This window comes from Streptomyces sp. NPDC050806, assembly GCF_055586425.1.
In genome coordinates this window covers 109,926-167,596 of record NZ_JBVJIF010000003.1, presented here as the reverse complement: position 1 = coordinate 167,596, position 57,671 = coordinate 109,926, and the positions used below count along the sequence as shown (strand labels likewise).

Below are 57,671 nucleotides of genomic sequence, written 5' to 3'. Positions count from 1 at the left end.
GGGGGCAGCAGCTCGGCTCACGGGTTCAGCGGGGGGGGGGGGGCTCAGCAGCTCAGCTCACGGACTCAGCGGTGGGGGCCCAGCTCACGGGTACGCCCGGGTTGGCGATGCCGCGGCCGCCTGTCACCGTGTTGTCGCCGGTGATCGTGACCGGGCAGTCCGCCGCGTCGTAGTTGGTGATGTTGAACCCGTAGCGGCCGGAGCCCGAGGCATCGCTGAGGTCGGATTTGTTGCCGCGGAAGACCGTTCCGCAGCCCCAGCCCGACTGCTGCGTGTGTGTTTCGTAGCCGTTGTTGGTCGTGTGCGTACCGGTGTTGTTCTCGACCAGGACGTCGTTGCCCTTCACGTCGACCCAGGAGTCGTCGTAGTGGGTTCCGGTGAGCCCGCTCCCGTCGAACGTGTTGCCGATGATCTTCGCGCCCGTGGTCCCTTCCTTGATGTCGATGTTCTCGCCGCCGACATCCGGGCCGATGGTGTTACCGCGTATCTCGACGTTGTCGCTGTTGTCTCCGAGATCCCCCGCGCCGCCCACGTAGACGCCCTCGCCCATGCCGCGGCCGTCTCTGCCGGTGTCGTAGATCCGGGAATCCTTGATCACGCCGTCCTTGCTGGAGTGGCGGAAGTGGACGCCCTCCATGTCGAGCCCGTGCACGGTGACGGAGTCGATGACGACGCCCCGGGCGGCGTCCGCCATGATCCCCTTCTGCCCGCCGGTGATCGTGAGGCCCTTCACCGTCCAGTACGAGGCGCCGTTCAGGTGCAGCCCGTAGCCGCCGCTCGCGGTCAGTACGGCCTTGGAAGAGCCGGTCAGGGTGATGCGGGAAGAGGCGCTGCCGGCGACGGAGGTCTTGAAGTTGCCGCGGTACGTACCGTCCGCGAGCTGAATCATGTCGCCGGGGCGCGCCGCGCTCATCGCGTCCTTGAGCTGGGCGGCCGTGGAGACGTCGATGACGCCGCGGGTGCCCGCGGGGGGCTGCGCGGCGTCTGTGGCGTTGGAGGCGTTGGTGTTCGTGGCACTGGTGTTTGTGGCGCTGATCTTCGTGGCGTTGGTGTTCGTGGCATCCGCCGTGGCGGAGACGGCGAAGAGGGTGCCTGCCGCTACCAGGGCGGCGACCGGCACGAGCAGCAGCGGCCGGGCGTGGAGTGCCAGGAGAGGTCGGGGGGTGCGCATCCTGGGGCCTTCCTTTGCGTGGGGGAGGGAAGACGGGGAGACGGGGTGGTGCGTGTGTGCGTGCGGGGCGTGAGGGTGCGGTAGGTGGGTGGTGCGTGCGTGAGGTGTCGGCGAGTGCGTCCCGTCACGTCCTCATATGTGAACTGTGAGTTGTTACGTGAACACTCTGGGCTTCCGTGAAAGTAGAGGTGGATGGGGCGGTCGTCAATCCCTTGGGCGGGGCGGCTTTCGCGCCCACGGGCTGAGTGGTTGCTGGGTCCGCTCGCGGGGCGAGTGCTTGCTTGAATCGCTCGCGGGGGCGGTGGACCGGCTCGCCGAGCAGGCGGATCGGTTCGCCAGGCCGGAGGAACGCTTCGCCAGGCCGGCGGACCGCTTCGCTGCGCCGGTAAGGCGGGTTCCGTAAGCGCCGGACGGGGCAGGGGCGTTCGCGGGAGCGGTTCCAAACAGCGGGCGGTCCGCAGGGCCTTTGACGTCATTGACGTCCGCACGCGTGGGTGACAGCCCGCGGAGCGGGAATGCATGTGCCCCGCACCGCGTTGTTCCGGGCGGACATCGAGGAGGAGCGGTCACTGTGTTGGATCCCCAGGGTTTGTACGAATGGGAGCCGAGCGGGCTCGCGGCGGTCGACGCGATCGCCTCCCGCGACTCCGCCGGGCTGGTGCTGCTGTACCACCTGGACGGCTACATCGACGCCGGCGAGACCGGCGACCAGATCGTCGAGTCCCTCCTGGAGGGGCTGCCGAACGAGGTCGTCGCCCGCTTCGACCACGACCGTCTCGTGGACTACCGAGCCCGTCGCCCGATGCTCACCTTCGACCACGGCCGCTGGAGCTCGTACGAGACGCCCAGCATCGAACTGCGCCTGGTCCACGACGCCACCGGCGCCCCCTTCCTGCTGCTCTCCGGGCCCGAGCCGGACGTGGAGTGGGAACGCTTCACGGCCGCGGTACGCGAGATGGTCGAGCGGCTGAACGTACGCCTCTCGGTCAGCTTCCACGGCATCCCGATGGGCGTCCCGCACACCCGCCCCGTCGGCATCACCCCGCACGGCAACCGCACCGACCTGACCCCGGGCCACCGCGATCTCTTCGAGCAGGCTCAGGTCCCCGGCAGCGTCGAGGCGCTGATCGAGTACCGGCTCGCGGAAGCCGGCCACGACGTACTGGGCGTCGCCGCCCACGTACCGCACTACGTCGCGCGCTCCGCCTACCCGGACGCCGCGCTGACCGCACTGGAAGCAGTCACCGCCGCGACCGGCCTGGTCCTGCCCAGTGCCGCGCACGCGCTGCGCACCGAAGCGCTGCGCACGCAGGAAGAGATCGAACGGCAGATCTCGGAGGGCGATGAGGAACTGGTTGCGCTGGTCAGCGGCCTTGAGCACCAGTACGACGCGGTGGCCGGAGCCGAGAGCCGCGGCAACCTCGTGGCCGAGCCTGCCGAACTGCCCTCGGCCGAGGAGATCGGCCGCGAGCTGGAACGCTTCCTGGCCGACCGCGAGCGCGACCTGGGGGAGGGAAGCGCCTGAGCCGGTGCTGCGCGGGGGAGCGGGGGATGGGAGCGGGGGATGGCCTTGGGCGGGAGACCGGCCGGGAGTCTCGTCTGACCCTGCCTTGAGGGCATTGGCCCGGCGCTGCGCTGGAGCCGGACCTCCGTATAGCGTGGGGCGCATGGTCAAGGTGGGGCTCACAGGCGGCATCGGCGCGGGCAAGAGCGAGGTGTCGCGGCTGCTCGCGTCGTACGGCGCGGTGATCGTGGACGCGGACAAGATCGCACGAGAGGTCGTCGAGCCGGGTACGCCCGGCCTCGCCGCCGTCGTCGAAGCATTCGGTACGGACGTACTGACCCCGGACGGCACCCTGGACCGGCCCAAACTGGGTGCCCTCGTCTTCGCCGACCCCGACAGGCTCAAGGCGCTCAACGCCATCGTGCACCCCCTCGTCGGCGCCCGATCCGCCGAACTGGAGGCCGCGGCCGGTGCGGACGCGGTGGTCGTCCATGACGTGCCCCTGCTGACCGAGAACGGCCTCGCCCCCCTCTACGACGTGATCGTCGTGGTCGACGCCGCCCCCGGGACGCAACTGCGGCGCCTGGTGGAGCTGCGCGGCATGACCGAGGACGAGGCAAAGGCGCGCATGAACGCGCAGGCCGACCGGAAGCAGCGCCTCGCGATCGCGGACCACGTCATCGACAACGACGGCCCGCTGGAAGCCCTCGAACCGCAGGTGCGCGAGGTCTGGGAGCGGCTGCGGTCCCGCTGAGGCCGGGCGGTAGCCTCGCGCCATGACAGCTACCGATCTTGGCCCCGCGTCGTTCGTCGTCAACATACCCGGCGTCCCGGACGCCGAACTGGAACCCGAGCCGCTGGACCCGGAACAGATCGTCTCCGGCGATCCCGTCGTCACCGGCAAGGTGTACTGGGAGTCCCCGGACGGCAAGCAGCTCCGCGGCATCTGGCAGATCACGCCGGGCGTCGTGACGGACGTGGAGGCCAACGAACTGTTCGTCGTCGTGTCCGGCCGCGCCACCATCGAGGTCGAGGGCGGCTCGACCCTTGAGGTCGGTCCCGGCGACGCGTGCTTCCTGCGCGAGGGCGACCGGACGCGGTGGACGGTCCACGAGACGCTTCGGAAGGCTTACCACATCAGTTTGTAGGGGCGGGGAGTTGTGGGTCTGTGGGTCCTCGGGTGGCCCCGTGGGCCCCTGTGATCCTGGGGCCCGGGCTGGGGGCTGGGGTTGGGGTTGGGGCGGCTGAGGCCGGGCCTGTGGGTGCGAGTGGGCTTGCGAGGGTGGGCGGGGTCGGGGCGGGGAATGTGGTGGCGGGCGGCTTTGTTGGGGCTTACGTAACGACCGGGCGGTCGGCGTTCCGGGCTGCGCGCGGTCGGCGAGTCGCTGAACGTGGCGGCCACCGGTACGGCGCGGGTGCCCATGTCCGTATGTGTGACAAGCGAGTGCCCGTATCCGGGACAAGGCGAGTGCCCGTACGTACGAGGTGAATTGCCTGTACGTGTCGGAGAGGAGACGGCCGTGACCGAGCGCACCCCCGAGACGCATGTCATCGACTTCCGCGCGGCTGAACAACTGCTGGCCGCGCGCGACCCGCGGGGTGCCGTTCAGCTTCTGGACCCGGTCATCGCCGCCCACCCGGAGAACACCGCCGCCCGGCTGCTGCGCGCCCGGGCCTTCTTCCTGGCGGCGCAACTGCGCCCTGCCGAGCTGGAGTTTCAGGTCGTCCTCGAACGCGAGCCGGACAACGCCTTCGCGCACTTCGCCCTCGGCCGCACCCTCCAGCGCGCCAACCGCCCGGACGAGGCGCTGCGCCACTTCCGCCTGGCCGCCGCGCTGGACCCCCGCCCGGACTTCATCGAAGCAGCACGATTCCCGCTACCGCCGGATGACTTGGGGGAGTGAGCGGGGGACTGGAACTGGGGCTGGGGCTGGGGGGGGCGAGGGATTGGGGGAGCGAGCGGGGGACTGGGGGTGTGAAGGCGGGGTGGGGGTGGGGTGAGGTCGGGGGCGGGGGCCTCTGGCCTCCTTTTGCTCCGCTGCTCCGAGGGGGCCCCGCCCCCCCGCCCCCACCCCGCCTCCCCCTCCGCCCCTATATGTCATCTGCTCAGCGGCCACCAGCATCGCTGTTGTGGTTGCCGTCGCCGTTGCTGCTGCCACCGCCGTCGTCCCGGCCTCCGGCAACCCCACGGGCATGGTCGCCGCCACCAGGGCCGTACCCGGTGTTGCGGCCCCTGTCCGGTTCGTACGGAGGGATGTTCTTGCCGGGCTGGTAGTGCGGCCCTTGGCGTATGTGCCGGCACACGATCACAAGGTCCGTAGCGGCCAGCGCCGCCAGCACCGCACAGGCCGCGGCCCACCCGGAGCGCCCGGCGATCAGGAAGACGGCCACTCCGGCGGCCGCCCAGACCAGCCCCCACAGCGCGAGCGTCCGACGCGTCTTCAGCACGCTCCGCGCTTCGACAGGCTCACTCCCCGTGCGCATCTCTCCTCACCACTCACCCCGCCTCGTCGCCGTTCACCCATCTCGGCTCACCGCAGCTTCCGGTCGGCCGGCTCTCTCCCTTCTTGGCGTGCTCCAGCCCGCTGAACTAGGGATTTACCAAGTCCTGGCGGTTCCGCTCTCCTCAACCTTCTTGTCAAGGATCCTCCGGTTGGGGCCATCCGTCACGTCTCTGGTTCGGCCTGTGGATAACTCGTGAGAGGGCCCGGAATGGAGGGGATAGCTACTGTCCGTGCTCGCGCCTTCGAGCCTTCGAGCACCCGAGCGTCCGGGCGCCCGAGACACGTTCAGACGTCATGATCCCGACGCCAGCGCCCCGACGTCACCCGTTCCGATGTCTCCCGCCGGGTGGCTGTTGATCCAGGACAGTCCGCCGAGGTCGAGGCGTTCCCGGGCCCGGGTGACCGCCACGTACGCCAACCGCGCCTCAGCGAGATCGACCGGGCCGGGCAAAGGCTCGCCGTTCTCGTCGGTGTCTTCCAGCTCTTCCGGCTCTGTGAAGTCGGCGGCGATGCGCACGCTCGGCCACTCCCGCCCCTTCGCGCGGTGGGCAGTCGACACCGTGGTTTCGGCCGTCTCCTCGCTCGACAGGCAGCGCAGGGCTCGGAGGACGCTGTCGGCGCTGTGCTCATCGAGGAGTTCGACCAGTGGCAGCAGGTCTCGGCCGGTCGGGTCGGAGGTGGCATACTCCCGCAGCTCCTCCCAGGACGGGAACAACATCAGTTCCGGGTGGGCTGTCCGTCTGCCGAGCTGGAGATCATGTGCGGCTCGGGCCAGTGCTGTCAGTGCTTCGCCACCGCCTGTCAGTGCGACTCTGCGTCCATCCGACAGCAGCTTCATGACCTCTGCCATCGCGCCGGCGTTGGACCGGCAGAGCACCGCATCAGGGCGGGGCGCGGGGGCCAGCTCGGTGTCGAGCAGTCGTGATCCGATGAGCCGGACGGGGGCGTCGACGACGGCCAGCCAGCGGTTCGCTTCCGCTGCCAGCGCGGGCCCGAACCGGAAGGATCGGGAGAGCGTGAGCTGTCTGCCGCGGAACCCGGTCATCACATCACGTGCGCCTCGCCAGCCGTAGATGGCCTGGGCGGAGTCGCCGACGAGGACGAGCTGAGCGTGCGAGCGCTGGGCGTTGAAGACCTGCTCGACCACGGGGTTGGTGTCCTGGGCTTCGTCCAGGAGTAAGAAATCCGTCTCGATGACCGGTGCGCTCAGCGCCCACATCTTGAGGTAGTGATCGTGCTCGAAGCGGACGGCCCCTCGGTCGGGATCTTGCAGATCGGCCCATGCCTTGCGGGCGTACGGGAGGACGATCTGCGCCAACTGGTCGTGCAGTGCGTCCGACTCGGCACCACGGAGTTGTGGCACGTGAGCGGCGGTGAGTGCCGGGGCGGCAGAGCGGCAGTAGCCGGCGACGGTGCCCAGGACCGTGTACGAGAGGGCCTTGCTGGTCAGTGTTCGTGTGCCGAGGCGGAGCCGGAAGCCTGGTTCGATGCCCAGAGCGGCGCCGGTCCGCCAGCCTGCCTGGCGTGGTGCGCTCATCCGCCGCTGGAACCGATGGCCGACGGCGGCGTACGCCAAGGAATGCGCCGTACTGCACGTGACGTGAGCGGGGAAGCGCCGGGCCGCGTCCTGCGCGATGGCTTTGTTGAAGGCCAGGTATCGGCCGGGGCGGCGAGTGCTGCGGGCGAGCATGGCCAGCGTGGTCGTCTTGCCCGTGCCCGCTCCGGCCTGGATCGCAAGATGGTCGCCCGCGTGGAAGGCGTCGGCGGCGGCCAGCTGCTCGCCGGTGGGGGAGTGGGGAGTGGCTTCTCCCGGGCGGTGGCCGGGCTGTGCGTCGGGCGGCCGGCTCCGATTGCGTGGGGTGCGGGTCGGGGGTGAGGTTCCGGGCACAGGGGAGGGGGTCAGGGTGCGGGGCGCGGTGGTGAGTGCGCGGGGCCGGTCGGACATGTGTCTGCTCCCGGGTGATCGGTTGGGACGGTCATCGGCGGCGAGCAGGCTTCGGCCGGGGCGCTGAAGGCTGCTCGCCGCACTCCGAAAACTACGGAGAGTTATCGACGGGGGAACGTTAGCGGATCGCGGTGGGCTGTGGGAGAAAATTTCTTGACCAGCTCTTATGCCTGTGGATAACCCGTCGGCGGGGAGATTGTCGGGCATTGTCAGTGCTATCTGCTTCCATGAATTTCACGCTGGGTCGCGGCATCGCCGCCGCGGTCGCCCGGCGGAGGCAAGGGGGGATCAAATGGAGGCGACCGTAGACTCACGAGTCGGAGCACGACACGAACGGAACGGCATGGCAAGACGGTGGGAGACGAGCGCGCGGGACGGGGCCGGGGAGCCCCGGTCGACCAACGCCGCGTCGTCCGCGTCGGCCGTGGCGTCGCCGGGCGCGGTTCGGTACGCCGCTGTGTTCCTGCCCGACGAGCCGCCGCGGGCCGGGAAGATCGCTTTCTGGAGTCCGGACGGTCTGCCGCTGCCCGAGTCCGTCGAAGCGGCGGAAGTGACGGAGCTGAAGGCCGTGCGGCGGCACGGCAACTCCGTCCGTAGCCGTACGGTCCCCGCGCTGCGGCTGACCGTCGCCGACGCCCTGCCGCTGCTCGTCCGGGCACGTCACGACCCGGCCGCGCATCCCGCTTCCGCCTGCTGGGGCGCTGCGGCCCTGCAGGCGCTGCATCTCGCGGCGCGCGGTCGGATGCTCCCGGGGCTCACCTCCGGTGATGTGGACGCCTGGCGAGCCGGCCCGCTGGACGCCGAGGACGCCGCGCAGGTGCGGGCGATCGCCGCAGCCATGCCTGTGGAGGCGTACGCCGTCCCCGTGCCGGACAGCAGGCCCCTCCAACTGCATGCACCGAACGCACTGGTCCGTGCCTTCATCGATGCCGTCGTCGACGCCCTGCCGCGCACGCCGGCAGCGGCGGACGTGGCAGGTGCCCCGTTCGCCGCCTCGGAGCCGCAGCGGCTGCCCGGAGCGCGGGACTGGGCCGCGGAGGTCGCGGCGGGTGTGGACAGCGGGGTACGGATCTCCCTGCGCCTGGATCTGGCAGCGCACGAACTGTTCGACATGTCGGCGGAGGCAGAAACACCGGAGATGCCGCCGACGCCGTCAACGTCGCAGGCACCACCGACGCCGTCAACGACGCAGGCACCACCGACGTCGCAGACGCGGCAGGCGCAGGAGACATCGGAAGCGGAGACAGCGGCGCGGGAAACGGCGGAGACAAGTGGCAGGGCCGGGGCCGCCGCTGCTGTGCTGCAGGTCAGCCACCTCACTGATCCGACGCTGGTTGCCGACGCCCGGCAGCTGTGGAAAGGGGAGGCGCCCGACGGATTCGGGCCGCGCGCGCAGGTGGACACGCTGCTCGCCCTGCGCAGGGCGGCTCGCGTCTGGCCCCCGCTCGGCCGGCTGCTCGACCGTGACGTGCCCGATGTGCTGTCGCTCGACGAAGAAGAGCTGTACGAACTGCTGGGGGACGCCGCGCCGCGCCTGAAGGCCGCGGGGGTCGCCGTCCACTGGCCGAAGGAGCTGGCCCGGGGGCTGACCGCGAACGCTGTTCTCCGGCCGGCGCCGGGGTCGGCGGCCGACGGGTTCGGATTCTTCGACGCCGAGCGCCTGCTGAGCTTCGAATGGCAGCTGGCCCTCGGCGGAGTCCCCTTGAGCGACGCGGAGATGAACGTGCTCGCCGAGGCGCACCGCCCCCTCGTACGGCTGCGCGACCAGTGGGTGCTGGTGGATCCCGCACTCGTACGCAAGGCGCGTAAGCGCGAGCTGGGGTACCTCGATCCGACCGAAGCGCTCGCCGTGACGCTCGCCGGCGAGACCGACGTCGACGGGGAACGCGTCGAGGTCGTACCGCTCGGAGCTCTCGCCGGCCTGCGCACGCGCCTCACCACCGACGTCGCGCCCCTGGAGAAGCCCGCCGGGCTCCAGGCCACCCTCCGGGACTACCAGCTCCGCGGCCTGGCGTGGCTGGACCGCATGACCGCCCTCGGGCTCGGCGGCTGTCTCGCCGACGACATGGGGCTGGGCAAGACCGTCACCACCATCGCCCTGCACCTTCACCGCGACCACCCCGACCCGACCCTCGTGGTCTGCCCGGCCTCGCTGCTCGGGAACTGGCAGCGGGAGATCGAACGGTTCGCGCCCGGCGTGCCCGTACGGCGTTTCCACGGCACGGGCCGCAGCCTGGCAGACCTCCAGAAGGGCGGCTTCGTCCTCACCACGTACGGCACGATGCGCAGCAGCGCGAAGAGGCTGGCCGAGTGTTCCTGGGGGCTGGTCGTCGCCGACGAGGCGCAGCACGTGAAGAACCCGCAGTCGTCCACGGCCAAGGCACTGCGCACGATCAAGGCGCCCGCACGAGTGGCCCTCACGGGCACCCCCGTGGAGAACAACCTCTCCGAGCTGTGGGCGCTGCTCGACTGGACCACCCCGGGACTGCTCGGGCCGCTCAAGTCCTTCCGGGCGCTGCATGCCCGCGACATCGAAGGCGGTGAGGTGCCGGGTGCCGCGGAACGCCTCGCCCGGCTCGTCCGGCCCTTCATCCTCCGGCGGAAGAAATCCGACCCGGGCATCGCACCCGAACTGCCGCCGAAGACGGAGACCGACCACCCGGTGCCACTCGGCCGCGAGCAGGTGGCGCTGTACGAAGCGGCGGTCCGCGAGACGCTCGCGCGCATCGAGGCGGCCGACGGCATGGCGCGGCGCGGGCTGGTGATGAGGCTGCTCACCGTGCTCAAGCAGATCTGCAACCATCCTGCGCAGTACCTGAAGGAGACGGCGCCGGGTCTCACCACGCGCTCCGGAAAGCTCGAACTGCTCGACGAACTGCTGGACACCATCCTCGCGGAGGACGGTTCGGTGCTGATCTTCACGCAGTACGTGGAGATGGCGCGCCTCCTCGAAGAGCACCTCGGTGCCCGTGGCGTCCCCACGCAGCTGCTGCACGGCGGAACGCCGGTCGTCCAGCGGGAGGTGATGGTCGACCGCTTCCAGGCCGGGGAGGTGCCGGTCTTCCTGCTGTCGTTGAAGGCGGCGGGTACGGGCCTGAACCTCACCCGGGCCGGCCATGTGATCCATTACGACCGCTGGTGGAACCCGGCCGTGGAGGAGCAGGCGACGGACCGCGCCTACCGGATCGGGCAGACGCAGCCCGTCCAGGTACACCGGCTGGTCACGGAGGGCACGGTGGAGGACCGGATCGCCGAACTGCTCACCGCGAAGCGTTCCTTGGCCGAGGCCGTGCTCACCGGAGGCGAGGCGGCACTGACCGAACTCACCGACGCGGAGCTCGCCGACCTCGTCACGCTGAGGAGGACGGCATGAGCGGTCACGACCACGACGAGCACGGACAGGGCGACGTGCACGGACAGGGTGACGCGCAGGGGCAGTACGACGCGCACGAGGAGGAGCCTGCGTCGGCGGCCATGGGCGAGGGACTGGAGAAGGTCCGACGGGAACTGGAGCGCGGACGGGCCATGGCGCGGGCCCGTGAGGCCGCGGCGGAGGCTGTCCGTGCCCGGGAGGCCGAGGGGCGGCCGGGGCCGGACGAAGACCCTGCCCCCGAACCGGACGGCGCCGCGCGCGAAGAGGACGGCACCGGCCGTGGTGCGGGCGAGCCGCCCGCGGGGGACGACCGTACGCAGCAGACCGATGCGGCCGGTGCGGCGAAGGTGGCTGACGCGGCCGGGGGGAGCGGCAGTGGGCGGGCGTCCGGAGCCGGGCGGCGGAGCGAGGCTGCCGAGCGCGCGCGACGGGCGGTGCGGCGTACGGGGGAGGGGCCGCGGAGCGCCGCCCGCGAGGCAGCGGAAGCGGTTCCGAAGGCTGAGGGCGAAACGGGCGCCGGGCTGTTGTCGGCTGGAACCAGCGGCGAAGCGGGCACGGGCCGGAGCCGCGCAGCGGAGGAAGCCCGGCAAGCGTTGAAGCGGGCAGCCCCCGAAGCGAGGTGCGCCCGGGAAGAAGCCTCCCGGCCGCCGGCCCGGGAGCCGCAGCAGGACGCGGAGGCCGCCGAGAACGGCGCGGAGCAGACGGCCGTGCGCCGGAGCGCAGCCGCGGAACGAGCCCGCCAAGCGGTGACCCGCCCTGGGCGGACCAGGAAACGTACCGATGAGGGCCGCGGCCGTGAGGCTCGTGACGACGAGGGCCGAGGCCATGAGGGCTGGGGGCGCGAGACGAGCTCCGGAGCGGATCCCGCCGGTGAGGGGTCTCCCGGGGACAGGCACCCCGGCACCGAAGAGCAGGAACGGCAGTCCTTCGGTACGGGGGTCACCCGCAGTACGAAGGGAAGCCACCCCGCCGCGGCGAACGCGAAAGAGCACCCCTCCGAGTCGCATGCCGAGGAGAGCCGTTCCGAGGAAGTCGAGGAAGTCGAGGAAGTCCGCCACCACCGTCCGGCCGCCCATTGGCCAGCTTCTGGACCGGCACCTGCCGACGCGGCCGACGAGCGGCGACAGGCACGACGACAGCAGGCCCAGGCCCAGGCCCAGACCCAGGCCCAGGCACTGGCCTCGAAGTCCACGCGGCGGGCGTCACAACCGGCTCCGAGGCCCGCGCAACAGGGCCTCGGGCACGTAGGGGACGCCCTGGGAGGCGCAGGCGCAGGCGAAGGCGAACGAGGCGCTGCGCGCGCCGCGGAGGAGGAAGCCGCGGCGGCGGGTCGGGTTGCCGGGCGGGCCCGGGTGTTTCCCGCGGTGGCGGTCGGCGGTGCGGACGGGGAGGAGTTCGCCGAGACCTGGTGGGGCCGGGCGTGGCTCGACGCGCTGGAGAGCACGGCGCTCGACACGGCGCGGCTCGGAAGGGGACGGGACTACGCGAGCGGCGGGCACGTGGGCCGGATCACCGTGGCCCCCGGGCGCATCTCCGCGCCCGTGACGGGCAGCCGGCCCTACCCCTACCGGGCCGAACTCCGCTTGCGGCCCTTCCCGGACGCCGCGTGGGAAGCCTTCCTCGACGGCGTTGCCGCCCGGCCCGCTCACCTCGCGGCGCTGCTGGGCAGAACACTGCCGCGCGCGCTGGCCGAGCGCGGGGACGAGGCGGGCGTACGGTTGCTGCCGGGCCCGGGAGACCTCGTACCCCGCTGTTCGTGCCCCGACCGCGGGCATCCCTGCAAGCACGCCGCGGCGCTGTGCTTCCAGGCCGCGCGCTTGCTGGACGCCGACCCGTTCGTGCTGCTCCTCATGCGCGGACGCGGCGAGCGTGAGCTGCTCGACGAGTTGTCGCGACGCAACGCCACGCACAGCGCCGACACCGAACGAGCGGCCCGCGCGACGCTTCCCGCGGTCCCGGCTCGCGCCGCGCTGCACGCACGGGAACTTCCGCCGCTGCCGCCCCCGTTGTCCGTACCGGAGCACACCGGCCGGCCTCCGGTGCTGCCGACGGCTGACGACCCCGCCATCGATCCGGCCGCCGTCGAACTGCTGGCCGCCGACGCCGCCGCCCGGGCCCGCGCCTGCCTTGCCGCCGCGCAGGCTGCCGTCGCCACCTCGAGGCAGACCGGTTCCACCTCGCGGGAGGACGGACCCACGCCGTTCCCCGCCCGTACGCTGTGGGAGGACGCGATCCGGCTGGTCGCCGGGGCGCATCCCACTTCCGGGCTGACCGCCAGCACCCGGGAGATCTACCGCGGTGTAGCCGAGGCCACCGGACGGCCGGTGAACGATGTCGCGCGGGCCGTGGCCGCCTGGCGGCAGGGCGGCCCCGAAGGCCTCGACCTCCTGGAGTCGACATGGGAACCGCCGGCCGGTGACTTCGACCGCGCCCGCAGCGCCCTGACGGCAGCGGACCTCCCCACGCTGCGGCCCCGGCACAACCACCTCACGGACGCCGACCGCGGCATACAGCTCCGCTTCGGCCGCGACGGCCGCTGGTACCCGTACGAATCCGACCCCGGGACGGAGGACTGGTGGCCCACCGGGCGCGCAGACGCCGACCCCGTGGGCGCCCTCACCCCGCTGCTCGCGACGGAATAGGGTTTTTCGGGTCACCGTTCACCGCCCATTAGAGTCACCCCGTGGAAGGCCTAGACACACTCACCAGTGCCCTGGCGCGGCGGACGCCCGAGGGGCTTGCTGTGCTTCTTGCCCGGCATGCCGAGCCGTTGTCGCGTCGGCCGGCTCCGGGGCGGCTCCGGGAGCTGGCTGCCGCTCTGTGGTCGTACGAGACGCTCCACCAAGTGGTGCTCGGGCTCGACAAGCCGGGGCTGCACGTGCTGGCCGTGACCGCGCGGCTCAGTCAGGAGCGGGCCCGGGAGGACGCGCACGGGCCGGCCGCGCCCGAGCCGGGGGCCGGTTACCAGTCCCTCATGGCGCACCGCCTGGCCTTCCCTGACCTCGCGGCGGAGCCGGTGCCGGTGGCGGACGTGTACGCGGCGTTGGCGGCGGCCGGGCACGGGGGCGACGCGGACCGGGAGGCCATCGGGGCGGCGCTGGAGGGGCTGTACGAGGTGGCGCTCGCCGCGCCGACGGAGGACGGCCGGGTCGTGGTGCCGCCACGTACGGCGCAGTTGATCGGCGGGCATGAGCTGGGTGCCTTCGAGGCTGCGCCCCACTACGAGGCGAACGCTTGCACGGGTGGTGACGGGGCAGCGGAGGCGGCCGCAGGCTCGGGTGCGGGTGCGGGTGCGGGAGCGCGTCCTGCGCCGGTGGAGGAGCGCGTGCTGGCCGGGGAGTCGCAGGCCGCGGCTGCCGGGCTCGCCGCGGCGTCGGAGCGGCTGCTCGCGGCGCTGGCTGTGCAGCCGGCGGCGCTGCGCAAGTCGGGCGGGCCCGCCGTACGGGAGATCAAGCGGCTGGCGAAGGCGGCCGGCACCTCCGAGCCGCGCACCCGGCTCCTCCTCGACCTGCTGCTCGCGGCCGATCTGCTCGCGCTGACCCGCACGCCCACCGGGACCGTGGCGCTGCCCACCGCCGGTTACGACGACTGGCTCGCGCTGCCGCCCGGCGAGCGGTTGCTGCCCGTCCTCACCGCGTGGACCGGGCACTGGGCGATCGCGACGTGGACGCCGTTCGGGGAGACCCCGACGGCTCTGGAACGTGGCGACGACCGCCGGGCACCCGCCCTGCGCCACGGACTGCTCGCCGCGCTCGTCACCTGCGCCACCGAGGGCGGGCCCGGCGTGCCGATTCCGGTGCCGGACGCCCCGTCGCTGGAGGCGCTGAGGCCACTGGTCGCGGTCACGGCCTGGCACCGCCCGCTGGCCGTCGCCGACGAGCCGCTGATCCTGGAACGCGCCGCCCACACCCTCGACGAGGCCGCCTTCCTCGGGCTCGTCGCTTACGGGACGCTCACCCCGCTCGGCCGGGCCCTGCTGCGTACGGAGACGGACGTCGACCCGGGCCCGTTGCGCGCGGCCCTGCGGTCGCTGCTCCCGCCCCCGCTCGAACAGGCCCTCTTCCAGGGGGACCTGACGGCCGTCGTGCCCGGCCCGCCCTCCACCGCGCTGTCCGGGCTGCTCGCGCTCGCCGCCGACCGCGAGTCCGAGGACAGCGCCACCGCGTGGCGCTTCAGCGGCGCTTCCGTCCGGCGGGCACTGGACGCGGGCAGCACGGCGGACGCGCTGATCGAGGAGCTCACCGCGGTGTCCGCCACGGGGCCCCTGCCGCATCCGCTCACGTACCTGATCAAGGACACGGCGCGCACGCACGGGCGCGTACGGGTCGTACGCGCCGGCTGCTGCATCCGTTCCGACGACACCGCCCTCGTGGCCGAACTGACCGCCCACCGGGCGCTGCGTGACCTGGGACTGCGGGCCATCGCGCCGACCGTGCTGGTCAGTGCTCGGGAGCCCGGCCCCACTCTGGAGGCGCTGCGGGCGGCCGGTTACGCCCCGGCCCTCGAAGCCGAGACCGGCACGACCGTCGTCGAACGCGCGCCGACCCATCGCAGCCGGGCGCCGCTCCGGAAGCCCGCCGATCCGCTCGCCGTGGCCCGGCGGCTGCTGGAGAACGCGCCGGAGTGAAGGTGTGGAGGGTGCGGAGGCGTGGACGGGTGAGTGCAGGGAGGGTGGGAGCCCTCCGGCCGGCTGTCCGTGCGGCCGGAGAGACCCCCACGTCATGATCAACTAAGCGGGCCGGGAGGTCAACGACGTGCCCTCCCGGCCGGCCGCTCCTGCAGAATGGCGGGGTGCGGCTGGAAGCGATCACATGGGAACGGCTGACCGAAGCGCTCGCGGAAGAGGTGGCGGGCAGGACGGCGCACGACGGCAGCCCGTGGCTGCGCGTGGGCATCGACGCGGCCCCGGCGGCGCGCCCCGGTGAGCTGGCCGGGCGGCTCACCGACGCGCTGCGGCTGCGCGGCCGGTCCGTGCAGACGAACAGCGCCCATGGATTCCTGCGGCCGGCGTCGCTGCGGCTGGAGTACGGGCGGCACGACCCGGACGCGTACTACGACGAGTGGTTCGACCGGCAGGCGTTGTGGCGGGAGGTGTTCAACCCGCTGGAGCCCGGGGGCAGCGGCCGCGTCCTCCCGGACCTGTGGGACCCCGAGCGCGACCGGGCGACGCGCAGCCCGTACGTCCGGCTGCCGCCCGGCGGCGTCCTGCTGCTGCACGGCCCGCTGCTGCTCGGACAGTGGTTCCCGTTCGACCTGACCGTGCATCTGGGGCTGTCCGAGGGCGCGCTGAAGCGGCGTACGGAGGAGAGCGAGCGGTGGACGCTGCCCGCCTTCGAACGGTACGAGGCGGAGGTCGCGCCCCGGGAAGCGGCCGACGTGGTCGTACGGGCCGACGACCCGCGGCGCCCCGCGTGGGGCGGCATCGGCGGGCACGGCGGAGCGTGAGCCCGCACGGGCCCCGGCGTACGAGCCCGCGCCTTCCCGTAACCGCCGCCCGAGCCCGTGCCTCCCCGCGGCCGGTGCCCGAGCCCGCGCCTCCTGGTGACCGCCGCCCGAGCCCGAGGGCCCCCTCAGCCCTCACTCTTCCTTGATCCACTGGCCGATACCGTGAAGCCCATGGCAATGGATGAACTGGGCGAACAGGCGGTGCTGCCGGGCAGTGCCGGGCGGACGGCGACCGCGGAGGCGCACCCGCGGACGGTCGGCGCGGTCAGGACGGTGTACGCGCCGGACCACGACGGCGATCCGGACCCCGGCGAGATCGTGTGGACCTGGGTGCCGTACGAGGAGAACGACGGGCGCGGCAAGGACCGGCCCGTGCTGGTCGTCGCCCGGGAGCCGGCGGGCACGCTGCTCGCCGTGCAGCTGTCCAGCAAGCGGCACGACGACCACGAGTGGGTGGCGATCGGCGCCGGGCCCTGGGACCGCGCCGGACGGCCCTCGTGGGTCGACCTGGACAGGGTGCTGCGGGTGCATCCGGAGGGGATGCGGCGCGAGGCCTGCGCGCTGGACCGCGGCCGCTTCAACCTGGTCGTGAACCGGCTGCGGGAGCGGTACGGCTGGCGCTGAGCGCATACGGCTGGGCGGGCGCAGCAGCCGGTGCTGTCGAGGTCCCCGGCGGTCGGCGGCGGAGGGCCGTGGGGCTCAGCCGCCGTCGGTCTCAGCCGCCGACCGCCTCACCCGCCGTGAGTCTCACCCGCCGTCGGCCGCCGCCAGGATCTTGAGGACGGTGTTCCAGTTGCGGGCGGTGGCCGTGACGCCCAGCTTGACGCTCTCCGCGGTGACGGCCGCGGCCAGCTGGGAACGGCCGATGCCGCCCGGGCACCAGAGGTACAGGTCGCGGCCGACCAGCCGGAACGTGTCGGGCGCGTATCCGGCCGCGTCCAGGGCGTCCAGCGGAGCCGTGTCGGAGGGCGGCTCCGACAGGAACGTGAGGTGCAGCGTCTTTGGCTCCGCCGCGGCCTCCGGGAACGGGTTGGCCGCCACGGCTGCGGCGATGTCGTCGTGGGTGCGGACCATGACCGGTACGGCGAAGCCCAGGGCGGCCGCGAACCCGGCCTCCAGGGTGCGGGCCGTCTCCTCCGGCGGGGTGCCGGGGTCGGCGAAGACGATGTTGCCGGTCTGGAGGAGGACGGTGACGTCCCGGAAGCCCAGCTCCGCCATGAGCGTGCGCTGCTGCGCCATGGGGAACTTCTTGTGCCCTCCGACATTGATGCCGCGGAGGAGGGCGACCTGGCGGGGCATGAGCGGGACCTTTCGTGAAAGGGGCGGGGCCGGGCGGGACGCACGCGGCGGGCGGCTCAGAACAGCGGCTGCGGGAGCACCCCCTCCAGCGCCAGGAGCTGCCGCTTCGTCTCCAGGCCACCGCCGAAGCCGCCCAGTCCGCCGCCGCTCTCGACGACGCGGTGGCACGGCACGACGACCGGCAGCGGATTGGAACCCATCGCGACACCGACCGCACGCGCGGCACCGCGCTCCCCGACCCGGTCCGCCAGGTCCTGATAGCCGACGACCGTGCCGTACGGGACGTGGGCGGCCAGCTCGCGGAGCACCCGTTCGTTGAACCCCGAGGACAGCGACCAGTCCAGCGGGACCGTGAAGTCCCGCAGCTCACCGGCGAAGTACGCGACGAGCTCCGCTGCGGCCGTGTCCACCGCCGGTATCGCGGCGACCGGCTCGGGACCGAACGCGCCGCGCAGCCGGGCGAGCGACCTGGCCCGGGCCCGTTCGTCGGCGTGGAAGACGACCATGGCCAGGCCCGTGTCGGTCCCGGCGAGCAGGAGCGGTCCGATGGGGGTGTCCAGCATGCGCCAGGCCCATGCGCGGGGAGGCCGGGCCGGTGTCCGCGCGCCGTCGGGCGCGGGTGTCGTGGCCGTGCCGGTGGGCTCGGCGGCGGTCGCTCCGGCAGCCGCCGTTGCGGGGATTTCGCGTTCCTCGGAAATCGTCACGGCTTCAGCCTAGGGCCGCCCACCGACAAGTGCCGTGGGGAGCGGAGATGCGGCCACCGCTCCCGACGGCAGGGGCCTGCGGCCCCGATGCGATGTACGGGCCTTATGCGGCCGGGATCATGAATCCGGCGCTCTTCACGGCGTCCCGGACGACGTCCGGCTTGTTGGTGATGATGCCGTCCACGCCCCAGCCCGCGACCTTCTTCGCCGTGGCCGCGTCGTCGACGGTCCAGGTGTAGACCTCCAGCGGACGCCCGTGCGCTCCCTCGAAGGCGTGCACCGCCGAGACGTACGCCATGCTCAGGGTCTTGTGGCTGGGGTTGATCTGGTCGGTGAACTGCGCGTACTTGGGCAGGTCGGCGACGGCCGGGGTGCCGAGGAAGCCCGTCTTGATGTCCGGCCGCAGCTCGTGCACCTTCTTGACCGAGTCACCGTTGAAGCTCTGGATGATCAGCCGGCGCTTCACGTGCTGCCGGTCGGTCCAGCCCTCGCGCCGCAGCTCCTCGATGGTCTGCGCTTCGATGCCCGGGTAGCTCTCCGGGGACTTCAGCTCCAGGAGCAGCTTCTGGTGGTTGCGGGTGACCGCGTCCATGTAGCGCTCCAGCGTGGGGACCCGCTGGCCCTTGAACTTCGCGTCGAACCAGCTTCCGGCGTCCAGCTTCCGGATCTCCCCGAGGGTGAAGTCGGCGACCTTCCACGGGGAGCGGTTCGGGTACAGCTCCTCGACGTTCGTGGTGCGGTTGAGCGTCGTGTCGTGCATGACGACCAACTTGCCGTCCTTGGTGCGCTGGACGTCGTTCTCCACCCAGTCGATGCCCATGCGGCGCGCCGCGTCGACTGCGGCGATGGTGTTCTCGGGGGCGTACGCCGAAGCCCCTCGGTGTGCGACGGTGACCGGTCTGTGCGGGTGGTCCGCGGCCTGGGCGGCGGCAGCGGGGAGGCTGAACGCCGTCAGCCCCACGAGCGCGCCGGTAACGGCGGCAACAGGCCGAATGTGCATACGGACTCCTCGGAATCGTCGTCGGCGGGGGTGGTCGGCGGCAGGTTCCCAGCGGGGGTGTACTGGAAGATAGGTCAGGGATGGACATAAATTGAACGAGAAGTGTCGTGTGTCCTGGGTTTGGGACCGTCCGGGGTGGATTCGTGTGGCGTGACCGCGCAACGGGAGTCCTGGCCGGAGCCGGGAAACCGCCGGTTGACCTGCGTTCGACGGCGCCTGGTGGCAGATCGTCGCCTTTTCATCGATCGGCGGGTTTGGCTGGTTCGTTCCTTACGTGCCGCCGTTGTCTCGAATAGGGGCCGGAGGTGGTGGCCGGTCCGTGGAGGCGGGAGCAAGCGCCGTGACGCGGGGTGTCCGGGGGCTTCCGGTCCGTCGTCACCGGCGTCACGGCCCCCGGTTGTCAGTGGCGGGCCGTACGGTGGGTGACATGCGGCCCGTTTCCCACATCGAACGCACGGTGGCGCCTTTCGAGGTCGTCAGCCCGTATCAGCCCAGCGGCGACCAGCCCACGGCCATCGCCGAGCTGGAGCAGCGCATCCGCGGCGGTGAGAAGGACGTCGTCCTGCTGGGCGCGACCGGCACCGGCAAGTCGGCGACGACCGCGTGGATGATCGAGAAGCTGCAGCGCCCGACCCTCGTCATGGCGCCCAACAAGACCCTCGCGGCCCAGCTCGCCAACGAATTCCGCGAGCTGCTGCCGAACAACGCCGTCGAGTACTTCGTCTCGTACTACGACTACTACCAGCCCGAGGCGTACGTCCCGCAGTCCGACACGTACATCGAGAAGGACTCCTCGATCAACGAAGAGGTCGAGCGGCTGCGCCACTCCGCGACCAATTCGCTGCTCACCCGGCGGGACGTGATCGTGGTCTCGTCCGTGTCCTGCATCTACGGCCTGGGCACGCCCCAGGAGTACGTCGACCGGATGGTCCCCCTGAAGGTCGGCGAGGAGATCGACCGCGACCAGCTGCTGCGCCGCTTCGTCGACATCCAGTACACGCGCAACGACGTGTCCTTCACGCGCGGCACCTTCCGGGTGCGCGGCGACACCATCGAGATCTTCCCGGTCTACGAGGAGCTCGCCGTCCGCATCGAGATGTTCGGCGACGAGATCGAGGCGCTGTCGACGCTCCATCCGCTCACCGGCGAGGTCATCAGCGACGACCAGCAGCTGTACGTCTTCCCCGCGAGCCACTACGTGGCGGGCCCCGAGCGCATGGAGAAGGCCATCGCCGGCATCGAGGCCGAGCTCGCCGACCAGCTCGCCAAGATGGAGAAGCAGGGCAAGCTGCTGGAGGCCCAGCGGCTCCGGATGCGTACGACGTACGACATCGAGATGATGCGCCAGATCGGCACCTGCTCCGGCATCGAGAACTACTCGCTGCACATCGACGGCCGTGAGCCGGGCACCGCGCCGAACACCCTCCTCGACTACTTCCCCGAGGACTTCCTGCTGGTCATCGACGAGTCGCACGTCACCGTGCCGCAGATCGGTGCCATGTACGAGGGCGACGCCTCCCGTAAGCGGACCCTGGTCGACCACGGTTTCCGGCTGCCCTCGGCGCTGGACAACCGCCCGCTGAAGTGGGAGGAGTTCCAGGAGCGGATCGGGCAGGCCGTCTACCTCTCCGCGACGCCGGGCCAGTACGAGCTCTCGCGGGGCGACGGCCATGTGGAGCAGATCATCCGCCCGACCGGGCTGGTCGACCCCGAGGTCGTGGTCAAGCCCACCGAAGGGCAGATCGACGACCTGGTCCACGAGATCCGTACGCGCACCGAGAAGGACGAGCGCGTCCTGGTCACCACGCTCACCAAGAAGATGGCCGAGGACCTCACGGACTACTTCCTGGAGCTCGGCATCCAGGTGCGCTACCTCCACAGCGACGTGGACACCCTGCGCCGCGTGGAGCTGCTGCGCGAGCTGCGGGCCGGCGAGTACGACGTCCTGGTCGGCATCAACCTCCTCCGGGAGGGCCTGGACCTGCCCGAGGTCTCCCTGGTGGCGATCCTCGACGCCGACAAGGAAGGCTTCCTGCGGTCGGGCACGTCCCTGATCCAGACGATCGGCCGTGCGGCGCGCAACGTCTCCGGCCAGGTGCACATGTACGCCGACAAGGTCACCCCGGCGATGGCCAAGGCCATTGACGAGACCAACCGGCGCCGCGAGAAGCAGCTCGCGTACAACAAGGAGCACGGCATCGACCCGCAGCCGCTCCGTAAGAAGATCAACGACATCGTCGCGACGATCGCGCGCGAGGAGGTCGACACCCAGGAGCTGCTCGGTACGGGCTATCGCAAGGGCGCCGACGGCAAGGGCAAGGCGCCGGTGCCCGACCTGGGCGGCGCGGCGGAGAAGGGCGGCAAGAGCGGCAAGAAGAAGGCCGCCGTCACGCCGACCGACCGGCCCGCCGCCGAGCTCGCCGAGATGATCGAGGAAATGACGGAGCGGATGCGGGCCGCAGCGGCGGAGCTGCAGTTCGAGGTCGCCGCCCGGCTGCGCGACGAGGTGGGGGAGCTCAAGAAGGAGCTGCGCCAGATGAGGGAGGCAGGGCTGAAGTAGGCGGGGAAACGGGCAGAACGGTAGGCGTACGGGCGTGGCCCGTGCGCCTACCGGCATGTCGAGAGGAAGGCGGGACGTTCCCCATGGACCCGCTACGACCTGCAGTTTTGCATATCTCTTTACTTATCCATGGGGTTCCTTTACTCTCGATGGTGCGGAGGGGAGTATTCCCTGCTGCGGCGTACCCGTCATCACGGATCGAATGGAGATCCCGGGGCGTCGGCCCATTCGGTGTCGCGGAGCACAGCGCGCGATCTCGGGGCGGAAGAGACCTCCGGCAGCGACGACGCTGTGGTGTTGTTACGAACCTGCCGGAGGAGTGCAGTGGACGTTTCCCTGACCATGTGGCTGCTGACCATTCTCGGTCTGTGTGCCCTCATCGCCGCCGACTTCTTCATCGGCGGCCGCAAACCGCACGACGTATCGATCAAGGAAGCCGGTATCTGGACCGGCGTGTGGATCGCGCTCGCCGCCCTCTTCGGGCTCGGGCTTCTCCTGTTCTCCGGCGGACAGCCGGCCGGTGAGTTCTTCGCCGGCTTCATCACCGAGAAGTCGCTGAGCGTCGACAACCTCTTCGTCTTCGTCCTGATCATGGCGAAGTTCGCGGTGCCGTCGATATACCAGCAACGGGTGCTGATGATCGGCGTGCTGATCGCGCTCGTACTGCGCGCCGTCTTCATCGGCGCCGGCGCGGCGATCATCGCCAACTTCTCCTGGGTCTTCTACATCTTCGGCGCCTTCCTCATCTGGACGGCCTGGAAGCTCATCCAGGAGGCGCGGGCCGAGGAGCAGGACGAGGAGTTCGAGGAGAACCGCTTCCTGAAGATGGTCGAGCGGCGCTTCCCGTCGACCGACAAGTACCACGGCACGAAGCTGTTCATCGTGGAGAACGGCAAGCGCCTGATGACGCCGATGCTGATCGTCATGCTGGCGATCGGCACCACCGACGTCCTCTTCGCGCTGGACTCGATCCCCGCGATCTTCGGTCTCACCCAGGACCCGTACATCGTGTTCACCGCCAACGCCTTCGCCCTGATGGGTCTGCGGCAGCTGTACTTCCTCATCGGCGGACTGCTGAAGAAGCTGGTCCACCTCTCGTACGGCCTGTCGGTCATCCTGGGCTTCATCGGCGTGAAGCTGGTGCTGCACGCACTGCACGAGTCGGGGGTGCACGTCCCGGAGATCAGCATCCCGGTCTCGCTGGGCGTCATCTGCGCCGTGCTGATCATTACGACGATCACCAGCCTGCGGGCCTCGAAGAAGCAGGCGGAGGCCGAGGCGGCCGCCGGTACGCAGGACGACGAGAAGAAGTCGATAGGCGCCTGACGCCGAACGCACACGCGCGGTGTGCGGGCACCAGCCCGCACACCGCGCGTCGTCGTTCTGGCCGGCTCTACCAGCCGCGCTCGCGCCACTCCGCGAGGTGCGGGCGCTCGGCGCCGAGGGTGGTGTCCGCGCCGTGGCCCGGGTAGACCCAGGTCTCGTCCGCCAGCTGAGCGAAGAGCTTGCTCTCCACGTCGTCGATGAGGCTGGCGAAGTGCGCGGCGTCGCCGTGGGTGTTGCCGACCCCGCCGGGGAAGAGGCAGTCGCCGGTGAAGAGGTGCGGGTGGCCGTGCGGGTCGTCGTAGACCAGGGCGATGCTGCCGGGCGTGTGCCCCTTCAGATGACGGGCGGTGAGCGTGACCCGTCCGACGCTGATCGTGTCGCCGTCGTCGACCAGCACGTCCGTCGGTACGGGAATGCCCTCGGCGTCGTAGCGGCCGGCGAAGGTCCGCGCGCCGGTCCGCTCGACGACCTCGCCGAGCGCTCCCCAGTGGTCGCCGTGCTGGTGCGTGGTGACGACCGAGGAGATGCCGCCCTCGCCGATCAGCCCGAGGAGCGTGTCCGGCTCCGCCGCGGCGTCGATCAGCACCTGCGCATCGGTTGCGCGACAGCGCAGCAGGTAGGCGTTGTTGTTCATCGGACCGACCGCGATCTTGGAGATGATCAGGTCGGTCAGCTCGTGTACGTCGGCGGGTCCGCCGACCTTGACTGCTCCGGTGTACGCCATGCCCGCAGCCTACTGGCCGGGCCCGGGGAAGCAGCGGGTGCGTACGGCCCGTGCGGCCGCGCCCGGCGCGGTGCCGGGATCAGCGGTCCGGCAGCGTCGGCAGCGCTGCCTCGCCGTCGGTGGAGAGGCCGGCGCCCGCGGTGCGGCCGGTGAGCCAGCCGACGAGCGCGGCCGGGGAGCCGCTGACGGTGAGCGGAATGCCGTCCGCGCGGCCGGTCCGCCAGCTCCGGCCGTCGTCCGCGCGCAGCTCCAGCGCGGCGACCTCGGCGTGGCCCTTCAGCCGCCGCTCCGCGAGGAAGGCCAGCTCGGCGTCCAGGTACTCCGGGGCCAGGTGGTCGACGGTGTAGCCGACGCCGAGGTCCACGTGGTGCAGCTCGACCTCGGCGAGGCGGCGGAAGGGCAGCCGCCCGGCCCGCTCGACGACGCCGTTCCGCATCTCCACCTCGTACGCCAGACGCTCGGGGCCGAGGGCCGAGCAGGCCGCCTCCCAGCGCTCGGCGGCGGACCGCAGGTCCTCCAGGTGGGCCGTCAGCGGGCGGTCGGCGTCCCGCTCGATGTCGGCGTCGCGGGCGGCGGGGGAGGCGTACATGGGCGTGGGTGTGCCCGTACGCGCCCACGTGAGGAGGTTGACGAGCGCGTCGGCGTTGCGGGCGAGGTGCGCGAGCACATGGCCGCGGGTCCAGTCGGGCAGGAGGGAGGGCTCGCCGACGGCCTCGTCGTCGAGCTTGCCGACGGAGACCAGCAGGCGGTCGGTGGCGGCGTGGACGGCTGCCGCGTCGTACGCGAATTCCTGTGCGATGTCGGTCATGAACCGAAGCTAGCGCTGCCATCGGGCCGGCGGGAGTCGGCGCGCGTCGCCAGCCGGGAGCGCACGAGTGCCGGGGTACGCGCCACGGCGGAAGGGATCGGGCGGTCACGGTGTTGTGGGAGGGGGGCGTCCGGATCGGGGCGGTGCGTGCCCGGCGCCCGCCGGGTTCCTGGATTCGACCGGATACGTGCAGGTCAAAAGCTGTGCGAGCGGTTCGGGACCGGGCGTTGTCAGACCCCGGCAGTACGGTGAATGACGCGGTGGGCTCTGCCGTCCGGTGCATCCGTGAGCAGGTCTTCGGCACGGCGCCGCCAGGCGGTCGGAACCACCGTGCAGCAGGCTGTCCGGCGCTTGCGTGCCGGGCCACCGGCGCCTTTGCGTCAGTGGTCCGCCGTCCGGCCACACCTTCGGGTGAACCCGGCTGGCGGACACCGTAAATCGAATGCACGTGCTATAGGCTCGTGTGTGGCATCGAAACGACTTTGAACAGACATTGCCGCGGCGGCCCCCATACCCTGGGGCGGGGGTGCGCGGCACCCCGCCCCTCTCACGAAAGGTGCCGACCGGCGTGACAGACCGTCTCATCGTCCGTGGCGCTCGCGAGCACAACCTCCGCAACGTCTCGCTCGACCTCCCCCGTGACTCCCTCATCGTGTTCACGGGTCTCTCCGGGTCGGGCAAGTCCTCGCTCGCGTTCGACACGATCTTCGCCGAGGGCCAGCGGCGCTACGTCGAGTCGCTGTCCTCGTACGCCCGGCAGTTCCTCGGGCAGATGGACAAGCCCGATGTGGACTTCATCGAGGGCCTCTCCCCGGCGGTCTCGATCGACCAGAAGTCGACGTCGCGCAACCCGCGCTCGACGGTCGGCACGATCACCGAGGTCTACGACTACCTCCGCCTGCTGTTCGCCCGCATCGGCAAGCCGCACTGTCCCGAGTGCGGCCGCCCGATCGCCCGCCAGTCGCCGCAGGCCATCGTGGACAAGGTGCTGGAGCTGCCCGAGGGCAGCCGCTTCCAGGTCCTCTCGCCGCTCGTCCGCGAGCGCAAGGGCGAGTTCGTCGACCTCTTCTCCGACCTGCAGACCAAGGGGTACAGCCGGGCCCGGGTCGACGGCGAGACGATCCAGCTCTCCGAGCCGCCGAAGCTCAAGAAGCAGGAGAAGCACACGATCGAGGTGGTCGTCGACCGCCTCACGGTCAAGGACAGCGCCAAGCGCCGGCTGACCGACTCCGTCGAGACCGCGCTCGGCCTCTCCGGCGGCATGGTCATCCTCGACTTCGTCGACCTCGAAGCCGACGATCCGCAGCGCGAGCGGATGTACTCGGAGCACCTCTACTGCCCGTACGACGACCTGTCGTTCGAGGAGCTGGAGCCGCGGTCCTTCTCGTTCAACTCGCCGTTCGGCGCCTGCCCCGAGTGCACCGGCATCGGTACGCGCATGGAGGTCGACCCCGAGCTGATCGTCCCGGACGAGGACAAGTCGCTCGACGAAGGCGCCATCCACCCCTGGTCGCACGGCCACAACAGGGAGTACTTCGGCCGGCTGATCGACGCGCTCGCGGACGCGCTCGGCTTCCGTACGGACATCCCGTGGGCCGGCCTGCCGCAGCGCGCCAAGAAGGCCCTGCTCAACGGGCACCGGACCCGCATCGAGGTGCGCTACCGCAACCGCTACGGCCGGGAGCGGGCGTACACCACGCCGTTCGAGGGCGCCCTGCCGTTCGTGCGGCGGCGGCACTCCGAGGCGGAGAGCGACTCCAGCCGTGAGCGCTTCGAGGGCTACATGCGCGAGGTGCCCTGCCCCACCTGTGACGGCACGCGCCTGAAGCCGATCGTGCTGGCCGTCACCGTGCAGGGCAGGTCCATCGCCGAGGTCGCAGCCATGTCCATCAGCGACTGCGCCGACTTCCTGCGGGACATGAAGCTGGACGCCCGCCAGAAGAAGATCGCCGAGCGGGTGCTCAAGGAGGTCAACGAGCGGCTGCGCTTCTTGGTCGACGTCGGCCTGGACTACCTCTCGCTGAACCGGGCCGCCGGCACCCTGTCCGGCGGCGAGGCCCAGCGCATCCGGCTCGCCACCCAGATCGGTTCCGGGCTGGTCGGCGTGTTGTACGTGCTCGACGAGCCGTCGATCGGCCTGCACCAGCGGGACAACCACCGCCTCATCGAGACGCTGGTCCGGCTGCGGGACCTCGGTAACACCCTGATCGTCGTCGAGCACGACGAGGACACCATCAAGACCTCGGACTGGGTGGTGGACATCGGCCCCGGCGCCGGTGAGCACGGCGGCAAGGTCGTGCACAGCGGCCCGTTGAAGGAGCTGCTGGCCAACGAGGAGTCGATGACCGGGCAGTACCTGGCCGGCAAGAAGGTCATCCCGACGCCGGACGTGCGCCGGCCCGTCGACCCCGAGCGCCGCCTCACGGTGCACGGCGCCAAGGAGAACAACCTCCAGGACATCGACGTGTCCTTCCCGCTGGGCGTGCTGACCGCTGTCACGGGTGTCTCCGGATCCGGCAAGTCGACGCTGGTCAACGACATCCTCTACACCCACCTGGCGCGCGAGCTGAACGGCGCCAAGTCGGTGCCGGGCCGGCACACCCGGGTCGAGGGCGACGACCTGGTCGACAAGGTCGTGCACGTGGACCAGTCGCCCATCGGCCGTACGCCGCGGTCGAACCCGGCGACGTACACCGGTGTCTTCGACCACGTCCGCAAGCTGTTCGCGGAGACGATGGAGGCGAAGGTCCGCGGCTATCTGCCGGGCCGGTTCTCCTTCAACGTCAAGGGCGGCCGCTGCGAGAACTGCTCCGGCGACGGCACGATCAAGATCGAGATGAACTTCCTGCCGGACGTCTACGTCCCGTGCGAGGTGTGCCACGGGGCGCGGTACAACCGCGAGACGCTGGAGGTGCACTACAAGGGCAAGTCCATCGCCGAGGTGCTGGACATGCCGATCGAGGAGGCGCTGGACTTCTTCGAGGCGGTGCCGACCATCTCGCGGCATCTGAAGACGCTCCACGAGGTCGGCCTCGGTTACGTCCGGCTCGGCCAGCCCGCGCCGACGCTCTCCGGCGGTGAGGCGCAGCGCGTCAAGCTGGCGTCCGAGCTGCAGAAGCGCTCCACGGGCCGCACGGTCTACGTCCTGGACGAGCCGACGACCGGTCTGCACTTCGAGGACATCAACAAGCTGATCCGTGTGCTGTCCGGCCTGGTCGACAAGGGCAACTCCGTGATCGTCATCGAGCACAACCTCGATGTGATCAAGACGGCCGACTGGCTCGTGGACATGGGTCCCGAAGGCGGCAACGGCGGCGGTCTCGTCGTCGCCGAGGGCACACCCGAGCAGGTCGCGGCGGTCCCGGCCAGCCACACCGGCAAGTTCCTGCGGGACATCCTCGGCGACCGGGTCAGCGACGCCACCCCGTCGAAGAAGACCGCGGCCAAGCGCGCGGTGGCGAAGAAGTCCACGTCCACCGCGGCGAAGGCGCCGGCCAAGAAGACGGCGGCGAAGAAGGCCGCGGCCGGCAAGACGGTGGCCGCGGAGAAGTCCCCCAAGAAGAAGACGGTTACCAAGGCGGTCAAGCCGAAGACGACCCGCGCGAAGGGGAAGGCCGCGGGGTAGCACGGGGAGCGTGGCCGGGCCTGGTGGTGGGGGAGCCGGGCCCGGCCGCGCCGGGCGGTCCCGGGGCCGGGAGCCCTTGAGGGACGAGGCCAGGTGCGGACGAGGTCGGGTGCGGACGAGGTCAGGTGGGGCCGGCGGGGTGACCGGCCCAGCCTGATCGGTCCGGCGTGATCCGTCCGGGCGTGATCGTCGGGGCGTGATCGGTCCTCGTGCTGTCGGCCGGGCGCCGGTGCCCGGGAGACGTAGCGACGGGCTCGCGTAGGCAGGTGGGGTTTCCCCGCCGGTGACGTAGGGGCCGTGTGGTCAGTTCTCCAGGATCCGGAGGGTGGCCGTGAGGGACGGCGTTGTGGCGGGGCGGCGGTTGTGGGGGAGCCTGGCCAGGGCCCTCGCCATGCCGCAGGTGTCGGTGGCGGCCGAGAAGACCAGGCCGGCGCCGATGGCGGCGGAGAGATACTTCGCGCCCGGCAGGACGCGGTCGGCGAGCACACCGGCCAGCACGATCGATCCGGCGGCGAGCCGTACCTGGCGCTCCATGGGCCAGACGGCGCGGCCCTCGGCCGGGCGCTCCAGGGGCTGGCCGACGGCGGCCCAGGCGCTCGTGCCGCCGGTCACCGAGGCGGCCGTGACCCCGGCGTCGGCGAGCAGGTCGCAGGCGGTGGCGGAACGGTTGCCGCCCGCGCAGACCACGGCGAGCGGCCCCCGCGCGGTGACCGAGCGCAGGACCGGTACGGCGCGGTCGAGCTGGTCGAGCTGGTCGAGGGGGACGTTGAGGGCGCCGGGGATGTGTCCCGAGGCGTACTCCCCGGGCGTGCGGACATCGATGAGTGTCAGCTCCGGAAGGCGGGGACGGAGCTCTTCGACCGACAGGGGAGCGGCGGGGGTGGCCATGGGGGTCCTCTCGCAGACGTACCGGGAATGCGGGTGTCAGGACCAGCGCTACCATACCCGCGGGGGTATTCGTGGAAAGGAACGGCCGTGGAGCTGCCAGCAGAGGAACTGAAGGGCGCGGTCAACCGGCTGCGCCGGGCCCAGGGGCAGATCTCCGGGGTGATAGGGATGATCGAGCAGGGCCGGTCCTGCGAAGAGGTCGTCACGCAGCTCGCCGCGGCGTCCCGCGCCCTGGACCGGGCCGGTTTCGCGATCATCGCCACGGGCCTGGAGCACTGCCTGACGGACGACGGGACGGGGCCGGAGATGGAGCGCGACGAGATGCGCGCCAAGCTGGAGAAGCTGTTCCTGTCGCTGGCATGAGCCCGGCGAGCCGCCGGGGCGCCTTCCTGGCGTGAGCTGCCGGGGCGTCTTCCTGGTGTGAGCCGCCGGGGCGGCCTCGACACACGCCCCGGGTCCCTCGGCCGGCCGGCCGCTCAGGCGAGTTCTGCCGCGTACGGGGGTTCCGCGCCGGGGCGGGAGCAGGTGACGGCCGCGGCCCGCGCGGCGTAGCCGAGGATGTCGCGCCAGGAGTCCTCGCCGAGCGCCGCGAGCGCGGTGGGGGAGAGGGCGTGGTGCGCGTCCAGCCGGTGCAGGAGCGCCGCGTTGACCGTGTCGCCCGCGCCGATCGTGTCCACGACGTCGACGCGTTCGCCCGGTACGGAGACCTCGCCGGAGGTGGTCGCGACGGTCAGGCCGTCGCCGCCGCGGGTGAGTACGACGGCCGCCGGGCCGACGGCCAGCCACTCCTTCACCGCACCGGTCACCGCGTCGGCCGCCGCCTCCTCCGGGAGGTCGTCGGCGCCGGCCAGCCAGCGCGCGTCCTCCTCGGAGAGCTTGAGCAGCGCGACGTGCGGGAGCCAGGAGTGGAAGCGGGCGCGGTAGGCGTCCGGGTCGGGGATCAGACCGGCGCGGATGTTCGGGTCCAGCGCGGTGAACACCCCGCGGGCCGCCTCGCGGCGCAGCAGCGCCTCGTACGCGCTGGCGCCCGGTTCCAGCACGAGGGAGCAGGTGCCCAGGGAGAGGGCGCGTACGCCGTCGGGGAGTGCGGGCGGCAGGGTGAAGAGGCGGTCGGCGGTGCCGTCGACGTAGAAGCCGTAGCCGGCCGAGCCGTCGGGGCTGATGTCGGCCAGCGCGAGCGTGGTGGGCTCGGTGCCCCGCTGGACCAGCGTGGTGTCGACGCCCGCCGACCGCAGGCCGTCCAGGAGGGACGTGCCGAAGGCGTCGGTGGAGATCCGCGAGCAGAAGGCGGCCGGTGAGCCGAGCCGTCCGAGGGCGACCGCGGTGTTGTACGGGCCGCCGCCCCGGCGCGGCGACAGCGTGGGCAGCGCCGCCGCGCTGTCCGCGGGGGCGGGCTCGCCGTCCGCGGCGCTCGTGGGGACGAGGTCGATGAGGGCTTCGCCGGCGACGACGATCACGAGAGGTCCTTTCCGGGGGCGGTCCGGGGTGCGGGAACGGCCCGCTGTACGCGGACGGTCCGAGGTTCGACTGCGACTGCGACTGCGGCCGCGGGGGCGGTCCGCGGTACGCGGTGGAGTCGGGGTGCGTGGCCGGTCCGGTGCGCGGCGACGGCCCCGGGCTCGGGGAAGGTCCCGGGCTCGGGGAAGGTCCCGGGTCCATGGGCCGGCCGTTGCGTGGAGTCGGCCCGTCGCGCGGCGGGCCGCGGCGCGCGGGCGGGTGTCGTGCGGGCCGTAGGGGAGTGAGGCGTACGGCGCGGTCCCGGACCGCCCGGCGTCCCGCCCCGTTCGGCGAGGCGGGCGGTTGCATGGAGCGCGCCGGCGCGATGCGCGTCCGCCCCGTGCGCCTCGGCACGGCGCGCCTCCGTACGGCGTGCCCCCGCGTCGCACACCCCACCACCGCGTCCCTCCGCAGCTCGCACCTCTGGCTCACTCCCCGCAGCCGCAGGACGTGCGGTGGATGAAGGTGCAGGGGAGGCGGAGGGTGCGGGGTGGGCGGGCCGGGGTCCGGAGGCGGTCCAGGAGGAGGTCGACGGCGGCGGCGCCGATCTCGCGGCTGGGCTGGGAGATCGCGGTGAGCCGGGGGGAGAAGAGGTCCGCCCACGAGAAGTCGTCGAAGCAGGCGAGCGCGATGTCGTGCGGCACCCGGAGGCCCAGCTCGCCGAGGGCCTTCAGGGCGCCGATGGTCATGGCGTTGTTGGCGGTGATCACGGCGGTGGGCGGTTCGGGGGCGGCGAGGAGGTGCCGGGTGGCGTCCTCGGCGCCCTCCGCCTCGGAGTTGCCGCCCGCGAGCAGTTCCGGCGCGAACGGCAGGCCGCGGGAGCGCAGGCCCTCGCGGTAGCCCGCGACGCGTTCGGTGGTCGTGCTCAGGCCGGGGAGTCCGGCGATCAGGCCGATACGGGTGTGGCCCAGGTCGGCCAGGTGCTCGACCAGTTGCCGCACGGGGCCCGTGCTCTCGGCGCACACCTGGTCGTACGCGTCGCCGACCAGCCGGTCCAGGAAGACCGTGGGGACCTCGCGCTTGGTGACGTACTCGACGAGCGCGGCGGGTTCGGCGGACGGGGCGACGATCATGCCGTCCACGCGGCGTTCGTGCAGCAGCTGGACGACCTTGCGCTCGTGCGCGGGGTCGTCGTGCGGGTCGGCGATCAGCAGGCTGTATCCGGCCTCCAGGGCGCCGGCCTCGACGCCCTGGAGGATCTCGGTGAAGTACGGGTTGCTGATCGCGGAGACCGCGAGGCCGATGGAGCGGGTGCGCGAGGTCACGAGGGAGCGGGCGAGCGTGTTGTGGGTGTAGCCCAGCTCGTCGATCGCTTCCAGGACGGACTCGCGGGTGTCGGGGCGGACGGGCCGGGTCTCGTTCAGGACGTGCGAGACCGTCGCCACGGAGACGCCCGCGCGGCGTGCGACATCCACCATCGTCGCCATCCGATGCCGTCCTCCCCGACGTGGCCGACGTGACCGACGGCGTGCGTGATTGTGGGGAAACCGTAACGCATGAGAAGCGTGCCGTAAACGCTTGCGTAAGCGTTTACGTGCGAGCTAGCCTCCCGGCAACCGAGGGCCGGCGAAGCCCCACGGAACCGAGGAGTTACGGAGCCCCCGCGCGAAGCCTCGGGGCGGGAAGCGGCGCAGCCGCACCAGCACCAGCCGCAGTACCCAGAAGCCGCAGCACAACGAAGTGGAGGCGCGATATGCGCGCTGTCGTGGTCACCGAGCCGGGCCGAGCCGCCCCGGCCGACGTGCCGGACCCCCGGCCTGAACCCGGCGAGGTCGTCGTCCGCGTCTCCTCGTGCGGCCTGTGCGGGACGGACATGCACATCCTCGGCGGCGAGCTGCCGCCGGTGACGTACCCGGTGATCCCCGGGCACGAGCTGACCGGCGAGGTGATCGCGGTCGGCGAGGGCGTCGCCGTACCGGCCGTCGGCGACCGGGTGGCCGTGGACCCCAACATGCCGTGCGGCGCCTGCCACTACTGCCGGATCGGCCGCGGGAACCTCTGCGAGGACTACCGGGCGATCGGCGTCACGCAGGCGGGCGGCTTCGCCGAGCAGGTGGCCGTCCCGGCGCGCTGCTGTTACGTGATCCCGGCGTCCTTCTCCGAGGCGGCGGCCGGTCTGATCGAGCCGCTGTCCTGCGCGGTGCACGGGCTGAACCGGCTGCCGCGCCGCCCCGGCGAGCACTACCTGATCTACGGCGCGGGCACGATGGGCCTGATGATGGCCGCGCTCGTACGGACCGCGGGCGCCGCCTCCGTCTCGGTGGTCGACCTGAACGAGGAGCGGCTGGCGTTCGCCGAGTCGTTCGGCCTGGACGCGGCCGTGACCAGCGCGGACAAGCTCGGGCGCGGCAAGAGTCCGGGCTTCGAGGTGGTCGTGGACGCGACCGGCGCCGTGCCCGCCATCGAGGACGGGCTCGGCCGGGTACGCAAGGGCGGCACGTTCCTGCAGTTCGGCGTGGCGGACCCGGCCCGGAAGGCCGCGTTCTCGCCGTACCTCGTATACAACAGCGAGATCGACATCATCGGCTCGATGGCCGTGCACAACAGCTTCCAGCCCGCCATCGACGTGCTCGCCTCCGGGCTCGACCTGGATCCGCTGGTCAGCGACGTGTTCGGGCTGGAGGACTTCGACGAAGCCGTCGCCCGCTTCAAGGCCGGCACCGGCCGCAAGATCCACATCGCGCCGGACAAGGGGTGACGCAGATGGCAACCGCGGTCCCCGCGACACAGCGGGCCTCTCGCCTGAAGAACGGGCTGATCTGGGTCTTCGGCGCCCTCGGCGGCATCCTGTGGGGCTACGACACCGGCGTGATCTCCGGGGCGCTGCTCTACATCAAGCGGGACATCCCGATGACCCCGCTGCTGGAAGGCATGGTCGTCTCCGGGCTGCTGGTCGGCGCGATGCTGGGCGCCGGCCTGTCCGGGCGGCTGTCGGACTCCTGGGGCCGCCGGCGGCTGATCCTCGCCGCCTCCGGGGTCTTCATCCTGGGCACGCTCGGCGCGGCGCTCGCCACGCACGTCTGGGCGCTGATCGCCTTCCGCTTCGTCCTCGGCATCGGTGTCGGCATCGCGTCCGTCGTCGTGCCGCTCTACCTGACCGAGCTGGCGCCCAAGCACGTGCGCGGCGGACTGGCCTCGCTGATGCAGCTGCTGGTCACGGTCGGCATCTTCCTCGCGTACGTCACCGACTACGTCTTCCACGACTCCGGCGCCTGGCGCTGGATGATCGGGCTCGGCGTCGTGCCCGCCGCGGTACTGGCGGTCGGCATCATCACGCAGCCGGAGAGCCCGCGCTGGCTCGTCGGCAAGGGGCGTGGCGACGAGGCGCGGCGGGTGCTGTTCCAGCTGCGCGGGGAGGGCGAGGCGGCCCGGGCCGAACTGGCCGAGATCGAGGAGACCGTACGGACCGAGCGCGAGCAGACCGAGAGCCTGACCTTCCGGCACCTGCTGTCGCCGAAGCTGCGGCCGGTCTTCGTCGTCGGGATGCTGCTGGTGTTCTTCCAGAACTTCGTCGGCATCAACACGATCATCTACTACGCGCCCCGGCTGCTGACCAACGTCGGCTTCGGGGACAGCGGCGCGATCATCGCCACTATGGGCGTCGGCGCGCTGAACATGCTGATGACGCTGCCCGCGATGCGGCTGATCGACCGCAAGGGGCGCAAGCCGCTGCTCCTGTGGGGCGCGCTGGGCATGTGCGCCGCCATGGTGCTGCTGGCCGTCACGAACCTCAGCGGACTCGGGTACGGCGCGCTGCTGTCCGTCCTCACGCTCTTCGGGATCGGCCTCTACATCGCGTCGTTCGCCGTCTCCTGGGGGCCGGTGCAGTGGGTGATGCTGCCCGAGCTGTTCCCGATGCGGCTGCGGGCCGCGGCGGTCGGCCTGTGCGTGATCTTCAACTGGCTGTTCAACATGGCGGTCGCGCTGGTGTTCCCCTCGCTCCTCGACACCTTCGGGGCGGGCGCCAACTTCCTCTTCTTCGCGGTGATGACGTTCCTCGCCTTCGTGTTCGTGCGGAAGCTGCTCCCCGAGACGAAGGGGCGCAGCCTGGAGGAGATCGAGCAGGACCTGCTGCGGAGGACGGCGAGCGATCCGGCGGACCCGGCCGGGGGCGCGGATTCCGTCCCGGTATCGTCGGGAAGCAGCGTCGGCCCCTGAGAGCGCGCGCGTCCCGCGAGGGGGCGCACACCCCGGGGAAGGCATCCCGCCCCCGGAACGCAGGAGTCATGACCATGAGCGAGCCCCTCCACCGCCGTACCGTGCTGCGCGGGGCCGCGCTCGCGGGCATCGCGTGCGTCGGCGCCGCCGCGTGCTCCGCGGGCGGTTCGGGGTCGGGCTCGGCCCCGAAGGCGCCCACGCAGGAGACGGAGCTGGGTGCTGCCGCCGAGATACCGGTCGGCGGCGCCAAGCTCTACCCCGAGGAGAAGCTGGTCGTCTCGCAGCCGGCCGAGGGGGAGTTCAAGTGCTTCAGCTCGGTGTGCACGCACGCCGGCGCGGTACTGAACAAGCTCGACAAGGAAGTGGCGACCTGCCCGCTGCACGGGAGCCGGTTCGACGTGGCCACGGGAAAGCCCGTGCACGGGCCGGCGACCACGCCGCTGGAGGAGATCCCGGTCAAGGTCAAGGGCGGCAAGCTGATCGCGGGTTCGTAGGGCCGCCTTTCCGCGCCCCCGAAGGGCTCAGCCCCAGTCCCATTCGATGCCGAGCAGGCCCGGGCGTACCGACTGGTCGACCAGGTGGACGGCGCGGTGCTGCCCCGTGAGGGTCAGGTCCTGGCGGGCCGTGCGGGGCGCGGCCATCGTGGCCTGCGCGAAGCGGCCGCAGCGCACGGGGAGCGCCGCCTCGTCGAAGCGGATCTGGAGGACGTACTGCCCGCCGGGGAACGGGAAGCCGCGCAGGTACTCCGTGCTCTCGCCCGCGGTCCCGTCGCGGAACCCGTAGGAGAAGACGTACGTCTCGCCCGCCCGCAGCCGGGTGTCGAAGAGCAGCTCGGCGACCACGAGCGGCGCCTCCGGGGCGTACCGCACCCGGCCCACCCGGCAGTTCTCCGTGGCCCGCACGGCCATCCGCGCCGGATCGGCGCCCTCGTCGCCGCAGTGGATGGCGACGTACCGGTCGATGCCGTCCCGGTGCGCGCGCACCACGTGCTGCGACTCGCGGTCCAGCAGCTCGCGCCGCGCCCCTATGCGCACCCGCTCCGACTGCCCCACGGTGTGCAGCCCGCCGTCCGTGGGGGCGCCGAGGTCGGCGAGGAGCTTGCGCACCACGTCGGAGGCCTCGGTCAGGGTGCGGTACGACCGGCCCGTGGGCCGCTCCACGTCCGGGAACACCGGGGTCTGCGACTCCAGGAGCCGGGTCAGGGAGCCGGCCGGCAGCTCCAGCACCTCCTCCAGGGCGGTCACCGCGCGCAGCGACTCGGGGCGCTGCGGGCGGCGGGCGCCCTGCTGCCAGTAACTGAGGCTGGTGACGCCGACCTTGATGCCGCGCTGCGCGAGCTTGTACTGCACGCGGTGCAGGGCCAGGCCGCGTTCGGCCAGTGCGGCCCGCAGGGCCAGGTGGAACGGCCCGGTGCGCAGCACCTGTGCCAGCACGTCCGATGCGGCGGTGTCCTGTGCCATTGCCAACCCTCCGGTGCGCGGGGTGAACGTTCACAACCGGAGTTCACACGTCCCGCTGGCGCTGTCCGTTCCTCGCAGATCGCCGGGCAGGGGACGTTCACACCAGGGACCGTCCGTCCACACCCCCGCGTCATCTCGCATTGAAGCGTGTTGACCTGCCCCGGACAACACCCGATGCTCCTCAGCATCATCCGGATGCGTTCCTCTCCCTCTTCCCACCCCCCTCGGGAGGACCGCCATGCACCGCCAATCCCGCGGCACACGCTCGTGCCGTACCCGCGCAACGCGCCGCAGATGGCCCCTGATCGCGGCCGTCGCCGCCGTCCTCACCGGCTTCCCCGCCGCGACGGCGACGGCCGCCCCCGACACCGCCCTCGGCAGCAAGAAGCTGAACCTCACGATGCAGGCCCAGCAGAACAGCAACTGGTGCTGGGCGGCCTCCGGCAACACCATCGCCACCTGGTTCGGCCGCAACTACAGCCAGAACCAGTTCTGCAACGCCTCCTTCGGGCGGCAGCAGGGCACCACCTGTCCCAACAGCCAGGCGACCCTGGGGGACGTGCAGAACGGCCTCGACTGGGCCGGCGTCAACCCCGGCAGCTACGTCGGCGGCTACCTGAACTACAGCACCGTACAGAGCGAGATCAACGCCAACAGGCCCGTGGAGACCCGCATCCAGTGGTCTTCCGGAGGCGGTCACATGCACGTCCTGTACGGCTTCGACACCGCGAACAACTGGGTGTACTGGGGCGACCCCTGGCCGGACAACAACCGCTACAACTGGGGCGATTACCGCTACTACGTCAACGGCAGCGAGTTCTCCTGGACGCACTCCCTCTACCGGATCGGAGCCTGAGGCGATGACGCACAGGAACGTGAAGCGGGGCGCCGTCACCGCGGCGCTGACCACCGCGCTCGCCGCGCTCGCCCCGCAGGCCGCGTCGGCGGCCGACACCCCCGCGCCGCCCGGGAGGCCGGCCGCGGCGAGCGTGGCCGCCGCCCACGAGGCGGCGACCGCGCCGGACACCCTGAAGACCCTCGCGCGCTTCTTCGCCCGTGACGGCAGGGTGAGCGTCAAGGCGGCCGGTCCGCGCATCGAGGGCGCCACCGTGCCCGTCTACGTGCTCTCGCCGGACTTCGTGCGCGGCCGCTCCGGCGCCTCCGTGGCGAAGCTCGACTTCCTCGCCAGCAAGGCCGTCTCCGCCGACGGCCAGGAGGCGTCGGTGTGGACCGTACGCCCCAAGGGAGCGGACGACTGGCGGGTGGTGAACATCGCCACCGGCGCGGACGAGACGACGTACGCGGCCAAGGCCGGGGCCGCGGGCGGCACGCTCTTCCGCGAGCCGCAGATCGACGCCTGGTACGTCCTGCGCGGGGACCGCGTCCAGCCGCTGGACGCGGACGCACGGCGGGCGGTGGGCGCGGCCGGGACGACGGTCGCCGCGTACGGGAAGCGGGTGCGCGCGGCCTACGGCGACAAGCTGCCAGGCTCGGCGTACGACCGGCGCGGCGAGGCCGGCGGTTACGGAGCGGCCGCCCGGCCCTCCGGCGCCGCGGCGGACCGCCCGGCCGCCGGGCAGGCCGCTCAGCCGGTCGCGGCGGCCACCACCGGGGGCAGCGGTCCGCTCGTGGCGGTGCTGACCGCCCTGGGCACCGTGCTCGTGCTGGCGGTCGGCGGCGCGCTCGTCTCCCGCAGCCTTCGCCGCTGATCCCGCGGCCCGCGCAGCCGGCCGCGCGCGGCAGCCGCTCGCACCGGCTTCCGTGAGCGGCTCCACAGCGCCACCCCCCGCACCGGCCCCGGCCCCCGGCGACGCGTTCCGCCGCGGGCCGGGGCCTTCCACGCCTGCCGCCGGTGTCCTCGCCCGTGCCCGGGTTGTCAGTGGTCACCAGTAGGGTGGCGGACATGGCAGACCCCAGCAGCTATCGACCCAAGCCGGGACAGATCCCCGACTCGCCGGGGGTCTACAAGTTCCGGGACGAGCACCGGCGCGTGATCTACGTGGGCAAGGCCAAGAGCCTGCGTCAGCGCCTGTCGAACTACTTCCAGGACCTCGCGAATCTGCACCCGCGCACGCGCACGATGGTCACCACCGCCGCGGCCGTGGAGTGGACCGTCGTCTCCACCGAGGTCGAGGCGCTCCAGCTGGAGTACAGCTGGATCAAGGAGTTCGACCCGCGGTTCAACGTCAAGTACCGCGACGACAAGAGCTATCCGTACCTCGCGGTCACCCTCAACGAGGAGTTCCCGCGGGTCCAGGTCATGCGCGGCGCCAAGAAGAAGGGCGTGCGCTACTTCGGCCCGTACGCGCACGCCTGGGCCATCCGCGAGACCGTCGACCTGATGCTGCGGGTCTTCCCCGTCCGGACCTGCTCCGCCGGGGTCTTCAAGCGCTCCCGCCAGATCGGCCGCCCCTGCCTGCTGGGGTACATCGGCAAGTGCTCGGCCCCCTGCGTCGAACGGGTCTCCGCCGAGGAGCACCGCGAACTGGCCGACGAGTTCTGCGACTTCATGGCCGGCCGCACCGGCGCGTACATCCGCCGCCTGGAGCGGCTGATGGGCGAGGCCGCAGAGGAGATGGAGTACGAGCGGGCGGCTCGGCTGCGCGACGACATAGAGGCGCTCAAGCGCGCCATGGAGAAGAGCGCCGTCGTGCTCGCCGACGCCACCGACGCCGACCTCGTCGCCCTCGCCGAGGACGAGCTGGAGGCCGCCGTCCAGATCTTCCACGTGCGCGGCGGCCGGGTGCGCGGCCAGCGCGGCTGGGTCACCGACAAGGTCGAGAACGTCGACAGCGCGGCCCTCGTCGAGCACGCCCTGCAGCAGCTCTACGGCGAGGAGCGCGGCGACGCCGTGCCCAAGGAGGTCCTGGTCCCGGCGCTGCCCGACCCCGTCGAGCCGGTCCAGCAGTGGCTGACCGAGCGCCGCGGGTCGAACGTCTCGCTGCGCGTCCCGCAGCGCGGCGACAAGAAGGACCTGATGGCCACGGTCGAGCGCAACGCCCAGCAGGCCCTCGCGCTGCACAAGACCAAGCGCGCCTCGGACCTGACGACCCGCTCCCGGGCGCTGGAGGAGATCGCCGAGGCGCTGGAGCTGGACTCGGTGCCGCTGCGCATCGAGTGCTTCGACATCTCCCACCTCCAGGGCGACGACGTCGTGGCGTCCATGGTCGTCTTCGAGGACGGGCTGGCCCGCAAGAGCGAGTACAGACGCTTCCAGATCAAGACCTTCCAGGGCCAGGACGACGTCCGGTCGATGCACGAGGTGATCTCCCGCCGCTTCAAGCGGTACCTGGCGGAGAAGCAGAAGACCGGCGAGTGGGAGGAGGAGACCGGGCCGGACGCCGCCGGACCGGTCTCGGGACCCGCCCCGGGACCGGCGGACCTCTCCGGGCCGGAGCCGGGCCCGAAGGACGAGGAGGGCCGCCCCAAGCGGTTCGCGTACCCGCCGCAGCTGGTCGTCGTCGACGGCGGCCGGCCGCAGGTGGCCGCGGCGCAGCAGGCGCTGGACGAGCTGGGCATCGACGACGTCGCGGTCTGCGGGCTGGCCAAGCGCCTGGAGGAGGTCTGGGTGCCCGGCGAGGAGGACCCGGTCGTCCTGCCCCGTACGAGCGAGGGGCTGTACATCCTCCAGCGCGTCCGTGACGAGGCGCACCGCTTCGCCATCGCCTACCAGCGCAACAAGCGCGGCAAGCGACTCACGGCGGGCCCCCTGGACACCGTGCCCGGCCTCGGCGAGAGTCGCCGCCAGGCCCTCCTGAAGCACTTCGGCTCCCTGAAGAAACTCAGGGCCGCGACGATCGAGGAGATCTGCGAGGTGCCCGGCGTCGGCCGCAAGACCGCCGAGACCGTCGCGGCGACCCTGGCCCAGGCCGCTCCGGCCGCCCCGGCGGTCAACACCGCCACCGGAGAGATCATTGAAGATGAGGGGGCACCGCAGGCCGCGTTGCCTTCAGAACAGGGACAGGAACGATGAGCGACAGCAGCCCCGAGCAGCAGACCGAGAGAGAAGGCGCGCAGATGGGTGCGGCGCCGATCCGCGACGACCAGGACCGCAGTCCCGCGATCCCCGAGCTGGTGATCATCTCCGGGATGTCCGGGGCCGGGCGGAGCACGGCGGCGAAGTGCCTGGAGGACCTGGGCTGGTTCGTGGTCGACAACATCCCGCCGGAGCTCATTCCGCCGATGGTCGACCTCGGCGCCCGCTCCCAGGGCAACGTCGCCCGTATCGCGGTGGTCGTCGACGTCCGCGGCCGGCGCTTCTTCGACAACCTCAAGGAGTCCCTGGCCGCGCTGGACGCCGCGCACGTCAAGCGCCGGATCGTCTTCCTGGAGTCCTCCGACGAGGCCCTGGTACGCCGCTTCGAGTCGGTCCGCCGCCCGCACCCGCTGCAGGGCGACGGCCGCATCGTCGACGGCATCGCGGCCGAGCGCGACCTGCTGCGCGAGCTGCGCGGCGACGCCGACCTGGTGATCGACACCTCCAGCCTGAACGTCCACGAGCTGCGCGCCAAGATGGACGCCCAGTTCGCCGGCGAGGAGGTCCCCGAGCTGCGGGCCACGGTGATGTCCTTCGGCTTCAAGTACGGCCTGCCGGTCGACGCCGACCTCGTGGTGGACTGCCGCTTCATCCCGAACCCGCACTGGGTCCCGGAGCTGCGCCCGTACACCGGCCTGAACGAAGAGGTGTCCAACTACGTCTTCAGCCAGCCCGGCGCCAAGGAGTTCCTGGACGGCTACGCCGAGCTGCTGCGCATCGTCGCCGAGGGGTACCGCCGCGAGGGCAAGCGGTACGTGACCATCGCCGTCGGCTGCACGGGCGGCAAGCACCGCAGCGTCGCCATGTCGGAGAAGCTCGCCCGCCGCCTGGTCTCCGAAGGAGTCGAGACGGTCGTCGTCCACCGGGACATGGGGCGCGAGTGACCAGCCGCGCGCCCCGCATGCGCCGCGTACGCCGGCTCGTACGGGGCAGCTCGCCGAAGGGCGCCACCCCGAAGGTCGTCGCCCTGGGGGGCGGCATGGGCCTGTCCGCCTCGCTCGCCGCACTGCGCCGCATCACGCGCGACCTGACCGCCGTGGTCACCGTCGCCGACGACGGCGGCTCCAGCGGCCGGCTCCGCGACGAGCTGGGCGTCCTGCCGCCGGGCGACCTGCGCAAGGCCCTCGCGGCCCTGTGCGGCGACGACGACTGGGGCCAGACCTGGGCCCGGGTGATCCAGCACCGCTTCCAGAGCGGCGGCGAGCTGCACGACCACGCTGTGGGAAATCTCCTGATCGTCGCCCTGTGGGAACAGCTGGGCGATCACGTCCAGGCGCTGGACCTGGTCGGCAAGCTGCTGGGCGCGCACGGCCGGGTGCTCCCGATGTCCGCCGTGCCGCTGGAGCTCCAGGCCCTGGTCAAGGGCCATCACGAAGACCGCCCGGACGAGATCTCCACCGTCCGCGGCCAGGCCACGGTCGCCCTCACCCGCGGCGAGGTGCAGTCCGTGCACGTCGTCCCCGAGGCCCCGCCGGCCGTCCCGGAGGTCGTCGAGGCGGTCCGGGACGCGGACTGGGTGGTGCTCGGCCCCGGGTCCTGGTTCTCCTCCGTGATCCCGCACCTCCTGGTGCCGCAGCTGCGCGAGGCGCTGGAGGAGACCAAGGCACGTAAGGTTCTCTCGTTGAACCTCGCACCCCAGCCGGGAGAGACGGACGGTTTTTCCCCGCAGCGTCATTTGGAGGTTTTGGCCCGACACGCCCCTAAACTCGCCTTCGACGTGGTGCTGGCCGATCAGGACGCCGTGCCCGACCGGGAAAGCCTGACCGGAGTGGCCAAGGAGCTCTTCGGCAGCGAGGTCGAGCTGGCGGCCGTGGCCGCTCAAGGCGAAGCCTCCCAGGGAAAGCCCGGGGGCGGTTCTCCTCGGCACGACCCCGAGCTGCTGGCGGCCGCGTACGACCGTATTTTTCGGATGCATGGAAGGATCGGCCCATGGCGATGACGGCAGCGGTGAAGGACGAAATCTCCCGGCTCCCCGTCACCCGGACCTGCTGCCGGAAGTCGGAGGTCTCGTCGATCCTTCGGTTCGCGGGCGGGTTGCACCTGGTCAGCGGGCGGATCGTGATCGAGGCGGAGCTGGACACGGGCATCGCGGCCCGGCGGCTCCGGAAGGACATCCTGGAGATCTTCGGGCACTCCTCCGACCTCGTGGTGATGGCGCCCGGCGGACTGCGCCGCGGCAGCCGGTACGTCGTCCGGGTGGTGGCCGGCGGCGACCAGCTCGCGCGCCAGACCGGCCTGGTGGACGGCCGTGGCCGCCCCATCCGCGGCCTGCCCCCGCAGGTGGTCTCGGGGGCCACCTGCGACGCGGAGGCCGCCTGGCGCGGCGCGTTCCTGGCCCACGGCTCGCTCACCGAGCCCGGCCGCTCCTCCTCCCTGGAGGTGACCTGTCCCGGCCCGGAGGCGGCGCTCGCGCTGGTCGGCGCGGCCCGTCGGCTCGGCATCGGGGCCAAGGCCCGCGAGGTGCGCGGCGTGGACCGGGTGGTGGTCCGTGACGGTGACGCGATCGGTGCGCTGTTGACGCGGCTCGGCGCGCACGAGTCGGTGCTGGCCTGGGAAGAGCGCAGAATGCGCCGCGAGGTCCGGGCCACGGCCAACCGCCTCGCCAACTTCGACGACGCCAACCTCCGCCGCTCGGCGCGGGCCGCGGTCGCCGCCGGCGCCCGTGTGCAGCGCGCGCTGGAGATCCTCGGCGAGGAGGTGCCGGAGCACCTCGCGGCCGCCGGCCGGCTGCGCATGGAGCACAAGCAGGCGTCCCTGGAGGAGCTGGGCGCGCTCGCCGACCCGCCGCTCACCAAGGACGCGGTCGCGGGCCGGATCCGCCGGCTGCTCGCGATGGCCGACAAGCGCGCGCAGGACCTCGGCATTCCGGGTACGGAATCCAATCTCGCCGACGACCTCGCGGAGGGCATGGTCGGCTGAACCGGATCGCTACTTCTCAGTACGCGCCCCCGGCACCCGCACTGGGTGCCGGGGGCGCGTGCGTACTGACGTGGGGCCCGTGCGCAGGGGTTTCAGAGGGGCTCAAGGGTGCTCAACTGAGCAGAAGGAGAGCCCCATGTCAATGTCACGTACGTCTCGTACAGGGGGTAGGGTCGGAGGCGGTCGGGGACATCCCATACAGCTCGGCGGTGCACAAACCGCCGTACCAACGAGGAGATCGGTTTCGTGACGATCCGCGTAGGCATCAACGGCTTTGGCCGCATCGGTCGTAACTACTTCCGCGCGCTGCTGGAGCAGGGTGCGGACATCGAGATCGTGGCTGTCAACGACCTGGGTGACACCGCGACCACCGCGCATCTGCTGAAGTACGACACCATCCTGGGCCGCCTCAAGGCCGAGGTGTCGCACACCGAGGACACCATCACCGTCGACGGCCACACCATCAAGGTGCTGTCCGAGCGCAACCCCGCCGACATCCCCTGGGGTCAGCTGGGCGTCGACATCGTGATCGAGTCGACCGGCATCTTCACCAAGAAGGCCGACGCGGAGAAGCACATCGCCGGTGGCGCGAAGAAGGTCCTCATCTCGGCTCCGGCCAAGGACGAGGACATCACCATCGTGATGGGCGTCAACCAGGACAAGTACGACGCGGCCAACCACCACGTCATCTCCAACGCCTCCTGCACCACCAACTGTGTGGCGCCGATGGCCAAGGTTCTCGACGAGAACTTCGGCATCGTCAAGGGCATGATGACCACGGTCCACGCGTACACCAACGACCAGCGCATCCTGGACTTCCCGCACAAGGACCTGCGCCGCGCCCGCGCCGCCGCGGAGAACATCATCCCGACCTCCACCGGTGCCGCCAAGGCCACCGCGCTGGTCCTCCCGCAGCTCAAGGGCAAGCTGGACGGCATCGCCATGCGCGTGCCCGTGCCCACCGGCTCGGTCACCGACCTCGTGCTGGAGCTCGACCGCGAGGTCACCGCCGACGAGATCAACGCCGCCTTCCAGAAGGCCGCCGAGGGCCAGCTGAAGGGCATCCTGGAGTACACCGAGGACCCGATCGTCTCCTCGGACATCGTGAACTTCCCGGCCTCCTGCACCTTCGACTCCGGCCTCACCATGGCGCAGGGCAAGCAGGTCAAGATCGTCGGCTGGTACGACAACGAGTGGGGCTACTCCAACCGTCTGGTCGACCTGACCGTCTTCGTCGGCGGCCAGCTCTGATCCCTGCCTGACCCGCAGGGCAGCACCAGCGAGATGTGAGGACGGGGCTCGTACGACGCGATGAAGCGTCGTACGGGCCCCGTGCTATGACTGACTTTCCGAACAGAGCCACGGAGTCACCATGAAGACGATCGACGACCTTCAGGTAGCGGGAAAGCGGGTCTTCGTCCGCGCCGACCTGAATGTGCCGCTGGACGGCACCACCATCACCGACGACGGCCGCATCCGCGCCGTGCAGCCGACCATCGCCAAGCTCGCCCAGGCGGGCGCCAAGGTGGTCGTGGCCTCGCACCTGGGCCGCCCCAAGGGTGCACCGGACCCGGCCTTCTCGCTCGCCCCGGCGGCGGAGCGGCTGGGTGAACTGCTCGGACGGCCCGTCGCTTTCGCCACCGACACGGTCGGCGAGTCCGCGAAGGCCACCGTCGCGGGCCTGGGCGACGGCGAGGTGGCCGTCCTGGAGAACCTCCGCTTCAACGCGGGCGAGACCAGCAAGGACGACGCCGAGCGCGGCGTGTTCGCCGACCAGCTGGCCGCCCTCGCCGACCTCTACGTGGGCGACGGCTTCGGCGCCGTGCACCGCAAGCACGCCTCGGTGTACGACCTGCCGGCCCGCCTGCCGCACGCCGCCGGCGAGCTGATCGCCGCCGAGGTCACCGTTCTGAAGAAGCTCACCGAGGACGTCAAGCGCCCCTACGCGGTGGTGCTCGGCGGTGCCAAGGTCTCCGACAAGCTCGGTGTCATCGACCACCTGCTGGAGAAGGCCGACCGCATCCTCATCGGCGGCGGCATGGCGTACACCTTCCTCAAGGCCCAGGGCCACGAGGTCGGCATCTCGCTCCTCCAGGAGGACCAGATCCCGGCGGTCCAGGAATACCTGAAGCGTGCCGACGAGCGCGGCGTGGAGTTCGTCCTCCCCGTCGACGTGCTGGTCTCCGCCGAATTCCCGGACCTGAAGACCAAGGCCCCGGCCAACCCCACCGTGGTCGCCGCCGACGCCATCCCGGCGGACCAGGAGGGCCTGGACATCGGCCCCAAGACCCGTGAGCTGTACGCCGAGAAGCTCAAGGACGCGGCCACCGTCTTCTGGAACGGTCCGATGGGCGTCTTCGAACACCCCGACTACGCGAACGGCACCAAGGCCGTCGCGAAGGGCCTGCTCGACTCGGACGCGTTCACCGTCGTCGGCGGCGGTGACTCGGCCGCTGCCGTACGCCTGCTCGGTTTCGACGAGAATGCTTTCGGCCACATCTCGACCGGTGGCGGCGCCAGCCTCGAATACCTCGAAGGCAAGACGCTCCCCGGCCTCGCCGCTCTGGAGGACTGAAGAACCGTGACGGAACGCACCCCGCTGATGGCGGGCAACTGGAAGATGAACCTCAACCACCTCGAGGCCATCGCCCACGTCCAGAAGCTCGCCTTCGCACTCGCCGACAAGGACTACGAGGCCGTCGAGGTCGCGGTCCTGCCGCCCTTCACCGACCTGCGGTCGGTGCAGTCGCTGGTCGACGGCGACAAGCTGAAGATCAAGTACGGCGCCCAGGACATCTCGGCGCACGACTCCGGTGCCTTCACCGGTGAGATCTCCGGCCCCATGCTCGCCAAGCTGAAGTGCGCGTACGTGGCCGTCGGCCACAGCGAGCGCCGCCAGTACCACGGCGAGGACGAGGCCGTCTGCAACGCCAAGGTCAAGGCCGCCTTCAAGAACGGCATCACGCCGATCCTCTGCGTGGGTGAGGGCCTGGACGTCCGCAAGGCCGGCAACCAGGTCGCGCACACCCTCGCCCAGGTCGACGGCGGCCTCAAGGACGTCCCGGCCGAGCAGGCCGAGACGATCGTCATCGCGTACGAGCCGGTGTGGGCCATCGGCACCGGCGAGGTCGCCACGCCCGAGGACGCGCAGGAGGTCTGCGGTGCGATCCGCGGCCGCCTCGCGGAGCTGTACAGCCAGGAACTCGCCGACAAGGTGCGGATCCAGTACGGCGGCTCGGTCAAGTCCGGTAATGTCGCCGCGATCATGGCGCAGCCGGACGTCGACGGCGCCCTGATCGGCGGTGCGGCGCTGGACCCGGACGAGTTCGTCAAGATCGTTCGATTCCGCGACCAGTAACGGTCACGGCCGCGCTCCGTACCACTGTGAGCAGCGGCTATGACGGCGGGCCCGGCCCGTCGTAGGCTGTCGGGGCCGGGACCGGTGTCACACGATGCCGACCCGGCCCCTCCGCATCACAACCGCCCGTACTTCCCGTCCGTCAGTCCTAGAGAGTTGGTCCAGCCGTGGTCATGGGATTCTCGATCGCCCTCATCGTCTTCAGCGCGCTGCTGATGATGCTGGTGCTCATGCACAAGGGGAAGGGCGGCGGCCTGTCCGACATGTTCGGTGGCGGCATGCAGTCCTCGGTCGGCGGCTCCTCCGTGGCCGAGCGGAACCTCGACCGCATCACCATCGTCGTGGGCCTCCTCTGGTTCGCCTGCATCGTCGTTCTCGGCATCCTGATGAAGCTGGACAACTGACATACCGTCGGGGGCGCGGCTTATCATAAGTGCGGCGTCCTTCCGTGGCCGGGTAACTCCTGTCACTGGACGCGCGTTGGGCCTTACGTAGACTGGGGCGCTCCGCAGCGAAGAATCCCGTCGATGCTTCGCAGCACCATGACGCAGGGAGTTACGACCGTGGCAAGTGGCAACGCGATCCGAGGAAGTCGGGTCGGGGCGGGGCCGATGGGGGAGGCCGAGCGGGGCGAGTCCGCGCCGCGCATCCGCATCTCCTTCTGGTGCTCCAACGGGCACGAGACACAGCCCAGCTTCGCCGGCGACGCGCAGATTCCTGACACCTGGGACTGCCCGCGCTGTGGCTTCCCCGCAGGCAAGGACCGGGACAACCCGCCGGACCCGCCGCGCACCGAGCCGTACAAGACGCACCTGGCGTACGTACGGGAGCGCCGCACGGACGCGGACGGTGAGGCGATTCTCGCGGAGGCACTCGCCAAGCTCCGCGGCGAGATCTGACGACGCCTCGCGCGCGGCGGTACGGACGGAACAGAAGAGTGGCGGACCGGCCCGGCCGGAAGGTTTTGGCCTTCCTGCCGGGCCGGTCGCGTTCCGCTGTTGGAGTGGCCTCGCAGGTGAATCCGGTACGGACCACGGGCGTCAGCCGATCGACGGCGGGCGGACATCCTTCCCCGCTCTCGGCTTCGCTCGAGTGGGAGGTGCCCGCACCGTCCTCTGATCAATTAGGTTGGGGGATGGCGGGGCCGATACGAGACCAAAGAAGGCTGATGTCCGAGATGAACGCAGATGGCCGCAGCAGGCTCGACCAGACGTCCGAGTGGGCGGCCCTGGGCAAGCACCGCGAACAACTCGCGAGCACGCATCTGCGCGAGCTGTTCGACCAGGACCCCGGCCGTGCGGAGCGCTACACGCTCCAGGTCGGCGACCTGCACCTGGATTATTCGAAGCACCTGGTGACCGACGAGACGCTGCGGCTGCTGCGCGAGCTGGCCGCCGCGACGAAGGTCACCGAGCTGCGGGACGCCATGTTCCGCGGCGAGAAGATCAATATCACCGAGAACCGCGCGGTGCTGCACACCGCGCTGCGCGCGCCGGAGTCGGCGGTGGTCAAGGTCGACGGGGAGAACGTCGTCCCCGCCGTGCACGCCGTGCTGCGCAAGATGCAGGTGTTCACCGACCGGATCCGCAACGGCGACTGGAAGGGCCACACCGGCAAGCGCATCAAGAACGTCGTCAACGTCGGCATCGGCGGCTCCGACCTGGGCCCGGCCATGGCGTACGAGGCGCTGCGCGCCTACACCGACCGCGACATGACGTTCCGCTTCGTCTCCAACGTCGACGGCGCGGACCTGCACGAGGCCGTGCGCGACCTGGACCCGGCCGAGACGCTGTTCATCATCGCCTCGAAGACCTTCACCACCATTGAGACGATCACCAACGCGAAGTCGGCCCGCGAGTGGCTGCTGAGCGGACTGGGTGCCGGCGACGAGGCGGTGGCCAAGCACTTCGTGGCGCTGTCCACCAACGCCGAGAAGGTCGCCGAGTTCGGCATCGACACGGCCAATATGTTCGAGTTCTGGGACTGGGTCGGCGGCCGTTATTCGTACGACTCGGCCATCGGCCTGTCGCTGATGATCGCGATCGGCCCGGAGCACTTCCGCGAGATGCTGGCCGGCTTCCACCTGGTCGACGAGCACTTCCGGTGCACGCCGCCCGAGGAGAACGCACCGCTGCTGCTCGGCCTGCTGGGCGTCTGGTACGGCAACTTCTGGGACGCGCAGTCCCACGCGGTGCTGCCGTACAGCCACTACCTCTCCAAGTTCACCGCCTACCTCCAGCAGCTGGACATGGAGTCCAACGGCAAGTACGTGGGCCGTGACGGCGACGAGGTGAGCTGGCAGACCGGCCCGGTGGTCTGGGGCACGCCCGGCACCAACGGCCAGCACGCGTACTACCAGCTGCTGCACCAGGGCACGAAGATGATCCCGGCCGACTTCATCGGCTTCGCGCAGCCCGTGGACGACCTCCAGCCCCGCCTGGTCGCCCAGCACGACCTGCTGATGGCCAACCTCTTCGCGCAGGGCCAGGCGCTGGCCTTCGGCAAGACGCCGGAGGAGGTGCGCGCCGAGGGCGTGCCGGAGGAGCTGGTGACGCACAAGACGTTCAAGGGCAACCGCCCCTCCACCACCATCCTGGCCAAGGAGCTCAGCCCGTCGGTGCTGGGCCAGCTGATCGCCCTCTACGAGCACAAGGTGTTCGTCCAGGGCGCCGTCTGGAACATCGACTCCTTCGACCAGTGGGGCGTGGAGCTCGGCAAGGTCCTCGCCAAGCGCGTGGAGCCGGCGCTCACCGAGGGCGCCGAGGTCGAGGGGCTGGACGCCTCGACGAAGTCGCTCGTGGCCACCTACCGCACGATGCGGGGGCGTTGATCCCGATGCACGAGGACGCGCTCCTGAGCTTTCTGAGGCTGCTGACGCCGGAGAACCGCGAGTGGCTGGCGGCCCAGCCGGCGGCGAAGCAGCAGGAGGTGGCCGCCCGACACCTCGAAGTGGAGCAGGGCGACAAGGGGGCCGGTCTCGGCCCGTACAACACCCTGGACGAGGACGTCGAGGGCGTCGCGGTGGGCGACCTCCAGGACCCCGCACACCTGGCCAACGCAATGGTCCGCCAGGAACGGGAGCGGCGGCAGTGACCGGCTGAGCCGCCGTTCGCCGTACGGCGCGCACGCTGTCGGCTAATATCCCCCGGACGATCATCGGTACCGCGTTCGTTCGGGGGATACGCGCATGCTGTGGCGCTGGCTGTGGGGCGGGGGGAGCGGGCGGCACCGGTCCCGGTGGGGGATGGCCGACCCCAAGCACGCGGCCTGGCGGTTCTTCCACCCGGAGTGGGTGCCGGAGGCGGACGACCCGGCCGTGGAGCGGCTCAAGCGCATACGTGTCCTCGCCGGCCTGCTCGTGTCGTTCGGGGTCTACACGTTCGTGGCCCACGACTTCGACTTCGACCAGGCCCTGGAGAACATCGCGGTCGCCGGCCTGGTCCTGCTTCTCATCACCCCGCTGACGGTCGGCGTGATGCTGCTGGTCTGGCGGCGCGGCGGGCCGTTGCGGCCGCTGCGGCGCACGCTGCTGGGCTGCCTGAAGCTGCTGGTGGGGTTTGTCGGGACGCTGACCGGCACGGTCCTGCTGTGTGTGTACTTCACGCAGCAGGGCGGCGTCGTGGTGCTGCTCCCGGTGGTGCTCTGGCTGCTGGGCTTCCTCGTCCAGGCCGCCCTGCGGGTCAACGGCAACTTCTTCGGCACCGGTGCGGTTCACCGCTGTCTGCCGCCGGTCCTGGCGGCCGTCACCTCCTGGCTGATGGCGCTGCCCGACCTGGCCACCGGTGATCTGCACGGCCTCGGGGCGCGGCTCGGCACGGTCTTCATCCTGGGCGCGCCCGTCCTGGTCACCCTGATCGCCCTGCTGGAGATGCGCCGGCTGCGGCGCTTCCACGGCATCCGGCTGCGGGACCACCCCGTGGCGCAGCGCCGGGCCGGCGGTCCGCCGCCGCGGGGGCCGGCCACGAACCCGTACGCGTAGCCCGGGACCGAAGACGCGAGGGGCCCGCACCGGCGTCCGGTGCGGGCCCCTCGCGGATATACGGCTCAGGCCGAGGCCGGTGGGTACAGGTCGCGGGGCAGCTGGGAGGCGGCTGCCTCGTCCAGGAGCCAGAGCGTGCGGCTGCGGCCGTACGCGCCTGCTGCCGGGGCCTGTATCTCGCCCGCGCCGGAGAGGGCCATCGCGGCGGCGTTCGCCTTGTCCTCGCCCGCCGCGAGCAGCCAGACCTCCCGCGCCGCGCGGATGGCGGGCAGGGTCAGCGAGATCCGGGTGGGCGGCGGCTTGGGCGCGCCGTGCACGCCGACCACCGTCCGCTCGGTCTCCCGCGCCGCCGGGTGCTCGGGGAAGAGCGAGGCGACGTGGGTGTCCGGGCCGACGCCCAGGAGGAGGACGTCGAAGGACGGGACGGGGCCGTGGTCCTCCGGGCCCGCCGCGGCGGCCAGTTCGGCGGCGTACGCCTCGGCCGCGGCGTCCGCGTCGTTGCCGTACCCGCCGTCGGACGGCGCCATCACGTGCACCCGGGCCGGGTTGAGCGGGACGCTGTCCAGCAGCGCCTCGCGGGCCTGGGTGTGGTTGCGCTCCGGGTCGCCGTCGGGCAGGAACCGCTCGTCGCCCCACCACAGGTCCAGCCGGGACCAGTCGACCGCGTCCCGGGCCGGCGCCTCGGCGAGGGCCGCGAGCAGCCCGTTGCCGTTGCGGCCGCCGGTCAGGACGACGGAGGCCGAGCCGCGCGCCGCCTGGGCGTCCACGATCTTCGTGATCAGCCGGGCGGCCGCGGCCTTCGCCATCAGCTCCTTGTCGCGGTGGACGACGACCTGCGGCGCGCTCACTTGGCTGCCGCCTTCTTCGCGGGCGCCTTCTTCGCCGCGGCCTTGCCCTTGGGGGCGTCCTCGGCGGACTGCGCCTCGGCCTCCCGCTCGGCGTCCTCGGCGGTCTTCGCCGATTCGCCCGGGAGCCCGTCCTTGTACGCACCCAGCCGCTCCACGCCGTACTTCAGCGCGGACGCGTAGGTGTCGTCCGGGTCGAGCCGGCGCAGCTCCTCGGCGAGCAGCTCGGCGGTCTCCCGCCGCTGCAGCGCCACCGCACGGTCCGGCTGGCCGGACATGCACAGCGTGGCGAGCGCGCCGTCGGCGCGGTCCAGCACGATCGGGCCGCTCTTGGTCTCCAGGCGGACGGCCGTCAGGCCGGGGCCCTCGGAGAGCGTGCGCTGGACGGGGACGTGCAGCCGGTCGGCGAGCCACATGGCGAGCAGCTCGCAGCTGGGGTTGTACTCCTCGCCCTCGACCGTGACCGAGGTGACCTCGCTCGGCTGCTGGTCGAGCGCGGCGGCCAGCATCGAACGCCAGGGCGTGATGCGGGTCCAGGCCAGGTCGGTGTCGCCGGGGGTGTACTTCTCGGCGCGCGCGGCCAGCTCCTGGACGGGCTGCTCGGCGGCGTAGGTGTCGGTGACACGGCGCTGGGCGAGCGCCCCGAGCGGGTCGGCGGCCGGCTCCGTCGGGCCGCCGACCGGCCACCAGACCACCACGGGGGCGTCCGGCAGCAGCAGGGGCAGCACGACCGACTGGGCGTGGTTGATGGCCTCGCCGTACAGCCGCAGCACGACCGTCTCGCCGGTGCCGGCGTCCGCGCCGACCCGTACCTCGGCATCGAGGCGGGCCTGGGCACGGCCCCGCGGCGAGCGGGAGACGCGCTTGATGACGACCAGGGTGCGCGAGGGGTGCTCGCGCGAGGCGTCGTTGGCGGCCTTGAGCGCGTCGTAGGCGTTCTCCTCGTCGGTGACGATGACGAGGGTGAGCACCATGCCGACGGCCGGGGTACCGATGGCCCGGCGGCCCTGGACCAGCGCCTTGTTGATCTTGCTGGCCGTGGTTTCGGTGAGATCGATCTTCATGGCCGACGCCAGCTCCGTCCGTCTCGTGCGAGCATTTCGTCCGCCTCGACGGGTCCCCAGGTACCCGCCGGGTACTGCGCGGGCTTGCCGTGCGTGTCCCAGTACTGCTCGATCGGGTCGAGGATCTTCCAGGACAGCTCGACCTCCTCCGTGCGCGGGAAGAGGTTGGCGTCGCCGAGCAGGACGTCCAGGATCAGGCGCTCGTACGCCTCGGGGCTGGACTCCGTGAAGGACTCGCCGTACGCGAAGTCCATGGAGACGTCCCGCACCTCCATCGAGGTGCCCGGCACCTTCGAGCCGAACCGCACGGTGACGCCCTCGTCCGGCTGCACCCGGATGACCAGGGCGTTCTGCCCCAGCTCCTCGGTGGCGGTGTGGTCGAAGGGGGAGTGCGGTGCCCGCTGGAAGACGACCGCGATCTCGGTGACGCGGCGGCCCAGGCGCTTGCCGGTACGCAGGTAGAAGGGCACGCCCGCCCAGCGGCGGTTGTCGATGCCCAGCTTGATCGCGGCGTAGGTGTCGGTCTTCGACTTGGGGTCGATGCCGTCTTCCTGGAGGTAGCCGACGGCCTTCTCGCCGCCCTGCCAGCCTTCCGCGTACTGCGCCCGTACGGTCTCCTTGCCCAGGTCCCTGGGCAGCTTGACCGCGCCGAGGACCTTGGCCTTCTCCGCGACCAGCGCGTCCGCGTCGAAGGAGGCGGGCTCCTCCATGGCGGTCAGCGCCAGCAGCTGGAGGAGGTGGTTCTGGATCACGTCACGGGCGGCGCCGATGCCGTCGTAGTAGCCGGCCCGGCCGCCGATGCCGATGTCCTCGGCCATCGTGATCTGTACGTGGTCCACGTAGGAGCGGTTCCACAGCGGCTCGAACATCGTGTTGGCGAAGCGCAGCGCCAGGATGTTCTGGACCGTCTCCTTGCCGAGGTAGTGGTCGATCCGGAAGACCTCTTCCGGCGGGAACACCTCGTGCACGATGCGGTTGAGCTCGCGCGCGCTCTCCAGGTCGTGGCCGAACGGCTTCTCGATGACCGCGCGGCGCCAGGAGTCGGCCTTCTGGTCGGCCAGCCCGTGGTGCTTGAGCTGCTGGACGACCTTGGGGAAGAACTTCGGCGGCACCGAGAGGTAGAACGCGAAGTTGCCGCCCGTGCCCTGGGCCTTGTCCAGGTCCTGGATCGTGGACTTGAGCGTCTCGAAGGCCTGGTCGTCGTCGAAGTCGCCCTGGACGAAGCGCATGCCCTGGCTGAGCTGCTGCCAGACCTCCTCGCGGAACGGGGTCCGCGAGTGTTCCTTGACCGCGTCGTGGACGACCTGGGCGAAGTCCTCGTTCTCCCAGTCGCGGCGGGCGAAGCCGATGAGCGAGAAGCCCGGCGGCAGCAGGCCGCGATTGGCCAGGTCGTAAACGGCAGGCATCAACTTTTTACGGGACAAATCGCCCGTGACGCCGAAGATGACGAGGCCCGACGGCCCCGCGATACGCGGGAGCCGTCGGTCCGCGGCGTCACGCAGCGGATTGCTGCTTGACAAGAGTCTCAGCCCTCCGAAGGAGCGAGGCGCTTGAGCTCCGCCTCGGTCGACTTGAGCAGGTCGTTCCAGGCCGCCTCGAACTTGTCGACGCCCTCGTCCTCCAGCACCTGCACGACGTCGTCGTACGAGACGCCGAACTTCGCGAGCGCGTCGATGTCGGCCTGGGCCTGCTCGTACCCGCCGCTCACGGTGTCACCCGTGATGTCGCCGTGGTCGGCGGTGGCATCCAGGGTGGCCTCCGGCATGGTGTTGACCGTGTTCGGCGCGACCAGCTGCTCGACGTACAGCGTGTCCTTGAGCTCGGGGTCCTTCACACCGGTGGAGGCCCACAGCGGACGCTGCTTGTTGGCGCCGGCCTTCTCCAGGGCGGCCCAGCGGTCCGAGGAGAAGACCTCCTCGTACGCCTGGTACGCCAGGCGGGCGTTGGCGAGCGCCGCCTTGCCCTTGAGGGCCTTGGCCTCGTCGGAGCCGACGCCGTCCAGCCGCTTGTCGATCTCGGTGTCCACGCGGGACACGAAGAAGGACGCCACGGAGTGGATCTTGTCCAGCTCCAGACCCAGCGACTTGGCCTTCTCCAGGCCGGCCAGGTAGGCGTCCATGACCTCGCGGTAGCGCTCCAGCGAGAAGATCAGCGTGACGTTGACGCTGATGCCCTTGCCGATGACCTCGGTGATCGCGGGCAGGCCCGCCTTGGTCGCCGGGATCTTGATGAGCGTGTTCGGACGGTCCACCAGCCAGGCCAGCTGCTTGGCCTCGGCCACGGTCGCCTTGGTGTTGTGCGCCAGGCGCGGGTCGACCTCGATGGACACCCGGCCGTCCTGGCCGTCGGTGGCGTCGAAGACCGGGCGCAGGATGTCGGCCGCGTCCCGGACGTCCGCGGTGGTGATCATGCGGATGGCTTCCTCGACGGTGACCTTGCGGGCCGCGAGGTCGGAGACCTGCTGCTCGTAGCCCTCACCCGAGGAGATCGCCTTCTGGAAGATCGACGGGTTGGTGGTGACACCCACCACGTGGCTCTGGTCGATCAGCTCGGCGAGGTTGCCGGACGTGATGCGCTTGCGCGACAGGTCGTCCAGCCAGATCGCAACGCCTTCGTCGGAAAGGCGCTTGAGTGCGTCTGTCATGGGAATTGCATCTCCTACTTGTCGTCTATGGACGTCAGCGCGCGGCGGCGTCGATCGATTCCCGCGCGGCGGCGGCCACGTTCTCGGGCGTGAAGCCGAACTCGCGGAAGAGGACCTTGCCGTCGGCGGAGGCGCCGAAGTGCTCCAGCGACACGATGCGGCCGGCGTCGCCCACGTACTTGTGCCAGGTCAGGCCGATGCCGGCCTCGACGGCAACCCGGGCCTTGACGGTCGGCGGCAGGACGGAGTCCTTGTACGCCTGGTCCTGCTCCTCGAACCACTCGACGCACGGCATCGAGACGACCCGGGTCGGGACGCCCGCGGCCTGCAGCTGCTCGCGCGCCTCGACCGCGAGGTGCACCTCGGAACCGGTGGCGATCAGCACCGCCTGCGGCTCGCCGCCCTCGGCGTCGAACAGGACGTAGCCGCCCTTGGCCACACCCTCGGCGTTGGGCTCGTACGTCGGCACGCCCTGGCGGGTCAGCGCCAGGCCGTGCGGGGCGCCCTTGCCGAACTCCTTGGTCCAGCGCTTGTTGATCTCGCCCCAGGCCAGCGCGGTCTCGTTGGCGTCGGCCGGCCGGACCACGTTCAGGCCCGGGATGGCACGCAGCGAGGCCAGGTGCTCCACCGGCTGGTGGGTCGGGCCGTCCTCGCCCAGACCGATCGAGTCGTGCGTCCACACGTACGTGACCGGCAGGTGCATCAGGGCCGACAGGCGGACGGCGTTGCGCATGTAGTCGGAGAACACCAGGAAGGTGCCGCCGTAGATGCGGGTGTTGCCGTGCAGCGCGATGCCGTTCATCTCCGCGGCCATGGAGTGCTCACGGATACCGAAGTGGATCGTACGCCCGTACGGGTCGGCCTCGGGCAGGGTGTTGCCCACCGGCAGGAACGAGGAGTTCTTGTCGATGGTGGTGTTGTTCGAGCCCGCCAGGTCGGCGGAGCCGCCCCACAGCTCGGGGACGACGGTACCCAGCGCCTGCAGGACCTTGCCGGAGGCGGCGCGGGTGGCCACCGCCTTGCCGGTCTCGAAGACGGGCAGGTGCTGCTCCCAGCCCTCGGGCAGCTCACCGGCGCGGACGCGGTCGAACGTGGCGGCGTGCTCGGGGTTGGCGGTCCGCCACTCGCCGAACGCCTTCTCCCACTCGGCCTTCGCGTCACGGCCGCGGTCCAGCGCCGCACGGGTGTGCGCCAGGACCTCGTCGGAGACCTCGAAGTCCTTCTCGGGGTCGAAGCCCAGGACGCGCTTGGTGGCGGCGACCTCCTCGGCACCCAGCGCCGAGCCGTGCGCGGCCTCGGTGTTCTGGGCGTTGGGGGCCGGCCAGGCGATGATCGAGCGCATGGCGATGAAGGACGGACGGTCCGTCACGGCCTTGGCCGCCTCGATCGCCGCGTACAGCGCCTCGGGGTCCAGGTCGCCGTCGGCCTTGGGCTCCACGCGCTGGACGTGCCAGCCGTAGGCCTCGTAGCGCTTCTCGGTGTCCTCGGAGATCGCGGTCTCGGTGTCGCCCTCGATCGAGATGTGGTTGTCGTCCCACAGCAGGATCAGGTTGCCGAGCTTCTGGTGCCCGGCCATCGACGACGCCTCGGCGGAGATGCCCTCCTGGAGGCAGCCGTCACCGGCGATCGCGTAGATGTAGTGGTCGAACGGCGAGGTGCCGGCGGCCGCCTCCGGGTCGAACAGGCCACGCTCGTACCGGGCGGCCATCGCCATGCCCACTGCGTTGGCCACGCCCTGGCCCAGCGGGCCCGTGGTGGTCTCGACGCCCGTGGTGTGGCCGTACTCCGGGTGGCCGGGGGTCTTGGAGCCCCAGGTGCGGAACGCCTTGAGGTCGTCCAGCTCCAGGCCGAAGCCGGCCAGGTACAGCTGGATGTAGAGGGTCAGGGACGAGTGCCCCGCGGACAGCACGAACCGGTCGCGGCCGGTCCACTCCGCGTCGGCGGGGTCGTGCCGCATGACCTTCTGGAAAAGGGTGTAGGCGGCAGGAGCGAGGCTCATGGCCGTGCCCGGGTGGCCGTTACCGACCTTCTGCACGGCATCTGCTGCCAGAACGCGGACGGTATCGACGGCCCGCTGGTCCATTTCGGTCCACTCAAGACCTGTGGTGGTCGGCTTGGTGCTCACCCTGGGTCAGGGCTCCTCTCCACATGTCGAATGCCGGGGGTCGGAAATGCCCTCGGACGCTGTCGAGCCTACCTGCGCGGGAGGCGCAATTTTCCGCCGGAACCCCGGTCGGCGTCACCTGCAACACATGAGTTTTCCGAACCCCGAACGAGCGCCCGAATGAGCAGGTGAACGCCCAGGAGACAGGGGGTGCCGAGCCTGCTTTCAGAGTGCCGTCCGGAGCCCCCTTTCGCCCGCCGATCGTCCGCGTGTCCGGGCACTCGGGTGTCATTCCTTCCGGCCGGGGCGGCGCCAACACGACCCCACCCCCGCGAAGATCGCGCTACCCGCAACGTCTAGAGTGGCGTGGTACGCGCAAGTCTTCACCGGGCCTTCATCGCCCGGCTGAGCTTGCTGGCCTTTCTCTCCGCGGTGAACGAGCCGCAGAAGTTACTTTCCAGGGGTGTGCGTGACGGCCGTCGAATCCCGTCCTGCGGGGGCGCTCTCTCGGAGCCCGGGGAATCCCGGTTCCGCGAACCGGCCGTTCGGGGCCCGGGTCATGGCATTCGTGGCACTGACCAAGCCGCGGATCATCGAGCTGCTGCTCATCACCACCGTGCCGGTGATGTTCCTTGCCGAACAGGGCGTGCCCGACCTGACGCTGGTGCTTCTCACCTGCGTCGGCGGGTACCTCTCCGCGGGCGGCGCCAACGCGCTGAACATGTACATCG

At 71.2% G+C, this 57,671-nt stretch carries 48 protein-coding genes (1 of these 48 only partly in view); 31 read left to right on the top strand and 17 right to left on the bottom strand.

From position 1 onward, the window contains the following. Nucleotides 1-52 precede the first annotated feature (52 nt). Nucleotides 53-1,171, bottom strand: coding sequence for a right-handed parallel beta-helix repeat-containing protein (locus tag ACZ6WH_RS10105; RefSeq protein WP_469727391.1), 1,119 nt, complete (start codon nt 1,169-1,171; stop codon nt 53-55). 571 nt (nt 1,172-1,742) lie between these two features. Between ACZ6WH_RS10105 and ACZ6WH_RS10100 the strand changes: the two genes are divergently transcribed. The 4 genes from ACZ6WH_RS10100 to ACZ6WH_RS10085 all read left to right on the top strand — a co-directional run bounded on the left by ACZ6WH_RS10100 (nt 1,743) and on the right by ACZ6WH_RS10085 (nt 4,579). Then, nucleotides 1,743-2,696: a PAC2 family protein gene (locus tag ACZ6WH_RS10100; protein ID WP_399707914.1), complete on the top strand. Its 954-nt coding sequence runs from the start codon at nt 1,743-1,745 to the stop codon at nt 2,694-2,696. A 142-nt stretch (nt 2,697-2,838) separates the two neighbouring features. Further along, nucleotides 2,839-3,429 (top strand): dephospho-CoA kinase, encoded by a 591-nt coding sequence (gene coaE / locus ACZ6WH_RS10095; RefSeq protein WP_469727389.1) that lies wholly within the window; start codon nt 2,839-2,841, stop codon nt 3,427-3,429. Nucleotides 3,430-3,451: 22 nt separating this feature from the next. Next, complete coding sequence (locus ACZ6WH_RS10090; RefSeq protein WP_469727387.1) at nt 3,452-3,823, top strand: cupin domain-containing protein; 372 nt, start codon at nt 3,452-3,454, stop codon at nt 3,821-3,823. 372 nt (nt 3,824-4,195) lie between these two features. Further along, complete coding sequence (locus ACZ6WH_RS10085) at nt 4,196-4,579, top strand: tetratricopeptide repeat protein (RefSeq protein ID WP_361560364.1); 384 nt, start codon at nt 4,196-4,198, stop codon at nt 4,577-4,579. 202 nt (nt 4,580-4,781) lie between these two features. Here ACZ6WH_RS10085 and ACZ6WH_RS10080 read toward each other — a convergent pair whose 3' ends face one another. Together ACZ6WH_RS10080 and ACZ6WH_RS10075 are read right to left on the bottom strand one after the other, a co-directional pair. Beyond that, nucleotides 4,782-5,159, bottom strand: coding sequence for a DUF6343 family protein (locus ACZ6WH_RS10080; protein WP_469727385.1), 378 nt, complete (start codon nt 5,157-5,159; stop codon nt 4,782-4,784). 312 nt (nt 5,160-5,471) lie between these two features. Beyond that, on the bottom strand, nt 5,472-7,124 hold the full coding sequence (locus ACZ6WH_RS10075; RefSeq protein WP_469727383.1) for a UvrD-helicase domain-containing protein: 1,653 nt from the start codon (nt 7,122-7,124) through the stop codon (nt 5,472-5,474). Nucleotides 7,125-7,467: 343 nt separating this feature from the next. On the opposite strand from ACZ6WH_RS10075, the gene ACZ6WH_RS10070 reads away from it, so the two are divergent. From ACZ6WH_RS10070 to ACZ6WH_RS10050, 5 genes are all read left to right on the top strand, one after another. Further along, nucleotides 7,468-10,497, top strand: a complete 3,030-nt coding sequence (locus ACZ6WH_RS10070; RefSeq protein WP_469727381.1) for a DEAD/DEAH box helicase — start codon at nt 7,468-7,470, stop codon at nt 10,495-10,497. Nucleotides 10,498-11,861: 1,364 nt separating this feature from the next. Continuing rightward, the gene (locus ACZ6WH_RS10065) at nt 11,862-13,139 is read left to right on the top strand and encodes an SWIM zinc finger family protein (RefSeq protein ID WP_469727380.1); all 1,278 of its coding nucleotides are present in this window, start codon (nt 11,862-11,864) and stop codon (nt 13,137-13,139) included. A 203-nt stretch (nt 13,140-13,342) separates the two neighbouring features. Further along, the gene (locus ACZ6WH_RS10060; RefSeq protein ID WP_469727378.1) at nt 13,343-15,124 is read left to right on the top strand and encodes a helicase-associated domain-containing protein; all 1,782 of its coding nucleotides are present in this window, start codon (nt 13,343-13,345) and stop codon (nt 15,122-15,124) included. A 164-nt stretch (nt 15,125-15,288) separates the two neighbouring features. Beyond that, entirely contained in the window at nt 15,289-15,942 is a 654-nt protein-coding gene (locus ACZ6WH_RS10055; protein WP_469727377.1) for a nucleoside/nucleotide kinase family protein, read from the top strand. Nucleotides 15,943-16,113: 171 nt separating this feature from the next. Further along, nucleotides 16,114-16,566, top strand: a complete 453-nt coding sequence (locus ACZ6WH_RS10050; RefSeq protein ID WP_432852862.1) for a type II toxin-antitoxin system PemK/MazF family toxin — start codon at nt 16,114-16,116, stop codon at nt 16,564-16,566. Nucleotides 16,567-16,689: 123 nt separating this feature from the next. Here ACZ6WH_RS10050 and ACZ6WH_RS10045 read toward each other — a convergent pair whose 3' ends face one another. The 3 genes from ACZ6WH_RS10045 to ACZ6WH_RS10035 form a co-directional block, all read right to left on the bottom strand. Continuing rightward, complete coding sequence (locus tag ACZ6WH_RS10045) at nt 16,690-17,241, bottom strand: DUF1697 domain-containing protein (RefSeq protein WP_469727375.1); 552 nt, start codon at nt 17,239-17,241, stop codon at nt 16,690-16,692. 56 nt (nt 17,242-17,297) lie between these two features. Further along, nucleotides 17,298-17,804, bottom strand: coding sequence for a methylated-DNA--[protein]-cysteine S-methyltransferase (locus ACZ6WH_RS10040; RefSeq protein ID WP_361560899.1), 507 nt, complete (start codon nt 17,802-17,804; stop codon nt 17,298-17,300). 244 nt (nt 17,805-18,048) lie between these two features. Then, complete coding sequence (locus ACZ6WH_RS10035) at nt 18,049-18,945, bottom strand: glycerophosphodiester phosphodiesterase (RefSeq protein ID WP_432852857.1); 897 nt, start codon at nt 18,943-18,945, stop codon at nt 18,049-18,051. A 427-nt stretch (nt 18,946-19,372) separates the two neighbouring features. Here ACZ6WH_RS10035 and uvrB point away from each other — a divergent pair, with 427 nt between their 5' ends. Next, on the top strand, nt 19,373-21,505 hold the full coding sequence (uvrB, locus tag ACZ6WH_RS10030) for an excinuclease ABC subunit UvrB (protein ID WP_469727374.1): 2,133 nt from the start codon (nt 19,373-19,375) through the stop codon (nt 21,503-21,505). A 324-nt stretch (nt 21,506-21,829) separates the two neighbouring features. Continuing rightward, a complete protein-coding gene (locus ACZ6WH_RS10025; RefSeq protein ID WP_469727372.1) occupies nt 21,830-22,831 on the top strand; it encodes a TerC family protein in 1,002 nt (333 codons plus the stop codon). 67 nt (nt 22,832-22,898) lie between these two features. Here the strand turns inward: ACZ6WH_RS10025 and ACZ6WH_RS10020 are convergent, their stop codons facing one another. Then, the gene (locus ACZ6WH_RS10020; protein ID WP_469727371.1) at nt 22,899-23,555 is read right to left on the bottom strand and encodes an MBL fold metallo-hydrolase; all 657 of its coding nucleotides are present in this window, start codon (nt 23,553-23,555) and stop codon (nt 22,899-22,901) included. 79 nt (nt 23,556-23,634) lie between these two features. Then, nucleotides 23,635-24,363 carry a maleylpyruvate isomerase family mycothiol-dependent enzyme gene (locus ACZ6WH_RS10015; RefSeq protein WP_469727369.1) on the bottom strand — a complete coding sequence of 243 codons (729 nt, stop codon included), beginning with the start codon at nt 24,361-24,363 and terminating at the stop codon, nt 23,635-23,637. A gap of 568 nt (nt 24,364-24,931) precedes the next feature. On the opposite strand from ACZ6WH_RS10015, the gene uvrA reads away from it, so the two are divergent. Next, on the top strand, nt 24,932-27,988 hold the full coding sequence (uvrA, locus tag ACZ6WH_RS10010) for an excinuclease ABC subunit UvrA (RefSeq protein WP_469727367.1): 3,057 nt from the start codon (nt 24,932-24,934) through the stop codon (nt 27,986-27,988). 303 nt (nt 27,989-28,291) lie between these two features. Here uvrA and ACZ6WH_RS10005 read toward each other — a convergent pair whose 3' ends face one another. Then, a complete protein-coding gene (locus ACZ6WH_RS10005) occupies nt 28,292-28,876 on the bottom strand; it encodes a rhodanese-like domain-containing protein (RefSeq protein ID WP_469727365.1) in 585 nt (194 codons plus the stop codon). Nucleotides 28,877-28,969: 93 nt separating this feature from the next. Here ACZ6WH_RS10005 and ACZ6WH_RS10000 point away from each other — a divergent pair, with 93 nt between their 5' ends. Continuing rightward, complete coding sequence (locus ACZ6WH_RS10000; protein WP_361560897.1) at nt 28,970-29,239, top strand: metal-sensitive transcriptional regulator; 270 nt, start codon at nt 28,970-28,972, stop codon at nt 29,237-29,239. A 113-nt stretch (nt 29,240-29,352) separates the two neighbouring features. Here ACZ6WH_RS10000 and ACZ6WH_RS09995 read toward each other — a convergent pair whose 3' ends face one another. Both ACZ6WH_RS09995 and ACZ6WH_RS09990 read right to left on the bottom strand, forming a co-directional pair. Continuing rightward, nucleotides 29,353-30,333: a carbohydrate kinase family protein gene (locus ACZ6WH_RS09995; RefSeq protein ID WP_469727364.1), complete on the bottom strand. Its 981-nt coding sequence runs from the start codon at nt 30,331-30,333 to the stop codon at nt 29,353-29,355. Nucleotides 30,334-30,801: 468 nt separating this feature from the next. After that, nucleotides 30,802-31,800 (bottom strand): LacI family DNA-binding transcriptional regulator, encoded by a 999-nt coding sequence (locus tag ACZ6WH_RS09990; protein ID WP_469727362.1) that lies wholly within the window; start codon nt 31,798-31,800, stop codon nt 30,802-30,804. Nucleotides 31,801-32,066: 266 nt separating this feature from the next. Between ACZ6WH_RS09990 and ACZ6WH_RS09985 the strand changes: the two genes are divergently transcribed. The 3 genes from ACZ6WH_RS09985 to ACZ6WH_RS09975 all read left to right on the top strand — a co-directional run bounded on the left by ACZ6WH_RS09985 (nt 32,067) and on the right by ACZ6WH_RS09975 (nt 35,025). Continuing rightward, entirely contained in the window at nt 32,067-33,071 is a 1,005-nt protein-coding gene (locus tag ACZ6WH_RS09985; RefSeq protein ID WP_469727360.1) for a zinc-dependent alcohol dehydrogenase family protein, read from the top strand. A 5-nt stretch (nt 33,072-33,076) separates the two neighbouring features. Beyond that, nucleotides 33,077-34,531 carry a sugar porter family MFS transporter gene (locus ACZ6WH_RS09980; RefSeq protein WP_469727359.1) on the top strand — a complete coding sequence of 485 codons (1,455 nt, stop codon included), beginning with the start codon at nt 33,077-33,079 and terminating at the stop codon, nt 34,529-34,531. Nucleotides 34,532-34,605: 74 nt separating this feature from the next. Next, nucleotides 34,606-35,025, top strand: a complete 420-nt coding sequence (locus tag ACZ6WH_RS09975) for a Rieske (2Fe-2S) protein (protein WP_361560298.1) — start codon at nt 34,606-34,608, stop codon at nt 35,023-35,025. A gap of 27 nt (nt 35,026-35,052) precedes the next feature. On the opposite strand, the gene ACZ6WH_RS09970 is transcribed toward ACZ6WH_RS09975, so the two are convergent. Then, entirely contained in the window at nt 35,053-35,991 is a 939-nt protein-coding gene (locus tag ACZ6WH_RS09970; protein WP_432852823.1) for a hypothetical protein, read from the bottom strand. Between the two features lie 238 nt (nt 35,992-36,229). Here ACZ6WH_RS09970 and ACZ6WH_RS09965 point away from each other — a divergent pair, with 238 nt between their 5' ends. From ACZ6WH_RS09965 to ACZ6WH_RS09900, 14 genes are all read left to right on the top strand, one after another. Next, a complete protein-coding gene (locus ACZ6WH_RS09965) occupies nt 36,230-36,847 on the top strand; it encodes a papain-like cysteine protease family protein (RefSeq protein ID WP_469727356.1) in 618 nt (205 codons plus the stop codon). A gap of 4 nt (nt 36,848-36,851) precedes the next feature. Beyond that, nucleotides 36,852-37,700 (top strand): hypothetical protein, encoded by an 849-nt coding sequence (locus tag ACZ6WH_RS09960; RefSeq protein ID WP_469727354.1) that lies wholly within the window; start codon nt 36,852-36,854, stop codon nt 37,698-37,700. Nucleotides 37,701-37,894: 194 nt separating this feature from the next. After that, complete coding sequence (gene uvrC / locus ACZ6WH_RS09955) at nt 37,895-39,964, top strand: excinuclease ABC subunit UvrC (RefSeq protein WP_469727353.1); 2,070 nt, start codon at nt 37,895-37,897, stop codon at nt 39,962-39,964. A gap of 44 nt (nt 39,965-40,008) precedes the next feature. Then, a complete protein-coding gene (gene rapZ / locus ACZ6WH_RS09950; RefSeq protein WP_361560895.1) occupies nt 40,009-40,911 on the top strand; it encodes an RNase adapter RapZ in 903 nt (300 codons plus the stop codon). After that, nucleotides 40,908-41,966 (top strand): gluconeogenesis factor YvcK family protein, encoded by a 1,059-nt coding sequence (locus ACZ6WH_RS09945; RefSeq protein ID WP_469727352.1) that lies wholly within the window; start codon nt 40,908-40,910, stop codon nt 41,964-41,966. The genes rapZ and ACZ6WH_RS09945 overlap by 4 nt, the downstream gene beginning before the upstream one ends. Then, nucleotides 41,957-42,946, top strand: coding sequence for a DNA-binding protein WhiA (gene whiA / locus ACZ6WH_RS09940; RefSeq protein WP_031065284.1), 990 nt, complete (start codon nt 41,957-41,959; stop codon nt 42,944-42,946). Before ACZ6WH_RS09945 ends, whiA begins: the two co-directional genes overlap by 10 nt. Nucleotides 42,947-43,192: 246 nt before the next feature. Next, a complete protein-coding gene (gene gap / locus ACZ6WH_RS09935) occupies nt 43,193-44,197 on the top strand; it encodes a type I glyceraldehyde-3-phosphate dehydrogenase (protein ID WP_432852810.1) in 1,005 nt (334 codons plus the stop codon). A gap of 121 nt (nt 44,198-44,318) precedes the next feature. Continuing rightward, on the top strand, nt 44,319-45,521 hold the full coding sequence (locus ACZ6WH_RS09930) for a phosphoglycerate kinase (RefSeq protein ID WP_469727351.1): 1,203 nt from the start codon (nt 44,319-44,321) through the stop codon (nt 45,519-45,521). A 6-nt stretch (nt 45,522-45,527) separates the two neighbouring features. Further along, nucleotides 45,528-46,304 carry a triose-phosphate isomerase gene (gene tpiA, locus ACZ6WH_RS09925; RefSeq protein ID WP_469727350.1) on the top strand — a complete coding sequence of 259 codons (777 nt, stop codon included), beginning with the start codon at nt 45,528-45,530 and terminating at the stop codon, nt 46,302-46,304. 173 nt (nt 46,305-46,477) lie between these two features. Beyond that, nucleotides 46,478-46,708 carry a preprotein translocase subunit SecG gene (secG, locus tag ACZ6WH_RS09920; RefSeq protein ID WP_199896898.1) on the top strand — a complete coding sequence of 77 codons (231 nt, stop codon included), beginning with the start codon at nt 46,478-46,480 and terminating at the stop codon, nt 46,706-46,708. Between the two features lie 159 nt (nt 46,709-46,867). Further along, a complete protein-coding gene (locus ACZ6WH_RS09915) occupies nt 46,868-47,203 on the top strand; it encodes an RNA polymerase-binding protein RbpA (RefSeq protein WP_078600932.1) in 336 nt (111 codons plus the stop codon). 278 nt (nt 47,204-47,481) lie between these two features. Then, nucleotides 47,482-49,134 carry a glucose-6-phosphate isomerase gene (gene pgi, locus ACZ6WH_RS09910; protein WP_469727990.1) on the top strand — a complete coding sequence of 551 codons (1,653 nt, stop codon included), beginning with the start codon at nt 47,482-47,484 and terminating at the stop codon, nt 49,132-49,134. Further along, complete coding sequence (locus ACZ6WH_RS09905; protein ID WP_469727348.1) at nt 49,131-49,397, top strand: hypothetical protein; 267 nt, start codon at nt 49,131-49,133, stop codon at nt 49,395-49,397. Before pgi ends, ACZ6WH_RS09905 begins: the two co-directional genes overlap by 4 nt. A 151-nt stretch (nt 49,398-49,548) precedes the next feature. Then, nucleotides 49,549-50,283 carry a hypothetical protein gene (locus ACZ6WH_RS09900; RefSeq protein ID WP_469727346.1) on the top strand — a complete coding sequence of 245 codons (735 nt, stop codon included), beginning with the start codon at nt 49,549-49,551 and terminating at the stop codon, nt 50,281-50,283. A 65-nt stretch (nt 50,284-50,348) separates the two neighbouring features. Here the strand turns inward: ACZ6WH_RS09900 and pgl are convergent, their stop codons facing one another. The 5 genes from pgl to tkt are packed head-to-tail and all read right to left on the bottom strand — an operon-like array spanning nt 50,349 to nt 56,961. Beyond that, nucleotides 50,349-51,131, bottom strand: a complete 783-nt coding sequence (pgl, locus tag ACZ6WH_RS09895; RefSeq protein ID WP_469727344.1) for a 6-phosphogluconolactonase — start codon at nt 51,129-51,131, stop codon at nt 50,349-50,351. Then, nucleotides 51,128-52,192 (bottom strand): glucose-6-phosphate dehydrogenase assembly protein OpcA, encoded by a 1,065-nt coding sequence (opcA, locus tag ACZ6WH_RS09890; protein ID WP_469727343.1) that lies wholly within the window; start codon nt 52,190-52,192, stop codon nt 51,128-51,130. The genes pgl and opcA overlap by 4 nt, the downstream gene beginning before the upstream one ends. Then, complete coding sequence (zwf, locus tag ACZ6WH_RS09885) at nt 52,189-53,712, bottom strand: glucose-6-phosphate dehydrogenase (protein WP_361560257.1); 1,524 nt, start codon at nt 53,710-53,712, stop codon at nt 52,189-52,191. Before zwf ends, opcA begins: the two co-directional genes overlap by 4 nt. 5 nt (nt 53,713-53,717) lie before the next feature. Next, the gene (gene tal, locus ACZ6WH_RS09880) at nt 53,718-54,836 is read right to left on the bottom strand and encodes a transaldolase (protein WP_432852788.1); all 1,119 of its coding nucleotides are present in this window, start codon (nt 54,834-54,836) and stop codon (nt 53,718-53,720) included. Between the two features lie 34 nt (nt 54,837-54,870). Continuing rightward, entirely contained in the window at nt 54,871-56,961 is a 2,091-nt protein-coding gene (tkt, locus tag ACZ6WH_RS09875) for a transketolase (protein ID WP_469727342.1), read from the bottom strand. A gap of 442 nt (nt 56,962-57,403) precedes the next feature. On the opposite strand from tkt, the gene ACZ6WH_RS09870 reads away from it, so the two are divergent. Then, nucleotides 57,404-57,671, top strand: partial view of a heme o synthase gene (locus tag ACZ6WH_RS09870; protein ID WP_469727341.1) — the start only. It continues 698 nt past the right edge of the window; 268 of the gene's 966 nt are visible here — the first part of the coding sequence; its start codon is at nt 57,404-57,406; its stop codon lies beyond the right edge, outside the window.

Bases quoted from the DNA above. Each gene is read 5' to 3' on its own strand.
- ACZ6WH_RS10005 (WP_469727365.1), bottom strand. From the start codon at position 28,876: ATGGCCACCCCCGCCGCTCCCCTGTCGGTCGAAGAGCTCCGTCCCCGC.
- ACZ6WH_RS09960 (WP_469727354.1), top strand. From the start codon at position 36,852: ATGACGCACAGGAACGTGAAGCGGGGCGCCGTCACCGCGGCGCTGACC.
- ACZ6WH_RS09965 (WP_469727356.1), top strand. From the start codon at position 36,230: ATGCACCGCCAATCCCGCGGCACACGCTCGTGCCGTACCCGCGCAACG.
- ACZ6WH_RS09970 (WP_432852823.1), bottom strand. From the start codon at position 35,991: ATGGCACAGGACACCGCCGCATCGGACGTGCTGGCACAGGTGCTGCGC.
- ACZ6WH_RS09980 (WP_469727359.1), top strand. From the start codon at position 33,077: ATGGCAACCGCGGTCCCCGCGACACAGCGGGCCTCTCGCCTGAAGAAC.
- rapZ (WP_361560895.1), top strand. From the start codon at position 40,009: ATGGGTGCGGCGCCGATCCGCGACGACCAGGACCGCAGTCCCGCGATC.
- ACZ6WH_RS09990 (WP_469727362.1), bottom strand. From the start codon at position 31,800: ATGGCGACGATGGTGGATGTCGCACGCCGCGCGGGCGTCTCCGTGGCG.
- pgi (WP_469727990.1), top strand. From the start codon at position 47,482: ATGAACGCAGATGGCCGCAGCAGGCTCGACCAGACGTCCGAGTGGGCG.
- ACZ6WH_RS10090 (WP_469727387.1), top strand. From the start codon at position 3,452: ATGACAGCTACCGATCTTGGCCCCGCGTCGTTCGTCGTCAACATACCC.
- uvrC (WP_469727353.1), top strand. From the start codon at position 37,895: ATGGCAGACCCCAGCAGCTATCGACCCAAGCCGGGACAGATCCCCGAC.
- ACZ6WH_RS10105 (WP_469727391.1), bottom strand. From the start codon at position 1,171: ATGCGCACCCCCCGACCTCTCCTGGCACTCCACGCCCGGCCGCTGCTG.
- whiA (WP_031065284.1), top strand. From the start codon at position 41,957: ATGGCGATGACGGCAGCGGTGAAGGACGAAATCTCCCGGCTCCCCGTC.
- ACZ6WH_RS10035 (WP_432852857.1), bottom strand. From the start codon at position 18,945: ATGCACATTCGGCCTGTTGCCGCCGTTACCGGCGCGCTCGTGGGGCTG.
- secG (WP_199896898.1), top strand. From the start codon at position 46,478: ATGGGATTCTCGATCGCCCTCATCGTCTTCAGCGCGCTGCTGATGATG.
- uvrB (WP_469727374.1), top strand. From the start codon at position 19,373: ATGCGGCCCGTTTCCCACATCGAACGCACGGTGGCGCCTTTCGAGGTC.
- ACZ6WH_RS10080 (WP_469727385.1), bottom strand. From the start codon at position 5,159: ATGCGCACGGGGAGTGAGCCTGTCGAAGCGCGGAGCGTGCTGAAGACG.
- ACZ6WH_RS09975 (WP_361560298.1), top strand. From the start codon at position 34,606: ATGAGCGAGCCCCTCCACCGCCGTACCGTGCTGCGCGGGGCCGCGCTC.
- ACZ6WH_RS10070 (WP_469727381.1), top strand. From the start codon at position 7,468: ATGGCAAGACGGTGGGAGACGAGCGCGCGGGACGGGGCCGGGGAGCCC.
- tal (WP_432852788.1), bottom strand. From the start codon at position 54,836: ATGACAGACGCACTCAAGCGCCTTTCCGACGAAGGCGTTGCGATCTGG.
- ACZ6WH_RS10020 (WP_469727371.1), bottom strand. From the start codon at position 23,555: ATGGCGTACACCGGAGCAGTCAAGGTCGGCGGACCCGCCGACGTACAC.
- ACZ6WH_RS10040 (WP_361560899.1), bottom strand. From the start codon at position 17,804: ATGCTGGACACCCCCATCGGACCGCTCCTGCTCGCCGGGACCGACACG.
- ACZ6WH_RS10050 (WP_432852862.1), top strand. From the start codon at position 16,114: ATGGCAATGGATGAACTGGGCGAACAGGCGGTGCTGCCGGGCAGTGCC.
- ACZ6WH_RS10045 (WP_469727375.1), bottom strand. From the start codon at position 17,241: ATGCCCCGCCAGGTCGCCCTCCTCCGCGGCATCAATGTCGGAGGGCAC.
- ACZ6WH_RS09900 (WP_469727346.1), top strand. From the start codon at position 49,549: ATGGCCGACCCCAAGCACGCGGCCTGGCGGTTCTTCCACCCGGAGTGG.
- ACZ6WH_RS09930 (WP_469727351.1), top strand. From the start codon at position 44,319: ATGAAGACGATCGACGACCTTCAGGTAGCGGGAAAGCGGGTCTTCGTC.
- ACZ6WH_RS10075 (WP_469727383.1), bottom strand. From the start codon at position 7,124: ATGTCCGACCGGCCCCGCGCACTCACCACCGCGCCCCGCACCCTGACC.
- ACZ6WH_RS10015 (WP_469727369.1), bottom strand. From the start codon at position 24,363: ATGACCGACATCGCACAGGAATTCGCGTACGACGCGGCAGCCGTCCAC.
- opcA (WP_469727343.1), bottom strand. From the start codon at position 52,192: ATGAAGATCGATCTCACCGAAACCACGGCCAGCAAGATCAACAAGGCG.
- ACZ6WH_RS09985 (WP_469727360.1), top strand. From the start codon at position 32,067: ATGCGCGCTGTCGTGGTCACCGAGCCGGGCCGAGCCGCCCCGGCCGAC.
- coaE (WP_469727389.1), top strand. From the start codon at position 2,839: ATGGTCAAGGTGGGGCTCACAGGCGGCATCGGCGCGGGCAAGAGCGAG.